At 45.7% G+C, this 57,671-nt stretch carries 54 protein-coding genes (2 of these 54 cut by a window edge); 34 read left to right on the forward strand and 20 right to left on the reverse strand.

Annotation, left to right across the window (positions count from 1 at the left end):
• From FS373_RS01595 to FS373_RS01630, 8 genes are all read left to right on the forward strand, one after another.
• On the forward strand, positions 1-4 hold the 3' portion of the coding sequence (locus FS373_RS01595) for a CoA-acylating methylmalonate-semialdehyde dehydrogenase (protein ID WP_144047403.1). 1,502 nt of this gene lie to the left of the window's left edge; only the last 4 of its 1,506 coding nucleotides appear in the window; its start codon lies beyond the left edge, outside the window; its stop codon occupies positions 2-4.
• 150 nt (positions 5-154) lie between these two features.
• Positions 155-1,312, forward strand: coding sequence for an acyl-CoA dehydrogenase family protein (locus FS373_RS01600; protein WP_152828905.1), 1,158 nt, complete (start codon positions 155-157; stop codon positions 1,310-1,312).
• Positions 1,313-1,337: 25 nt separating this feature from the next.
• The gene (locus tag FS373_RS01605; RefSeq protein ID WP_152828906.1) at positions 1,338-2,111 is read left to right on the forward strand and encodes an enoyl-CoA hydratase; all 774 of its coding nucleotides are present in this window, start codon (positions 1,338-1,340) and stop codon (positions 2,109-2,111) included.
• Positions 2,111-3,250, forward strand: a complete 1,140-nt coding sequence (locus tag FS373_RS01610) for an enoyl-CoA hydratase/isomerase family protein (RefSeq protein WP_152828907.1) — start codon at positions 2,111-2,113, stop codon at positions 3,248-3,250. The genes FS373_RS01605 and FS373_RS01610 overlap by 1 nt, the downstream gene beginning before the upstream one ends.
• Positions 3,251-3,303: 53 nt before the next feature.
• Positions 3,304-4,224 (forward strand): 3-hydroxyisobutyrate dehydrogenase, encoded by a 921-nt coding sequence (mmsB, locus tag FS373_RS01615; protein ID WP_144047400.1) that lies wholly within the window; start codon positions 3,304-3,306, stop codon positions 4,222-4,224.
• Between the two features lie 4 nt (positions 4,225-4,228).
• Entirely contained in the window at positions 4,229-4,987 is a 759-nt protein-coding gene (locus tag FS373_RS01620) for an SDR family oxidoreductase (RefSeq protein ID WP_152828908.1), read from the forward strand.
• A 194-nt stretch (positions 4,988-5,181) separates the two neighbouring features.
• Positions 5,182-5,460, forward strand: coding sequence for a hypothetical protein (locus tag FS373_RS01625; RefSeq protein ID WP_152828909.1), 279 nt, complete (start codon positions 5,182-5,184; stop codon positions 5,458-5,460).
• Positions 5,460-7,532 (forward strand): prolyl oligopeptidase family serine peptidase, encoded by a 2,073-nt coding sequence (locus FS373_RS01630; RefSeq protein ID WP_152828910.1) that lies wholly within the window; start codon positions 5,460-5,462, stop codon positions 7,530-7,532. Before FS373_RS01625 ends, FS373_RS01630 begins: the two co-directional genes overlap by 1 nt.
• An 82-nt stretch (positions 7,533-7,614) precedes the next feature.
• Here the strand turns inward: FS373_RS01630 and FS373_RS01635 are convergent, their stop codons facing one another.
• A complete protein-coding gene (locus FS373_RS01635; RefSeq protein ID WP_144049053.1) occupies positions 7,615-7,998 on the reverse strand; it encodes a MerR family DNA-binding protein in 384 nt (127 codons plus the stop codon).
• Between the two features lie 216 nt (positions 7,999-8,214).
• Between FS373_RS01635 and FS373_RS01640 the strand changes: the two genes are divergently transcribed.
• Positions 8,215-10,488, forward strand: coding sequence for a heavy metal translocating P-type ATPase (locus tag FS373_RS01640; RefSeq protein WP_144047397.1), 2,274 nt, complete (start codon positions 8,215-8,217; stop codon positions 10,486-10,488).
• Positions 10,489-10,686: 198 nt separating this feature from the next.
• Positions 10,687-12,279 carry an ABC-F family ATPase gene (locus FS373_RS01645; RefSeq protein WP_144047396.1) on the forward strand — a complete coding sequence of 531 codons (1,593 nt, stop codon included), beginning with the start codon at positions 10,687-10,689 and terminating at the stop codon, positions 12,277-12,279.
• A 185-nt stretch (positions 12,280-12,464) separates the two neighbouring features.
• Here FS373_RS01645 and FS373_RS01650 read toward each other — a convergent pair whose 3' ends face one another.
• Both FS373_RS01650 and FS373_RS01655 read right to left on the reverse strand, forming a co-directional pair.
• Positions 12,465-13,826: a leucyl aminopeptidase family protein gene (locus FS373_RS01650; RefSeq protein WP_144047395.1), complete on the reverse strand. Its 1,362-nt coding sequence runs from the start codon at positions 13,824-13,826 to the stop codon at positions 12,465-12,467.
• Between the two features lie 145 nt (positions 13,827-13,971).
• Positions 13,972-14,367: an LETM1 domain-containing protein gene (locus FS373_RS01655; protein WP_144047394.1), complete on the reverse strand. Its 396-nt coding sequence runs from the start codon at positions 14,365-14,367 to the stop codon at positions 13,972-13,974.
• A gap of 260 nt (positions 14,368-14,627) precedes the next feature.
• On the opposite strand from FS373_RS01655, the gene FS373_RS01660 reads away from it, so the two are divergent.
• The 7 genes from FS373_RS01660 (at position 14,628) to FS373_RS01690 (ending at position 23,352) form a co-directional block, all read left to right on the forward strand.
• Positions 14,628-15,293: a GntR family transcriptional regulator gene (locus tag FS373_RS01660; protein ID WP_152828911.1), complete on the forward strand. Its 666-nt coding sequence runs from the start codon at positions 14,628-14,630 to the stop codon at positions 15,291-15,293.
• 228 nt (positions 15,294-15,521) lie between these two features.
• Positions 15,522-16,400, forward strand: coding sequence for a methylisocitrate lyase (gene prpB, locus FS373_RS01665; protein ID WP_152828912.1), 879 nt, complete (start codon positions 15,522-15,524; stop codon positions 16,398-16,400).
• A gap of 177 nt (positions 16,401-16,577) precedes the next feature.
• Positions 16,578-17,702, forward strand: coding sequence for a 2-methylcitrate synthase (gene prpC / locus FS373_RS01670; RefSeq protein WP_144047392.1), 1,125 nt, complete (start codon positions 16,578-16,580; stop codon positions 17,700-17,702).
• A gap of 74 nt (positions 17,703-17,776) precedes the next feature.
• Positions 17,777-20,398: a Fe/S-dependent 2-methylisocitrate dehydratase AcnD gene (gene acnD, locus FS373_RS01675; RefSeq protein WP_152828913.1), complete on the forward strand. Its 2,622-nt coding sequence runs from the start codon at positions 17,777-17,779 to the stop codon at positions 20,396-20,398.
• A gap of 207 nt (positions 20,399-20,605) precedes the next feature.
• The gene (locus FS373_RS01680) at positions 20,606-21,886 is read left to right on the forward strand and encodes a PrpF domain-containing protein (RefSeq protein WP_152828914.1); all 1,281 of its coding nucleotides are present in this window, start codon (positions 20,606-20,608) and stop codon (positions 21,884-21,886) included.
• A gap of 566 nt (positions 21,887-22,452) precedes the next feature.
• On the forward strand, positions 22,453-23,007 hold the full coding sequence (locus FS373_RS01685; protein WP_144047389.1) for a porin family protein: 555 nt from the start codon (positions 22,453-22,455) through the stop codon (positions 23,005-23,007).
• Between the two features lie 153 nt (positions 23,008-23,160).
• Positions 23,161-23,352, forward strand: coding sequence for a hypothetical protein (locus FS373_RS01690; protein ID WP_144047388.1), 192 nt, complete (start codon positions 23,161-23,163; stop codon positions 23,350-23,352).
• Here FS373_RS01690 and FS373_RS01695 read toward each other — a convergent pair.
• Entirely contained in the window at positions 23,339-24,208 is an 870-nt protein-coding gene (locus tag FS373_RS01695; RefSeq protein ID WP_144047387.1) for an amino acid ABC transporter substrate-binding protein, read from the reverse strand. The two genes, FS373_RS01690 and FS373_RS01695, sit on opposite strands and share 14 nt — an antisense overlap.
• Before the next feature lie 567 nt (positions 24,209-24,775).
• Positions 24,776-25,441: a hypothetical protein gene (locus tag FS373_RS01700; protein WP_144047386.1), complete on the reverse strand. Its 666-nt coding sequence runs from the start codon at positions 25,439-25,441 to the stop codon at positions 24,776-24,778.
• Positions 25,442-25,869: 428 nt separating this feature from the next.
• Between FS373_RS01700 and FS373_RS01705 the strand changes: the two genes are divergently transcribed.
• The 8 genes from FS373_RS01705 to FS373_RS01740 all read left to right on the forward strand — a co-directional run bounded on the left by FS373_RS01705 (position 25,870) and on the right by FS373_RS01740 (position 33,407).
• The gene (locus tag FS373_RS01705) at positions 25,870-26,256 is read left to right on the forward strand and encodes a VOC family protein (RefSeq protein ID WP_144047385.1); all 387 of its coding nucleotides are present in this window, start codon (positions 25,870-25,872) and stop codon (positions 26,254-26,256) included.
• A 399-nt stretch (positions 26,257-26,655) separates the two neighbouring features.
• A complete protein-coding gene (locus FS373_RS01710; RefSeq protein WP_227992543.1) occupies positions 26,656-27,423 on the forward strand; it encodes a class I SAM-dependent methyltransferase in 768 nt (255 codons plus the stop codon).
• 140 nt (positions 27,424-27,563) lie between these two features.
• On the forward strand, positions 27,564-28,364 hold the full coding sequence (locus tag FS373_RS01715) for an alpha/beta hydrolase (RefSeq protein WP_227992505.1): 801 nt from the start codon (positions 27,564-27,566) through the stop codon (positions 28,362-28,364).
• A gap of 61 nt (positions 28,365-28,425) precedes the next feature.
• Positions 28,426-29,649: a lanthionine synthetase C family protein gene (locus FS373_RS01720; protein ID WP_194165806.1), complete on the forward strand. Its 1,224-nt coding sequence runs from the start codon at positions 28,426-28,428 to the stop codon at positions 29,647-29,649.
• Positions 29,650-29,733: 84 nt separating this feature from the next.
• On the forward strand, positions 29,734-30,183 hold the full coding sequence (locus FS373_RS01725) for a GNAT family N-acetyltransferase (protein WP_152828917.1): 450 nt from the start codon (positions 29,734-29,736) through the stop codon (positions 30,181-30,183).
• A 20-nt stretch (positions 30,184-30,203) separates the two neighbouring features.
• The gene (locus FS373_RS01730) at positions 30,204-31,004 is read left to right on the forward strand and encodes a PhzF family phenazine biosynthesis protein (RefSeq protein WP_152828918.1); all 801 of its coding nucleotides are present in this window, start codon (positions 30,204-30,206) and stop codon (positions 31,002-31,004) included.
• Between the two features lie 287 nt (positions 31,005-31,291).
• Positions 31,292-32,137 (forward strand): tryptophan 2,3-dioxygenase, encoded by an 846-nt coding sequence (kynA, locus tag FS373_RS01735; RefSeq protein WP_144047380.1) that lies wholly within the window; start codon positions 31,292-31,294, stop codon positions 32,135-32,137.
• Positions 32,138-32,219: 82 nt separating this feature from the next.
• Complete coding sequence (locus FS373_RS01740) at positions 32,220-33,407, forward strand: kynureninase (protein ID WP_152828919.1); 1,188 nt, start codon at positions 32,220-32,222, stop codon at positions 33,405-33,407.
• Between the two features lie 502 nt (positions 33,408-33,909).
• Here the strand turns inward: FS373_RS01740 and FS373_RS31390 are convergent.
• Entirely contained in the window at positions 33,910-35,706 is a 1,797-nt protein-coding gene (locus tag FS373_RS31390) for a phosphatidylinositol-specific phospholipase C domain-containing protein (protein ID WP_194165807.1), read from the reverse strand.
• A 903-nt stretch (positions 35,707-36,609) separates the two neighbouring features.
• On the opposite strand from FS373_RS31390, the gene FS373_RS01750 reads away from it, so the two are divergent.
• Entirely contained in the window at positions 36,610-37,062 is a 453-nt protein-coding gene (locus tag FS373_RS01750) for a hypothetical protein (protein ID WP_144047378.1), read from the forward strand.
• A gap of 213 nt (positions 37,063-37,275) precedes the next feature.
• On the opposite strand, the gene FS373_RS01755 is transcribed toward FS373_RS01750, so the two are convergent.
• The 3 genes from FS373_RS01755 to FS373_RS01765 all read right to left on the reverse strand — a co-directional run bounded on the left by FS373_RS01755 (position 37,276) and on the right by FS373_RS01765 (position 39,841).
• Positions 37,276-38,010: a transglutaminase-like domain-containing protein gene (locus tag FS373_RS01755; RefSeq protein WP_152828920.1), complete on the reverse strand. Its 735-nt coding sequence runs from the start codon at positions 38,008-38,010 to the stop codon at positions 37,276-37,278.
• A 127-nt stretch (positions 38,011-38,137) separates the two neighbouring features.
• Positions 38,138-38,902 (reverse strand): helix-turn-helix transcriptional regulator, encoded by a 765-nt coding sequence (locus tag FS373_RS01760; protein ID WP_152828921.1) that lies wholly within the window; start codon positions 38,900-38,902, stop codon positions 38,138-38,140.
• An 87-nt stretch (positions 38,903-38,989) separates the two neighbouring features.
• A complete protein-coding gene (locus FS373_RS01765) occupies positions 38,990-39,841 on the reverse strand; it encodes a LysR family transcriptional regulator (protein WP_144047375.1) in 852 nt (283 codons plus the stop codon).
• Positions 39,842-40,032: 191 nt separating this feature from the next.
• Here FS373_RS01765 and FS373_RS01770 point away from each other — a divergent pair, with 191 nt between their 5' ends.
• Positions 40,033-40,641 (forward strand): short chain dehydrogenase, encoded by a 609-nt coding sequence (locus tag FS373_RS01770; RefSeq protein WP_152828922.1) that lies wholly within the window; start codon positions 40,033-40,035, stop codon positions 40,639-40,641.
• Between the two features lie 181 nt (positions 40,642-40,822).
• Here FS373_RS01770 and FS373_RS01775 read toward each other — a convergent pair whose 3' ends face one another.
• A complete protein-coding gene (locus tag FS373_RS01775) occupies positions 40,823-41,461 on the reverse strand; it encodes an NAD(P)-dependent oxidoreductase (RefSeq protein WP_152828923.1) in 639 nt (212 codons plus the stop codon).
• A gap of 143 nt (positions 41,462-41,604) precedes the next feature.
• Here FS373_RS01775 and FS373_RS01780 point away from each other — a divergent pair, with 143 nt between their 5' ends.
• Complete coding sequence (locus tag FS373_RS01780; protein ID WP_144047373.1) at positions 41,605-42,507, forward strand: LysR family transcriptional regulator; 903 nt, start codon at positions 41,605-41,607, stop codon at positions 42,505-42,507.
• Between the two features lie 78 nt (positions 42,508-42,585).
• On the opposite strand, the gene FS373_RS01785 is transcribed toward FS373_RS01780, so the two are convergent.
• The 3 genes from FS373_RS01785 to FS373_RS01795 all read right to left on the reverse strand — a co-directional run bounded on the left by FS373_RS01785 (position 42,586) and on the right by FS373_RS01795 (position 44,703).
• Entirely contained in the window at positions 42,586-43,158 is a 573-nt protein-coding gene (locus FS373_RS01785; protein WP_144047372.1) for a tRNA-(ms[2]io[6]A)-hydroxylase, read from the reverse strand.
• A gap of 91 nt (positions 43,159-43,249) precedes the next feature.
• Positions 43,250-43,882, reverse strand: a complete 633-nt coding sequence (locus tag FS373_RS01790) for a sulfotransferase family protein (RefSeq protein ID WP_144047371.1) — start codon at positions 43,880-43,882, stop codon at positions 43,250-43,252.
• 53 nt (positions 43,883-43,935) lie between these two features.
• The gene (locus FS373_RS01795) at positions 43,936-44,703 is read right to left on the reverse strand and encodes a ribonuclease H family protein (protein WP_144047370.1); all 768 of its coding nucleotides are present in this window, start codon (positions 44,701-44,703) and stop codon (positions 43,936-43,938) included.
• A 253-nt stretch (positions 44,704-44,956) separates the two neighbouring features.
• Here FS373_RS01795 and FS373_RS01800 point away from each other — a divergent pair, with 253 nt between their 5' ends.
• The gene (locus FS373_RS01800; RefSeq protein WP_144047369.1) at positions 44,957-45,499 is read left to right on the forward strand and encodes a GNAT family N-acetyltransferase; all 543 of its coding nucleotides are present in this window, start codon (positions 44,957-44,959) and stop codon (positions 45,497-45,499) included.
• A gap of 159 nt (positions 45,500-45,658) precedes the next feature.
• Positions 45,659-46,600 (forward strand): pyrimidine-specific ribonucleoside hydrolase RihA, encoded by a 942-nt coding sequence (rihA, locus tag FS373_RS01805; protein ID WP_144047368.1) that lies wholly within the window; start codon positions 45,659-45,661, stop codon positions 46,598-46,600.
• Positions 46,601-46,689: 89 nt separating this feature from the next.
• On the opposite strand, the gene FS373_RS01810 is transcribed toward rihA, so the two are convergent.
• Both FS373_RS01810 and FS373_RS01815 read right to left on the reverse strand, forming a co-directional pair.
• Entirely contained in the window at positions 46,690-47,256 is a 567-nt protein-coding gene (locus FS373_RS01810; protein WP_152828924.1) for a DUF1415 domain-containing protein, read from the reverse strand.
• A gap of 116 nt (positions 47,257-47,372) precedes the next feature.
• Entirely contained in the window at positions 47,373-47,966 is a 594-nt protein-coding gene (locus FS373_RS01815; protein WP_144047366.1) for a LysE family translocator, read from the reverse strand.
• Positions 47,967-48,293: 327 nt separating this feature from the next.
• Between FS373_RS01815 and FS373_RS01820 the strand changes: the two genes are divergently transcribed.
• Both FS373_RS01820 and FS373_RS01825 read left to right on the forward strand, forming a co-directional pair.
• Positions 48,294-48,800 (forward strand): DUF4136 domain-containing protein, encoded by a 507-nt coding sequence (locus FS373_RS01820; protein ID WP_229380946.1) that lies wholly within the window; start codon positions 48,294-48,296, stop codon positions 48,798-48,800.
• Between the two features lie 30 nt (positions 48,801-48,830).
• A complete protein-coding gene (locus FS373_RS01825) occupies positions 48,831-49,259 on the forward strand; it encodes a hypothetical protein (RefSeq protein WP_152828925.1) in 429 nt (142 codons plus the stop codon).
• A gap of 54 nt (positions 49,260-49,313) precedes the next feature.
• Here FS373_RS01825 and FS373_RS01830 read toward each other — a convergent pair whose 3' ends face one another.
• From FS373_RS01830 to FS373_RS01840, 3 genes are all read right to left on the reverse strand, one after another.
• The gene (locus FS373_RS01830; protein ID WP_152828926.1) at positions 49,314-50,288 is read right to left on the reverse strand and encodes a lipase chaperone family protein; all 975 of its coding nucleotides are present in this window, start codon (positions 50,286-50,288) and stop codon (positions 49,314-49,316) included.
• A 25-nt stretch (positions 50,289-50,313) separates the two neighbouring features.
• A complete protein-coding gene (locus FS373_RS01835; protein WP_152828927.1) occupies positions 50,314-51,243 on the reverse strand; it encodes an esterase/lipase family protein in 930 nt (309 codons plus the stop codon).
• A 467-nt stretch (positions 51,244-51,710) separates the two neighbouring features.
• Complete coding sequence (locus tag FS373_RS01840; RefSeq protein WP_152828928.1) at positions 51,711-53,849, reverse strand: TonB-dependent receptor; 2,139 nt, start codon at positions 53,847-53,849, stop codon at positions 51,711-51,713.
• Between the two features lie 204 nt (positions 53,850-54,053).
• Here FS373_RS01840 and FS373_RS01845 point away from each other — a divergent pair, with 204 nt between their 5' ends.
• Positions 54,054-54,458, forward strand: coding sequence for a cupin domain-containing protein (locus FS373_RS01845; protein WP_152828929.1), 405 nt, complete (start codon positions 54,054-54,056; stop codon positions 54,456-54,458).
• Positions 54,459-54,547: 89 nt separating this feature from the next.
• Here the strand turns inward: FS373_RS01845 and FS373_RS01850 are convergent, their stop codons facing one another.
• Together FS373_RS01850 and FS373_RS01855 are read right to left on the reverse strand one after the other, a co-directional pair.
• Positions 54,548-55,363, reverse strand: coding sequence for a DUF2797 domain-containing protein (locus tag FS373_RS01850; protein WP_152828930.1), 816 nt, complete (start codon positions 55,361-55,363; stop codon positions 54,548-54,550).
• Between the two features lie 265 nt (positions 55,364-55,628).
• Entirely contained in the window at positions 55,629-56,129 is a 501-nt protein-coding gene (locus tag FS373_RS01855) for a glycine cleavage system protein R (RefSeq protein ID WP_152828931.1), read from the reverse strand.
• A gap of 183 nt (positions 56,130-56,312) precedes the next feature.
• On the opposite strand from FS373_RS01855, the gene FS373_RS01860 reads away from it, so the two are divergent.
• Positions 56,313-57,671, forward strand: partial view of an ABC transporter permease subunit gene (locus FS373_RS01860; RefSeq protein ID WP_152828932.1) — the 5' portion only. 897 nt of this gene lie beyond the right edge of the window; 1,359 of the gene's 2,256 nt are visible here — the first part of the coding sequence; it begins with the start codon at positions 56,313-56,315; the stop codon falls past the right edge of the window.

Consider the following 57,671-nt stretch of genomic DNA (forward strand, 5'->3'; position numbering starts at 1 on the left):
GTAACAGGGCTGACAGTTCGTAACGCTTAAGCACCTTAGGTGGATACGCTATCCACCTAAGGATGATTACAATATCAATGATTCAATAAACAGGCAGGCACACATTAGAACAAAGAGCTTGAGCTCTATTATAAAAGTGCCGTAGGAGACATCGATGGATTTTAACCTCAGTGATGATCAGCGCCAATTTGCCGATCTAGCCCAACAGTTTTCACAAGACGAACTCGCCCCATTTGCTGCTCAATGGGATAGAGAACACCACTTCCCTAAAGATGTCATTCAACGCGCCGGAGAGCTGGGTTTCTGCTCCCTGTATTCGCCGGAAAGTGAAGGTGGCATGGGACTGTCACGTCTCGATTCATCGATTATCTTCGAGCAGCTATCCATGGGTTGTACATCCACCACTGCCATGTTGACCATACATAATATGGCGACCTGGATGGTGACCAGTTTTGGCACCGAAACCTTGAGAAAGGAGTGGTCCGAGTCATTAACCACGGGTCAGAAACTGGCATCTTATTGTTTAACCGAAGCGGGCGCGGGCAGCGATGCTGCATCCCTTAAGACCAAAGCGGTGAGAGAGGGCGATGAGTATGTGATCTCCGGCACTAAAATGTTTATCTCAGGGGCGGGGGCGACCGAGCTATTAGTGGTCATGTGCCGCACCGGACAAGACGGACCTAAAGGCATCTCAGCCATAGTGATCCCCGCCGATGCAAAAGGGGTAACCTATGGCAAGGCGGAAGATAAGATGGGCTGGAACGCTCAACCTACCCGCGAGATCACCTTCAGCCAAGTGCGAGTACCGGTAGCAAATCTATTAGGTGAAGAGGGGCAAGGCTTCACCTTCGCCATGAAGGGGCTAGATGGCGGACGCATCAATATCGCCACCTGCTCAGTGGGGACGGCTCAGGCGGCGCTTGAGCGCGCCACTCAATATATGAAAGAGCGCAAGCAATTTGGCAAACCTATCGCCACGTTTCAGGCGCTGCAATTTAAACTCGCCGACATGGCCACTGAATTAGTGGCGGCAAGACAGCTAGTGCGTTTGGCGGCTTTTAAACTCGATTGTGGCGATCCGGAAGCCTCCGCCTACTGCGCCATGGCGAAACGCTTCGCTACCGATATAGGTTTTCAAGTCTGTGATGCGGCGTTGCAGCTGCACGGCGGCTATGGCTACATACGTGAATATCCCTTAGAACGCTATGTGCGTGATGTGCGCGTACACCAGATATTGGAAGGGACTAACGAGATCATGCGCTTGATTATTGCGAGACGTTTGCTCGATGAGAGCGCCGGACAGATCTTGTAATTAGACTCATAAAAGGAAGTAACAGATGACAGCCCTGATAGAGAAGATTGTAGGCAATACCGCAGTGATCACCATGAGCAATCCGCCGGCCAATACCTGGACAGCCCAGAGCCTGCAGCTGCTGAAGCAGAAGGTGGAGGCACTCAATGATAATCCGGAAATTTATGCCCTGGTTATCACTGGTGAAGGTGACAAGTTTTTCTCCGCCGGAGCCGATCTCAAGTTGTTTGCCGATGGCAATAAAGAGAATGCTGCCAATATGGCCAAGTGTTTCGGTGAAGCGTTCGAAGCCTTGAGTGCATTTCGCGGTGTCTCAATCGCGGCAATCAATGGCTATGCCATGGGCGGCGGTTTAGAAGTGGCTCTGGCCTGTGATCTACGCATCGCCGAATCTCAGGCGGTGATGGCCTTGCCCGAGGCGACCGTGGGTCTGCTTCCTTGTGCGGGGGGGACGCAAAATCTGGCGGCGCTCATCGGAGAAGGCTGGGCTAAGCGAATGATCTTATGTGGTGAGCGAGTGGGCGCACAGCAAGCGCTGCAGCTAAAACTGGTCGAGGAGGAGGTAGACACCGGAGCCTCTCTCGATGCGGCCATGCAGCTAGCCGCCAAGGTGGCTAAGCAGAGCCCCAGTAGTATTAAAGCCTGTAAGACTCTGATCCAAGCCGGGCGAAATATGCCGAGAAACCAAGCCTTACCCATAGAGCGAGAGCTGTTTGCGGACCTGTTTGATACCCAAGATCAGGCAGAAGGGGTTGCGGCTTTCTTAGAAAAGCGTAAGGCTAACTGGAAGAACTGCTGATGACGAATTCAACCAATAGTGTGGTATTTCAAACCTTAGGTACAGCCTCTGGCAAGCAGATTGGGGTGATGACCCTGAATATGGAGCAAGCCCTTAATTCCATCAACCTCGAGATGGTGCAGTTGATGTTTGCGCAGCTTACGCGCTGGCAAGATGATGATGCTATCGCCATGGTGATGTTAGATGGTGCAGGTGAGAAAGCCTTCTGCGCCGGCGGCGATGTCAGGGCCATCTATTATGCATCTGTTGCAACGCCGGGTGAACTTACCGAGCAGGCGACAGAGTTCTTTGAGCAGGAATATAGACTCGATTATCTTATCGATACCTATGCTAAACCTATTTTAGTTTGGGGAACGGGTATCGTTATGGGAGGGGGGCTTGGCCTGATGATGGGGGCGAGTCATCGTGTGGTAACCGAGCGTTCACGTATCGCCATGCCTGAGGTGACCATAGGCCTGTATCCCGATGTTGGTGGCAGTTACTTTCTTAATCGCATGCCGGGAAAGCTAGGTTTGTTTCTGGGACTGACGGCTTATAACATGAATGCTGCCGATGCAAAATACGTTGGGATAGCTAATCACTATATTCAAGATGATGATAAACAGCCCTTGCTTGATAGCTTGGCCTGCCTGAATTGGGGAGATGATACCGAGGTTAATCACAGCTTGCTGAGCGATGAACTCAATCGCACCGGAGTCAAAGCGAGCGCAGGGTTAGCCAAGGGGCAGCTCGAGACTCATAAAGATGACATTGATGCACTGATGTCGGGCTCGCTCAACGAGATAATGGCTCGAGTCGGCGAGCTTAAGCTTAAGGAGTCTTGGTTAGCGCGCCCCATCAAGACCATGCTGTCTGGTAGCCCCATCAGCTTGCAACTTATTTATCGCCAGGCGCACTTAGGTATAGACTTTAGTCTGGCTGAGATATTTAGATTTGAGCTTGGCTTGAGTGTGAACTGCTGTGCTCTGGGAGATTTCTCTGAAGGAGTGAGGGCGCTGCTTATCGATAAAGATCGCAATCCCCAGTGGAAATTTAACCAAGTGGCGGATGTGCCCACTAGCTTAATCGAGCAGATGCTGAGTTCACCTTGGTCTTTAGCATCGCACCCCTTAGCTCAGTTGGAGGAGCCTCTGTTGTAAGCGCTATTGAAATGAGTCTCGGGGAATAATTTACTTTAGGTAAGGAGTGTTAGATGACAAGTATCGCATTTATCGGATTGGGACATATGGGCGCGCCTATGGCGGCCAATTTAGTTAAATCAGGCGTGATGGTTAAGGTGTTCGATCTCGTCCCCGAGGCGATGAAGTCTCTTACTGACGTTGGCGCGCTTGCGGCCAAGAGTGCCTGCGGCGCTGCATCTGGTGCAGATGTGGTAATAACCATGCTGCCGGCCGGCAAACATGTTCGCTCGCTCTACTTAGGTGAAGGCAGCTCTGATAAGGGCTTGCTCGATGTGGTGGCCGAGGGGACCTTATTGATCGATTGTTCGACCATAGATGCTCAGAGCGCTAAACATGTCGCCGAAGTTGCAGCGAGTAAAGGATTTGAGTTTGTCGATGCGCCCGTATCGGGTGGCACAGCAGGCGCGGCGGCCGGGACATTAACCTTTATCTGTGGTGGCAGCGACAGCGGGTTTGAGCAAGCCTCTAAGGTGCTGAGTCATATGGGTGCCAATATTTTACACGCTGGTGGACCGGGCGCCGGTCAGGTGGCCAAAATTTGTAATAACATGCTTTTGTCAGTGCTGATGATAGCCACCAGCGAATCTCTGCAGATGGGAATTGACCATGGCTTAGATCCTAAGGTGTTATCTGAGATAATGAAGGTCAGTAGTGGTGGTAATTGGACGCTAGATAAATATAATCCTTGTCCGGGTGTGATGGAGTCTGTACCGTCGTCGAATGATTATCAGGGCGGTTTCATGGTCGATCTTATGGTTAAAGATCTTGGCCTATCCCAAGAGGCGGCATTACTGACTAACTCCTGTACGCCAATGGGCGCGCTTGCACGCAGTTTATATGTGAACCATGCTCGTCAAGGCAATGGCACACGAGATTTTTCTAGTATTTTTGAACAGTTTTCTCATTTACAACAAATTAAAAGCAAAGGGTAACACGATGGATTTAAAAGATAAGGTAGTGGTAATTACTGGCGGTGCTGGTGGACTTGGTTTGGCTATGGCGGTGGATTTAGCCGAAGCTGGCGCTAAATTGGCCCTTATCGATGTCGATCAAGAGAAGCTTGAACGTGCTTGCGCCGATATTGGCGACAGAGCTGAAGTACAAGGTTATGCCTTTGATATTACCTCTGAAGAAGATGTGGTGGCGGGGTTCGGTTTCATTCTGGAAGATTTCGGTCAAGTGAATGTGCTTATCAACAATGCAGGGATCTTATCCGATGGCATGCTAGTCAAAGCCAAAGAGGGTAAGGTGACAGACCGTATGTCCTATGAGCAATTTCAGGCGGTGATTAACGTCAATTTAACCGGCTCATTCCTCTGTGGACGTGAAGCTGCGGTTGCTATGATCGAATCTAAGCAAGAAGGCGTGATCATCAACATCTCCAGCTTAGCCAAGGCAGGCAATATGGGCCAGACTAACTATTCGGCTTCTAAAGCGGGTGTGGCTGCTATGTCTGTTGGCTGGGCGAAAGAGTTGGCAAGATACAATATTCGTAGCGCCGCGGTAGCGCCGGGTGTGATTGAAACTGAAATGACGGCTGCGATGAAGCCTGAAGCGCTAGCACGTATGGAGAAAATGGTGCCAGTTGGCCGTCTGGGTCAACCTAGCGAGATATCATCGACGGTTAAGTTCATCATAGAGAACGATTATGTTAACGGCCGTGTCTTCGAGATTGATGGTGGCATACGTATATAGACTCGAGTGTCTAGAGCCTGGGAACGAGTTCCTAGGCTCTAATTTCTAAGACAAGTATGATAAATAATAAAACGGGCTTAGGCCCGTTTTTTGTTGCTCTCGATTCATTCGTTAAGATCTGTATTTATCCCTGTGACAGGCTTTAACAATTACACTTATACAAGAACTTACATATGTGCTTATGATACGTGATAATGTTCAATGTTAATCTATGGGGGAAAGCTGAGTTGATGTTCGATAAAAAGATGGTCTGGCTGGAAAAAACGGCAAGAAATTTGATGTTGCTGGTGGGGGGCGTGGGCTTGATCGTTATCTATTCGGGTTTCTTCTACTTGATGTTCAAGGGCAATGATACATCGGCTTTGCCATGGTACCTTCTCCTGTCTCCCTGGATTTGTATCTATTTTGGCCTGACTCAGACCAGACAGTTAGCGGTTCTTTTATGGTTTAAGCAGAAATTAACTCGAAAATAATGATTACCTATTTATGGAAACAGGAGCCAACAGTGAGACCCCATTTTTATTTTATTCCCTTATTGTCATTGTTACTACTATGTTTTCTAGCAGCATGTGGTAAACCGGATCATGTTGAAAAAGTTGATAAACGAAGTGGCCTTAAAATTGCGGCTTATGGCAGCTGGCTGTCACCGATAACAGCGGAAGATGTTTATGGTTTATCAGATGATTTTGGTGAATTACAGAGCGTCAACGGTGCCCTCTATTTTGTTCAATCGGACTCATCGGCCCAGGGCAAGATTGGCATCAAGCGTTTGGAGACTGGATCAAAGTTGAGCGATGCGGTGAGCTCGGCATTCGATGTCAGATCTACTGTACATGAATATGGCGGCTCGCCATTTCTTGCTATTGGTCAGAGTATTTTTGCCTCCAAAGCAGAAGATCAGCTGCTCTATCGCTTCGCGCCTAACCAAGAGCCCGTCCCTTTAACTATGCCCGGTACTCGTCATGCCGATTGTGTACGGTATTCAAAAGGATCAAGACTCATCTGTGTGCGTGAAGACCACAGAAACAGTGGAGAGCCGACTTCAAGCCTAGTGGCGCTTAATCTTAACTTTGCCGGGGAAGGTGAAATCCTAATCGACGGGGATGATTTCTATTCATCGCCCAGGGTATCACCGGATATGAAGACATTGGCTTGGATTGCCTGGCAACATCCGAATATGCCCTGGGATAATACTGAGCTTTGGATAGGCGAACTCGCTCCTAAAGGTGGGGTGCATAATCCCAAGCGATTATTGTCCGATAAAAATGGCTCCATTACACAAGTATCATTTAGCCCTAGTGGTCAGCTCTACTTCGTGGCCGATTTTGACAATTGGTGGAACTTGTATCGCATCAGTTCCGAGGGCGAGTTGGAGCAAGTGCTGGATAAAGATGCCGAGTTTGCAGTACCTGACTGGAAGCTGGGTAATCATAATTATGCCTTCGAGTCAGAGAATACCATTATCGCCAGTTACAGCGATAAAGGACAAGCTTCACTGATTAGAATTTTTCTCGATACCGGTATCACCGAGCCCATTGCCGTGGATTTCGGCGAGATATCTCAGGTGGTGAAGGGGGAAGACGGTATCTACTTCGTCGGGGCTAAAGTGACTCCGGAAAAAGGGATCTATAAGGTGAAAGGACGAGGGGTGGCGCTTATCTACTCACCGGAACTTGCGACAGTCGATCCTAATTATATCTCCAGAGCCGTAAGTGTCAGCCTGAAATCCAGTGACGGTGTCACTATCTATGGATATTTTTATGGCGCGAGAAATCCTGACTTCATTGGCCTCAGAGACTCTAGGCCCCCCTTGCTGGTCATGTTGCATGGTGGACCAACTGCAAAAGCCAGTTTGGCATTTAGGCGTGATATTCAGTTTTGGACCAGTCGTGGTTTTGCTGTGCTGGATCTCAATTATCGTGGCAGCTCTGGTTTTGGACGAGCCTATCGTCAAAGCCTCTATGGAAAATGGGGCGTCGCCGATGTGGAGGACGCCGTGCGGGCGGCCGGATACTTGGTCAACAAGGGCTGGGTTGATGGCACTAAGCTTGCGATTAGAGGCTCTAGCGCCGGAGGACTTACCGTATTTTCGGCACTGGTGTTCTACGATACATTTAAAGCTGGTGTGAGCTATGCTGGTATCAGTGATATGGAAGTATTGAGCCGAGATGCTCATAAGTTTGAGTCCAGTTATTTAGAATTGCTGGTTGGTAAAAATTCAGCCGAAAATAACGTGTATCGTGAACGCTCTCCATTACATCACCTCGACAGGCTAAATGAGCCCTTGTTGTTAATTCAGGGAGGTGATGACCCCGTGGTATTGGCTAAGCAATCCACAGAGGTATTTAACAAACTCAAAGCGCGAGGGGTCCCCGTAGCCTATCTCGAATTCGAGGGCGAGGGGCATAATTTGAGGGATCCGGTAAATCAAATGACCGCTATCGAAGCCGAGCTGTATTTTTATGGCAAGGTATTTGGGTTCACTCCCGCAGGTGATGTTCCTACATTGAAAATTGAGAATGTTCACCGGCTAAAAAAACACTAAATGCCGGCATTAGATTGATCTGTTAGGAATCAGGGGCGAGCTATTTAATAAAACAGGCCATCAAGTTTGTGGGTTAGCCAGACTATTCACTGAGTCCGCTCAGTATGGCACAGTCCGGTTGATGGCCGCCGCGACAATCCTTAATCAGATGCTTTAATTGGCTCTCGAGCTCCTTCAACTTGGTTATTCTATTACTCACCATCTGCAGATGAGTCTTAGCTAAACGTTTTACATCTTCGGCATCTCTGTCTTGATTGAGTTTAAGGTCGAGCAGAGAGCGGCAATCATCTAAAGAGAAACCTAAGTCGCGACTGTGACTGATAAAGTTAAGGGAGTCGATCTGAGGTTTATCATATTCTCTGTAGCCATTTTCCCCACGTGCGGCGCAGATAAGACCTATGTCGTGGTAATAACGAATACTCTTAACCGATAGACCAGTCTTTTTTGCTACTTCACCAATTTTCATCATAAGCCTCTTATGTCATTTAATACCAATCACAGTGTGCTCAAAAGTAAACGAGTGAGAGTCAAATTCAACAAAGTGTATTAAATTTACAATAAAGCTTTGACTCTCCCATTAGGGGAGACATTAACCTAAGTGCAGTAAAATGGGAACAACCTATTTTAATAACTTACTTAAATAGCCTTGATCGAGACTCAATTGTTTGAGTATGGGGAATCAATGATTATGAAAAATATCAATAGCATGACTTTATATGTACCTCAAATGAACTGCGCCAGTTGTGTGGCTAAAATTGAAGGTGCGTTCGAAAAATTATCACTCCCAGATGTGTCTGCACGGGTTAACTTGGCCGATAAGCAGGTACAGATTCAAGGGGATATCAGCAGTGAACTCGCTATAGTGACCGTAGCAAGTGTTGGTTACGACAGCGAACTCGTGCTGGATGCCAAGCTAGCCAGTGAGAAGAAAATCCAGGCTGAGCGAGTCGAGTACCGCACCCGTATCATCCAATCTATGTTGGGATTGGGTTTAGGTGTACCTATGATGTTATGGGGGCTATTGGGCGGTGAGATGATGGTGAATAATCCCAGTCAGCAATTGGCTTGGGGAGTTATGGGGATCATCACCTTTATCTTACTCGTGACCACAGGCGGGCACTTCTATAAAGGGATGTGGCGTGCACTTAAGGCGCGCAGCGCCAACATGGACACCTTAATTGTGCTCGGCACTACCACAGCATGGGCCTATTCTATGTTGGTGGTAATTATGCCTTCCTGGTTTCCAGCCGAAACCCGTCATGTGTACTTTGAAGCCAGTGTGATGATTCTGGGTTTGATTAACTTGGGCCATGCGCTGGAACTCAGGGCTAAGGGCAAGACCAGTGAAGCGGTTCAGCGCCTCATAGGATTACAATCCACGACCGCAATAAGGCTGACCGACTCTGGAGATGAGGAGGTCGAAATAGCGCAAATACAGATCGGCGACCAGTTGAGACTACAACCTGGCAGTCGAGTCGCCTTGGACGGCGAAGTATTGAGTGGAGAGTCGAATCTTAATGAGTCCATGTTAACCGGTGAGCCTATTCCTGTGTCTAAAAACATTGGCGATACGCTCAGTGCTGGCACCGTCAACGGCAATGGCAGCATCATCTACCGCGTGACTGCTGGGTTAACCGATACTCGTCTATCGAAAATCATCGACCTGGTTCAGCAGGCACAAACATCAAAAATGCCCATAGGCAGACTCACGGATAAGATATCGGCGTACTTTGTCCCTGTGGTGGTGATTATTGCCCTGGTCGCATCAGTGGTGTGGTATTTAGCGGGACCTGCGCCTCAGATATCACATGCGCTAGTGGTGTTAACAAGCGTGCTTATCATAGCTTGCCCTTGTGCCCTGGGATTAGCGACACCTATGTCTATCATGGTATCTGTCGGACGAGCCGCACAGATGGGCGTCTTGATTAAGAATGGTGAGGCTTTGCAAACTGCGAGTAAGGTGACCTGTGTGGTGCTGGACAAGACTGGCACTATCACATCGGGTAAGCCATCGGTAACCGACATTCGCTTGCTTGATGGTGGCAGTGACGGTGAAAGTGGTGGTGAGTCCTCTGCATCTGAGCAGCTCTTATTCCTGGTGGCGAGTCTGGAACAACATTCTGAGCACCCATTGGCCCAGGCTATGCTGGATGAAGCCAAGACGCGAGAGCTAAGCTTGGTAGAACCCGAACGTTTCAACAATATTCAGGGAAAGGGCATAGTGGGCATAGTCTCTGGCGTCGAGCTGGCCATAGGCAATATGAGCTTGATGGTCATGGAGGGCATATCGGGTGTAGACGCTTTACAAGATGAGGTTCAGACCTTGGCCCAGCTTGGTAAAACTCCGGTTTATGTGGCACAAGGCGGACGCTTAGTCGGTGTTATTGCCATCAGTGATCCGGTGAAACCCGATGCCAAAGAAGCTATTGCCGCGCTCAAGCGTGCCGGTAAACGGGTGATATTACTCAGCGGCGACAAGCAAGAGACGGTGCAGGCCGTTGCCGATGAAGTGGGCATAGATGAAGTCATTGCCGGAGTCTTGCCCGAGCAGAAACAGGCTAAGATTATCGAACTCAAAGAAAGTGGAGAAGTCGTCGCCATGGTAGGAGATGGTATCAATGATGCCCCCGCTTTAATGAGTGCCGATGTGGGTATCGCCATGGGAGATGGCACCGAAGTCGCCATCGAGAGTGCCGATTTGACCTTACTAACTGGACGATTGTCAGTGTTGGCCGATACCTTTGCCTTGGCTAACGCCAGCATGAGGAACATTAAGCAGAATCTGTTCGGCGCGTTTATCTATAATTCTTTAGGCATACCAGTCGCCGCTGGAGTTCTATTCCCTCTAACCGGAATATTACTGAGTCCTGTGATAGCAGGAGCCGCGATGGCTTTATCCTCATTAACAGTAGTGACTAACGCTAACAGGCTAAGACATGTGAAGTTGAACAAGTAATGAGTTAAATGCTTGTTGTCTGAGGAACCCGAATAAAATCTGTTCGGGTTCCTTTCATCATATCTTGCTGTAACGGTAAATTCTCGTCGTAAGCTGGTTCGCTTTTAGTTGATTGTTTGTGGACTGCTGGCTATAATATCGCGCTTAATTTTGCTCGTTTATACATCAAATCGCATAACAAATTTTGGGATCTAACACTTGATTACTACAGCTAATATCACCATGCAGTTTGGCGCTAAGCCACTGTTTGAAAACATCTCAGTTAAATTCGGCGGCGGCAACCGTTATGGTCTGATCGGCGCGAACGGCTGTGGTAAGTCAACCTTTATGAAGATCTTGGGTAGCGATCTTGAGCCGACTGCGGGTAATGTCTCTCTGGATATCAACGAGCGTATCGGTAAACTGAGTCAGAACCAGTTTGGTTATGAAGAGTTCAGCGTGATCGATACCGTTATCATGGGCCACGAACAGCTTTGGGAAGTCAAGAAAGAGCGTGATCGTATCTACTCTCTGCCTGAAATGACAGAAGAAGATGGTATCAAGGTTGCCGATCTAGAGATGGAATTTGCCGAGATGGATGGTTACACAGCCGAATCTCGTGCCGGTGAACTCCTGATGGGAGTGGGCATTCCTGTTGATCAACACTTTGGTCTTATGAGCGCAATTGCGCCGGGTTTCAAACTTCGAATCTTGCTGGCACAAGCCCTGTTCTCTGATCCTGATGTATTGCTACTCGACGAACCAACCAACAACTTGGACATAGATACCATTCGTTGGTTGCAAGAGATGCTGAACCAGCGTAACAGCACTATGATCATCATCTCTCACGATAGATATTTCTTAAACTCAGTCTGTACCCATATGGCGGATCTCGATTACGGTGAGCTGCGTATTTTCCCGGGTAACTATGATGAGTACATGATGGCAGCTCAACAATCCCGTGAACGCTTGATGTCTGATAATGCTAAGAAGAAGGCGCAAATTGCCGAGCTTCAGGGCTTCGTTGCTCGTTTCTCTGCTAACGCATCTAAGGCTAAGCAGGCCACCTCACGTGCAAAGCTTATCGATAAGATCAAGATTGATGAAGTGAAAGCCTCGAGTCGTGTTAATCCGTTTATTCGTTTCGAGCAAGAGAAAAAATTGTTCCGTAATGCTTTGATCGTCGAAGAGCTAAGCAAGGGCTTCGATGAGCCACTGTTCAACAAGCTAAACCTTATGGTTGAAGTGGGTGAGCGTATCGCCATCTTAGGTGAGAACGGTATCGGTAAGACAACCTTACTGCGTACCTTGACCCATGATATTCCTCAGGATAGCGGTACCATTCAATGGTCTGAGAATTCAGCTATCGGTTACTATGCCCAAGATCATGAGTCAGATTTTGAAAATGACATGACCTTGTTTGAGTGGATGAGCCAGTGGCGTAAGCCTGAAGATGACGACCAGTCGGTTCGTGGTTACTTGGGTCGCATGCTGTTCAGCTCTGATGACATCAAGAAGTCGGTTAAGGTACTCTCGGGTGGTGAGAAGGGCCGTATGTTATTCGGCAAGCTTATCATGCAGAAGCCAAATATTTTGGTGATGGATGAGCCAACAAACCACATGGACATGGAATCTATCGAGTCATTGAACAATGCTCTGGAGATTTACCAAGGTACCTTGATTTTTGTCAGTCATGACCGTGCCTTCGTTTCATCGGTTGCTAACCGCATCATAGAAATGACTAAAGATGGCATCAATGACTTCAAGGGAACTTATGATGAGTTCCTCAGAAGTAAAGGTGTTGATGCGTAAGCTGACACCTAAGCCTGACCAGGCTTAAACAGATTGTACAAAAAAGCCCGAACTGAGTTCGGGCTTTTTTGTACAGGGATGTAGTTATCCCCGGACACCAGGGATGGTGTAAGAGGGATGTCAACAATAGCTCAGCTAGCGCCTAAAAAGTTCCTAGATTCTAGAATCTAGTTCCTAAAGCCATTTTACTTTGAAAAACGTGTCTGCAGGTAATCGAATACGGCGCGGATGCCGAAGGCTTCGCCACCGACTGGACGGCCGGGAAGCTTACGCGTGTTCCAGGCCATCACATCGAAGTGAGACCAGCTAATATTTTCATCGACGAAGGCTTCGAGATAAAGTGCTGCTGTGATGGCACCACCTTGAGGAACACGGCCACAGTTGGCTAAATCGGCAATGTCACTGCCGGTGAGTTCCAGGTATGGCTTGTGCAGTGGCATGCGCCAGATAGGATCTTGTACCTTGAGGCCTGACTGAGTCATATCGGCTGCCACTTGATCATCGTTACTGAAGAAACCGGGAAGCTCGGTGCCTAGGGCGATGCGCATTGCGCCAGTGAGTGTAGCGAAATCTATCATCAGCTCAGGCTTGTCATTGTTGGCTTCGGCTAATGCATCACATAACACTAAGCGGCCTTCGGCATCGGTATTATCAATTTCGACCGTGATGCCTTTGCGGGTCTTAATCACATCACCTGGGCGGAAAGCATTTGCCGATACTGCATTTTCGACTGCCGGTACCAATACGCGTAAACGTATAGGTAAGTTGCTCGCCATGATCTGGTGAGCCAGGCCGATAACGTGAGCGGCGCCGCCCATGTCTTTTTTCATCAAACGCATGCCTGCACCGGGTTTCAGATCCAGTCCGCCGGAGTCGAAACACACACCTTTACCGACTAAAGTCACTTTAGGTGCATTTTCATCACCCCAGGTCATATCGATCAGGCGTGGCAGGTTTTCACTTGCACGGCCCACCATGTGGATAGTTGGATAGTTTTGTTCGAGCAGCTCATCGCCAACGATTTGAGTGATGCTTGCACCAAATTCACTGGCCAAATTCTCCATAATCTCACCCAAGTGCTGAGGCATCATATCTGCAGCTGGCGTATTGACTAGATCGCGAACAATAGCAACGGAGCGCACCAGTTTTTTCACTTCGTCAGCCTGAGCCTGAGTTGGCAATACCAGTTGAGGATAAACTTTGTCATTGTGCTTATAACGGTCGAATTTATATGCACCGAGACCCCAGCTAAATGCCGCGACTTTGATTTGCTCTTCGCTGCCCTGGATGGTGTAGCGGCCGGCAGGTAGCTGGTTTACCAGATCGCCGCATAACCAATAGGAGTCTAGCTCGGAGCTCACATAAATGGCTTGAGAGAGTTCACCTGCGCCGTTTGGGATCAGGCTCATGCCTTTTCCGTCAAACTGAGTCGTAGCCAGCCAGTTTGTCGTCTGAGTGTCTTGCTCGGCTAGCCAAGTTGAGTATGCATCTGTGTGTAAGATAGTGAGAGGGGTGCCAAGGGCACCTGAGATCAATAATTCAGTCATGTTGGACTCGTGCTCGCTGCTTGTATCAATTTGAGGAGGGTTATTTTTATTGTCTAACAGGGTAACAGGCAATTAAAGCGGGTTAAAGGTCAGTAAGCGTAGAGGTGGGGAATATTGAGGGTTGGGGGATTTAAAACGACGTTAGCTATTTTTCATTTTCAGCCAATTTTTCGGAGCGTTTCTTTCTCTTTCTGGAAAGATTGTTAAATGAACTTGGTAGCACATCTACGCCTACCATCTTTCCAAGTTTGACCACCAGAGGTATGGTCAGCGGGGCGAACGGCAGCACGGCAAACACGCCCAAGCCTAATCCCTTTAACAGATCACCGAATTGCTTATTGGCCTCGGCTAGCTCTTCACGGCTGGCCTGCTTCTTTGTGTAACGTTTATAGGTGACCAACATATCTTTGGTCTCCTGTTTCTCCTGAGACAATGCATCTTTCAAAATAAGCATGTCGCGTTTTAAACGGATCCAGAATCGCTTTCTGCCTATGCGAAAAACGCGTATGGGGGCCTTGTGAATATGGGCATAAATTTTCATGGCCCGATTGTCTCATAGGCGACCCTATAGGCAAAGCCGTGCTTGATGGTTTTATTACAGTCATTTGTAACATCTTTAAGGGGAGTCCTCTGCTTAGGTTGAAAAGTGAGCCGTCTGGACGGGGGGAATGGGATTTTCTGCTAGATGTAAACTTGCTACCACAGATATTTTGTCGACAATCTACTGGTTTATGTTTGACCAATCCATAAGATTTGACTATATTGTCGACAATCCAATGTAAAAGAAGTCCTAGTTAACGTATGACATTTTTCACCGAACAGCCTGTTACTGCGGCAGATAAGACCTTTATTCAGCTAAGGCAAGATATTGTTGAAGGAGAGATCCCTTCGGGGGCCAAGCTGAGTGAAACAGAGTTGTCGACAAAATATACCGTCAGCCGTGCCATCATTCGTGAAGCGATCAATCGATTAGCTTCATGTCATATCGTCGAGCGTAAAGCCAACGTTGGCGCCCGAGTGGTTTCATTATCCACAGAGGGTTTGATTGAGTTATACCAGGTTCGCGAATCGCTCGAGGGTATGGCGGCAAGGTTAGCGGCAAAAAACATGAGCACCACTGAGATAGATGATCTCAACCAACTGTTAAATTCCCATTTTGATGAAGTCAAAGGCGGCGAGTCCTATTACCAGGAAGCTGGTGATGTCGATTTTCATTACCGCATCATTCTCGGTAGCAAGAATAAACACCTTATCTCCATGCTCATCAATGGCATTTATCATCTGGTGCGCATGTATCGTGTGCAACTTGGCATGGCGGGACCTAGGGTTACCACGGCATTCGATGAACATAAACATATAGTACAGGCCATTTCCAATCGTGATGAGGAGCTGGCTGAGATCTTGATGCGTCGTCACATCATGTATTCGAAGAACAATATTGAGAAGAATTTAGCCCAAAGTCGTTAATCAAGGCGGCCTCGGGCGTTTTAGGTATTATACCATTCCGCTTAAGTATCTGATCATTCAGCGGGAGTTCAAAGCGCTGTAGGCAAGGCGAATGTTTGAAGCTAATAGTTATTCTATATCGAAAACATTCAACGTAGCATAAAGGGCTTTGAAACCCGCACTGAGAGTCTCTGAACTAACCAGATACTTATATGGAATGGTATTAAGCATTAATAAAGAGAGGAAAGCATGAGCGCAGGTAAAAAGTTTCGCCAGGCATTAGCAGACAACGCCCCCTTGCAGATAGTGGGCACCATCAATGCGTACACGGCCATGATGGCAAAACAGATAGGTCATCAGGCCATCTATCTTTCCGGGGGCGGCGTAGCGAATGCTTCATACGGCTTACCCGACTTAGGCATGACCTCGCTAAATGATGTGATTGTCGATGTACAACGCATCACATCAGCCTGTGACCTGCCTTTAATGGTGGATATCGATACCGGTTGGGGTGGGGCGTTCAACATAGCTAAAACCATACGTGATATGGAGAAGGCGGGAGCGGCAGCCGTGCACATGGAAGATCAGGTTGCCCAGAAGCGCTGTGGTCATAGGCCTAATAAGGAGATCGTCTCGACTGAAGAGATGGTCGATAGAATCAAATCGGCTGTGGATGCTCGCACGGATCCCGATTTCTTCATCATGGCGCGTACCGACTCCTTCGCCCAAGAGGGATTAGCGGCTGCCATCGCGCGTGCTAAAGCCTATGTTGCCGCCGGTGCCGACGGCATCTTCGCCGAGGCGGTGAAAACAGAGGAGCATTATCGCGCCTTTACCGAGGCATTAGATGTGCCTATCCTGGCCAATATTACCGAGTTTGGTCAGACCGAGTTATGGAATAAAGAGCAGCTGGGTGAGTGGGGTTGTGCCATGGTGCTTTATCCGCTATCGGCATTTAGGGCCATGAATAAGGCGGCTGAAATGGTCTATGAAACGATTCTAAAAGATGGCGATCAGAAGGCGGTTACCGACAAAATGCAGACTCGCATGGAACTCTATGATTATCTGGGGTACCACGCCTATGAGCAGAAGTTAGATGTGCTCTTTAGCGAAGGCAAGAACAAATAGTTTAATAATCGTTAAAAAGAGATAAGCCTGGCGAGTGTTTAGCAATAGTGACCTTGCCAGGGAGAGTGAGCGTCATAAAACCTTACATAAAGCATGATAAAAATAGATGACCCGTTATCAAAACTCTGTGAAGGAAATGCAGAGGCGAGGTCACAAAAACAAATAGAGGAAAGAGCAATGGTAGATAAAAAACTGAGTGGTGCAGGACTACGTGGTCAGAGCGCCGGTGAAACTAGCCTTTGTACCGTGGGTAAATCTGGCAGCGGCTTAACATATTGTGGCTATGATGTGTCAGATTTGGCCGATAATACCAGCTTCGAAGAGGTCGCCTACCTGCTGTTTAATGGCGAACTGCCTACGGTGGATCAACTCGAGACTTACAAGGCCGAGCTTAGTACCCTGCGTGATCTGCCTCAGGCACTTAAAGAGGTGTTGCAGCGCATACCTCAAGATGCACACCCTATGGATGTGATGCGCACCGGTTGTTCTTTCCTAGGTAACTTAGAGCCAGAGAATGACTTTTCTGAGCAAAATCGCGCCGCCAATCGTCTCCTCGCCGCATTTCCGGCCATCATGTGTTATTGGTACAAATTCTCCCATGAAGGCGTCGAGATAGATTGCGTCACCGATGAAGCCTCTATCGGCGGTCATTTCCTCCACCTTCTCAATGGTAAAGCCCCCTCTGAGCAGCATCGCCGCGTGATGGATGTGTCGCTCATCCTCTATGCGGAGCATGAGTTTAATGCTTCGACCTTTACCGCTCGTGTCTGTGCATCGACCCTGTCTGACATGTTCTCTTGTATTACTGGAGCCATAGGCACCTTGCGCGGTCCACTGCATGGCGGCGCGAATGAGGCGGCAATGGACATGATCCAGAGTTTTAGCTCTCCTGCCGATGCCAAGGTGCAGATGGCGGGCATGCTTGAGCGTAAAGAGAAGATCATGGGCTTCGGTCATGCTATTTATCGCACGTCAGATCCACGCAACGTGATCATCAAGGCCTGGTCTGAGAAGCTAGCGCAGGAGAATGGTGATACCAGCCTTTACGATATCTCCGTCGCCTGTGAAGAGTTTATGTGGGACAGCAAGAAGCTGTTTTGTAATGCGGATTTTTTCCATGCATCGGCTTATCACTTCATGGGTATTCCTACTAAATTGTTTACCCCAATCTTTGTCTGTTCACGCTTAACTGGCTGGGCGGCTCATGTGATGGAGCAACGCACCAATAACCGCATCATTCGCCCGAGCGCCGATTACACCGGCAGCGAGCCACGTAAAGTGACGCCAATCGAAACAAGATAAGCGCCAGAAGCTAGGTCCGAGTTCCTAGGTTCTAGGAACTCGGACCTAGCTTCCCGCTAATTGAGTAAATAAAGATGAATACCCAATACCGTAAATCTCTACCCAGCAGTAAACTCGATTACTTCGATACAGAGGCTGCCGTTGATGCTATCAGCCCGGGTGCATACCGCAAGCTGCCTTATTGCTCTCGTGTTTACGCCGAGAATCTGGTTCGTCGCTGCGAGCCTGCTAAGCTGACCGACTCACTCAAACAGATTATCGAGCGTAAGCAAGATCTGGATTTTCCCTGGTATCCGGCCCGTGTGGTGTGCCACGATATTCTTGGCCAGACGGCGCTAGTCGATCTGGCTGGTCTGCGTGATGCCATTGCCGCCAAGGGCGGCGACCCGTCTAAAGTCAATCCCGTGGTGCCGACTCAGCTGATTGTCGACCATTCCTTAGCGGTGGAGCACGCCGGATTTGAGAAAGATGCCTTCGAGAAGAACCGCGCCATCGAAGACAGGCGCAACGATGACAGATTCCACTTTATCAACTGGACTAAAACGGCATTTAAAAATATAGATGTTATTCAGCCCGGTAACGGCATCATGCATCAGATCAACCTAGAAAAGATGTCTCCCGTTATCCAGTCCCGCGATGGGGTGGCATTTCCCGATACCTTAGTCGGCACCGACAGTCACACGCCACATGTAGATGCCCTTGGGGTTATCGCCATAGGCGTGGGCGGCTTAGAAGCTGAAAGTGTCATGCTGGGACGTCCTTCTTACATGCGTGTGCCAGATATTGTCGGAGTCGAGCTGGTGGGTAAACGTCAGAGTGGGATCACCGCGACGGATATCGTGCTGGCGATAACTGAGTTCTTGCGTGGTGAAAAAGTCGTATCGACCTATTTAGAGTTCTATGGCGAAGGCGCCAGGGCGCTGACATTGGGCGATCGCGCCACGATTTCTAACATGACCCCGGAATTTGGCGCCACTGCCGCCATGTTCTATATCGACGAGATGACCATAGATTATCTTAAGCTGACAGGCAGGGATGATAGCCAGGTAAAACTGGTCGAAAACTATGCCAAACATGCTGGTTTGTGGGCCGACACGCTAAAAGATGCCGAGTATGAGCGAGTACTGCATTTTGACTTGTCATCGGTTGGCCGTAACATCGCCGGACCTTCTAATCCCCACCGCCGTGTGTCGACAAGTGATCTTGCCAAGAAGGGGATCAGTGGTCATTTCGATATGAGTCAAGATGCCGATGGCAAAGACTTGATGCCAGATGGTGCCTGTATTATCGCCGCCATCACCAGCTGTACTAACACGTCAAACCCCCGCAATGTTATTGCAGCTGGCCTTATCGCCCGTAATGCCAATGCCAAAGGCTTGACCCGTAAGCCTTGGGTGAAAACCTCGCTGGCACCAGGCTCCAAAGCCGTGCAGTTGTACCTTGAAGATGCCAAGTTGTTGTCAGAGTTGGAGCAATTGGGTTTCGGTATCGTAGGTTTCGCCTGTACCACCTGTAACGGCATGAGCGGCGCGTTAGATCCTGTGATTCAAAAAGAAGTGATCGACAGAGATTTGTACACCACGGCGGTGCTTTCGGGCAATCGAAATTTCGATGGTCGTATCCATCCCTATGCCAAACAAGCCTTCTTAGCGTCACCTCCTCTGGTTGTCGCCTACGCCATTGCCGGTACCATTCGCTTCGATATCGAAAAAGATGTGCTCGGCAAAGATAGCCAGGGCAATGATGTGACCTTGAAAGATATCTGGCCCAGTGATGAAGAGATAGATAAGGTCATTGCTCAAAGTGTTAAACCTGAGCAGTTCCGTAAGGTCTATGAGCCTATGTTCGATATTAAAGTCGAGTACGGCAGTGACAACGATCCGCTATATGATTGGCGTCCACAGAGTACTTATATCCGCAGACCTCCTTATTGGGAAGGCGCACTCGCGGGCGAGCGTACCATGAAGGGCATGCGTCCTCTGGCTGTGCTTGGTGACAACATCACTACCGATCATCTGTCTCCCTCGAACGCCATCATGCTCGAAAGCGCCGCCGGAGCTTATCTGGATAAGATGGGGCTACCGGAAGTTGACTTTAACTCCTATGCGACCCATAGGGGCGATCATTTAACGACCCAACGCGCTACTTTTGCTAACCCTAAGCTGTTTAATGAGATGGTGACTCAGCTCGGTAAAAATGGCAAAGCAGAGGTTAAGCAAGGCTCACTCACGCGTATTGAACCCGAAGGGATTGAGTCTCGCATGTGGGAAGCTATCGAGACCTATATGGCGCGTAAGCAGCCTTTGGTCATTATTGCCGGAGCCGACTATGGCCAAGGTTCGAGTCGTGATTGGGCCGCCAAAGGTGTACGTCTTGCCGGCGTCGAAGTGATTGTCGCCGAAGGTTTTGAGCGTATTCATCGCACTAACTTGGTGGGCATGGGGGTATTACCCGTGGAGTTTACCGGTGGAAATAACCGTCACTCCTACGGTATCGACGGCAGCGAAATCTACGATGTGATTGGCGAGCGCACGCCTGGAGCGGTATTGACGCTAATCATCACAGGTAAAAATGGTGAGCAAGTTGAAGTCCCAGTGAAGTGCCGCCTAGATACTGCAGAGGAAGTGACAATCTATGAAGCAGGTGGGATCCTACAGCGCTTCGCCCAAGATTTTCTTGACTCAAATGTGAATTAACATAGTGAATTGTAAGCGGGGTTGATAAAGGCTTTGCGATGACATCTGACCTATATGGATGTAGGGAATGCCGAAAAATGTATGGAACATTTTTGGCCATGTCATCGAAACTCATCTTTGTAACGATATAAAGCCCTAGTCACTGTGCTCTGGCTTTATCTCACCTGTTTCCAATAAGAACCAATTAGCATTGCAATGGTAGAATTTATGACAAGTAACAAAGTACATTTACCACAAATAAAAGTGCCAGCAACCTATATGCGTGGCGGCACCAGTAAGGGCGTGTTCTTCTCGCTAACTGATTTGCCACAGGTGGCGCAGGTAGCTGGGGCGGCCCGTGATGCACTGCTTCTACGTGTTATCGGCAGCCCAGATCCTTACGGTAAACAGACTGATGGCATGGGAGGTGCAACCTCAAGCACCAGCAAAACGGTCATATTATCGAAAAGCACTCAGGCCGATCACGATGTGGATTATCTATTCGGCCAAGTGGCGATTGATAAGGCCTTTGTCGATTGGAGTGGCAACTGCGGAAATTTGTCCGCCGCTGTCGGCGCTTTCGCCATTCATGCAGGCCTTGTTGATGCCAGCCGTATTCCGGAAAAGGGTATAGCCGTAATACGAATTTGGCAGACTAATATCAGTAAGACCATTATTGCCCATGTGCCTATCATCAATGGTGAAGTGCAGGAAACGGGTGATTTTGAACTCGATGGTGTGACCTTCCCGGCCGCTGAAATAGGTGTCGATTTTATTGACCCTGCAGATAAGCCCAAAGAAGGGGAGCCTGGCATGTTTCCAACGGGTAATCTAGTCGATGAGATAAGCTTACCTGCTGGTGTTTTTAATAACAGCCCTGAGCTCGATAACAGCCCTGAGCCTAGAAACAGCCTTGAGCCAAAAAAAATAGCTGCCACCATGATCAATGCCGGTATTCCGACCATCTTCGTCAATGCTGAGGATATCGGCTATCGCGGTGATGAGTTGCAAGAAGCAATAAACGGTGATGTTAAAGCTCTGGAGATGTTTGAATCGCTGCGCGCCATAGGTGCAGTCAAAATGGGCCTAATCGCCCATGTTGATGAGGCGCAATCTCGTCAACATACACCCAAGATTGCCTTTGTCTCGCCAGCAAGCAGTTATACCTCATCCAGTGGTAAGCTGGTTGAGTACTCGCACATAGATTTCAATGTACGGGCCCTCTCCATGGGCAAACTGCATCACGCCATGATGGGCACCGCTGCAGTTGCCATAGGCACGGCAGCTGTCATCCCCGGCACCTTAGTAAACCTAGCTGCGAACTCTGGCACTCTTATTAAAACAGAAAGCCAAGCGGACTCAGTATGTTTTGGTCACCCTTCGGGTACATTGAAAGTGGGTGCAGCAGCAGAACAAGTCGATGGTCAATGGACAGTCACTAAGGTATCCATGAGCCGCAGTGCCAGAATATTGATGGAAGGCTGGGTTCGAGTACCAGATGAGAGTTAGCTATTGATGAAGCTTGATTATATTTTTTGTTGATTATCAGTCATTTCCGAATGCTTTTGAGCGGGAATTTACCTTTGATATAGGAGCGGCTTTAGCCGCGAAATTGCAATCCTCATACTCCAACAAAAACCACCTAACGGCCCTGATGCTACATTTCTGGCTATATTTTCACAGTTCTTCTAATGAGTAACCGATTGCCAATAACCGATGTTGCTCTGTTATCTAGCCTGTTCCTCGCCACTCTTAATTCAGGTGTCACTTTTCTTCTAGTCGGTCTAAGTAAGCTGTAGTAGAGGAGGGGCTCACGGTGTAAGGATCGTCGCCAACCCCGAGAAAGCCGTTAGTCTGCTTGGAAAATTAATTATTCTACAGGTTTTGCTACCTCCAATGTTGACCAACATAAATGACTTTCTCGCCATGACGGAATCTCCAGTGAACTGAACCTGAATGCTTGCTGAACACGCCTTAGATTCCCGTTGAATTCATTAGCGTTCTAGGTTGAGTTGCATTAGTCTGCGCGCACTAACGAAACAGGTGTTACATCTGTAATTATTTTGGGGTGTTTTGTGAACAAACTTTCTATTGTGGCAGCATCATTATTAACTATTTTTGCATCGAGTCATGTGGCGGCAGCCAACGATAACACCGGCTTCTATGTCGGTGGCAGTTTAGGTCAACTTAAAATAAAGGCTAAAGGTAGTGAAACTGGTGTAGGCTTGGGGGCATACGGCGGTTATAACTTTAACGAGTGGTTTGGTTTAGAAGCGAACTTGTTCGTCTCAGGCGATCTGGGTGACAGTAATGAAGACATCGGTGCCGGTACTTTCGCATTGACCCCTAAATTCACCTACCAGATTAATGATACATTTGCAGTATATGGTAAAGTCGGTATTGCTTCTATGGCCGTTGTTTCAAGGCCCGATAACTCAAGAAATGAAGATTTTACTGGCTTCGGCTGGGCCTATGGCGTGGGGGTTAATGCCTCTGTGACTGAGAATCTGAACATTCGTCTTGGCTATGATGTTGTGACCGGTGAGTTGGACTCAGAGTATTCTAACAGCTTTCAAAATGTCGATACCGATATTTCTAACTTCGCGTTAGGTATGCATTACCAGTTCTAATCACATCCCTGTATAGGGTGAGTAGACATGAAAAAGGGATATCTGAGATATCCCTTTTTTCGTTTAAACATGTTAATTAAGTGGAGTCAGGCTCTACCCATCACCCAAGATTGTCAGATGAAGATCACTTTTACTAAGCTTAAGTGAGGGCCGTTGAGGGGGATTAGTTATGCCAACATCACGCTATTGCCCTTTGTCGGCAACGAGCATAAAACAATGCCTAAAGGACTCATGTTCAATACTAAAGATTATCTGCAACTTGTTGATGATACTGGGCGAATAGTCAGAGCCGACAAGCGAGGCTCTATGAGTGAAGAGTCGGCTAATTTAATTAAAACTCTTTAAACGGGTCGAACCACAGGGATTTATCATCCACGGGTACCGTTTCTGGCAAAAAAACATTTTGAATCCGTAAAACCCTGCGCTTACTCATGTTTGCTTTCTTAATCGAGACACTATGATGGCGCAAAAAAACTTTATCAAAAGTACCGTCAGAAATTATTTTTTTTAGACCTGTTTCTATGCGATCAGCCAATACCCAGTCTTTTTTGTTGGTAAAGAAATAATAGGGCCACAGGTAGACAATTAGTAGATTCTCTTCAATAGCTAAACTAGGCGCTTTAACTGCCCGCTCTCGATACTCATCAAAGACCTCATTAATACCCCTGGGGAAAAGATCAAAGCGATTTTGTACCACCATCTTAAACAGAGAGTCGTAGTCAGCCTCTTTCACCTTGATGCCGTTAGATTCATAAATGGCCGAATCTCCCCAGCCATGCCCCTGACCTATGGTAAGCCCTCTTAAGTCATTCAGTGTTTTTACCCGATCAATGTTGTCCTGATTGTTTTTATTGATTAAGGATATTCGATAACCGAGCAACCCCTTACGCAGTGGAATACGAATAGGCAATAAACTTTCCTCTAGCGCTGTAGAAGTAGAGGACCACATAATGTTTAATCTTTCACCTTTACTCAATTCAACACGCTGGCGTTTTTCATTCATAAAATCGCCTGAAGCTTGCAGCTTATAAGCACCATGTGTTTCCTTAGTAACCTCAAGAGAAAGTGTGAGTAGTTCAATAAGGTCATTACTACGAACATCTTGTGCTGATCGCGCCTTAGGGTAGGTAACCACAACTTCTGCATGTAATGCACTTGAGAGAATAATGAGTAAGAATAGAGTATTTATACGCACGATCATGAAGTAACCTAGATTTACAACAATGCTCTCAGTTTAGTTTATCAAAGGCGCTTCAACATTCAAGAACCACTCCATGCTTACTCCGTTACCAAGGGGTAAATATTAAAAGCATCATAATAGAACGAATATGGCGTCAATTACCATTGAGACATGAATGTTGTTACAAACCAACGTACTGAAACCGGCCGAGCTACAGCTGGTATGAACGAAATGAGCGTACAACCGAGTGAGGTCTATCTAGCGCTGAACCAGTAGCTTTGTAAGATTTTGTTCAAGAAACAAGTAAGATACTCAGGATTGACTGATGAAGATCCCCCCGACTAAGCATAAGTGGGCGGATTGATACATCGTTAAATTTATCTGGCAGTGATTGGCATCGACCTTAGAATAAGAATGGCTGTCTGGTTATATTTGGTAAAAGAAGATAAAAGTGAAAAGGGTGAATCTTTAATTTTTGAAACAGGGTTCCTGCGAACCCTGTTTTTAATGTGATTTTTGTATATCTATATAGTTAACTTCACTGTCAATCAGACAGAATGAAGTGCCTCTTACATAACGAAGTGGAGCCTAAGGATTGACTGGGACACTGTTAGTATCTAATGGGTTTGAACCACCAAGATATTCTTCAAGTGCGGTATAACTGTCTTGATCTATATCGGATGCAGCATCTACAGCATCATTATCAGATAGGTTATGGAATCTTTCAAACCAAGCCGGCAATCCGTCCTGATCAATGTCATTTTGATTGGCAAAATTAGGCGTCAATATAAGCGAAACTCGCTTACTGGGTTTGGTGAAATCAGCATTGTAAAGCTCAATTTTAGCTCTTAATGAGGTGTTGAAAACCGGCACATTAGGGGTAGTTGGATTCCATTGCTGACTGCGGCGACAATCAATAACCTTAAAAGGCCGTGTATTGTTACCATTAAATAGAGATATTTTACATGACACACTCAATAAATCTCCATAAGAAATAGCAACGAAAGCGGCTAATCGATCATAATCTACAGGTCGTTTAAACGTATTCCAAAGCACCTTTCTTTGGCCTTTATTTAGAAGGAAGGAGCTTCTATAAGTGTCGGTAATAATGGGGTTACTATTTTCCGTAACTTGGAGAGATTCAGCTGTAATTAACCTATCTGGCCCTTGATTCGCATGAGTTGGTAAAGATAATAAACCTGCAGAAAATATGACGCTGGCGATGATAGAACGAGGTAAGGTTTTTTTTTGCATAATAATGTAAGGCGTTACTACTCCCTATATAAAGGGATAATGTACTGCCATCCTTGGTAGTGAGTGTAACTCATGCTTTGTTGCATAATATTACTTAAAGTTGGTTAGTGGTGCATTTGATTAGAATTAAAATAACCGAATGACAATATATAATATTTTCAGACGTTTGACTTGGAAGGTAAAAGACCACCAAGCTAATATCAAGAAAATTTACAATTGAATGTTCAATTCATTGTGATTTTGTTGTCTCTATCCTCACTGGATGTGTTAATCATCAATATTGTTTTTCACTGCTCATTGAGGGCTTACCATTAACCTGAAGCTCGTTTCGACTTGGCCATTTATAACCCAGTAAGTTGTAGGCAGGTTGAAACTATTGTAACTTTGGTATCCATGTTTAGGTTCGCTAACTTGGAAGATTCGAGAGTATGAGTGCCAGTATCGAAGTTGAGAAAATTGGTCAGATTGCCATAGCTAGTACTGATTTAGATAAGTCGGTGCAATTTTATCGTGAAACCCTCGGATTAGAACTATTGTTCGAAGTACCTCCAGGATTAGCGTTTTTTAATTGTGGGGGAACTCGGCTAATGTTGACGACTCTTCAAGGAAAAGAGGAAGATCATAAGACCTCAGTGATCTATTACAAAGTCAATGATATTCATGCTTCAACTGAGCAACTAAAAGATAAAGGTGTTGAGTTTGAGAGAGAGCCTCAAATGGCCGCCAAGATGGAAGATCATGATCTATGGATCGGTTTCTTACGAGATCCAGATAATAACTTAATAGGTTTAATGGCTGAAATACCATTTTCATGATTTGGTTAACAAGGACTAAGTCATTAATGCACATTAGGGAGCACCCACCCACTCGATCAGTTCCACAAAAATATCACGATAAACTCATGGCCGAGATCACTGCGGATAATGGAAATATCTTAAACATTCCCTTGGTGGATATGCAATTAAATCAGACGCACCATTGTAAATCTCGTTAGAAATAGGCTTTTAAAATTAGCTTAGCAAGTCTTGTTTTAATTTAATAATTTATCCGCCTAAAAGCCTAGTTTCACAGCTTTACAGTCTTCGAATAAGCTTTTTTTAGTCAATTAGCTAATAGGCTAGTCGTCTGTTGATATCTTGAAACAGACTCGGTACGTTATCGATTAACAATGAGTGACTAAATTAAAAAACCGAGTCTTAGTTTCAATAATATCTATGGAGTCACTATTGAGCCTATTTCATGAGTATAAAAAACAGCAGGAGTGGAGAGATTGGGCGCGCTTTGTTGAGATTATTCCGCTAACTGCTAGCGACACTATTGTTGATCTTGGCTGTTCGGTCGGTGGTGTTTCGCGGATACTTTCTAGACAAGTTAAACATGTGGTTGGGGTCGATATAAATGATGAGTTTATTACCTTCTGTGATTCCAGAAAAAGCAGTAACGAAACCTTTGTATTGAGTGACTTTCAGAGTGTCAACTTTGCCTCCTTTGGCGAGGTGAGCGGCATCTGGGCAAGCTACTCTTTATCTTATTTAAGTGATCCAATCAGTTATTTAACGTCATTATATTCGGTGTTAAACGAAGGAGGCTGGATTGCCTTGTTAGATGTGTCGTGCTTTATCTCAGGTAATCTGGCCAAAGAAAGTAAGTATTACACCAGAGTGCTGGCGTTTGAAATTGCGTCATATGGCTCTGGTTTATATGATTTTGACTTCGGCGGTAAGATGCAAGGTATGTTGCAACAGGCAGGATTTGATATCGTTCATGTCGATAGTGATGTATCTGATCCTGAACTTAATTTTTCTGGTGCTGCGTCAGCAGACATTATAGCAGCCTGGTCAGCAAGGCTTGGCAGAATGAAAAAGCTAAGGGAGCTTTTAGGTGAAGAGTACACCGAATTTTGTGATGAATTACTCGCTAATCTTAGTGCTGATACTCACGATAAACGCGGCAATGTCAGGTTTGTAGTGGCTAAAAAGTAAAATAGACCTCACCATTAATCATCAATCCTGGTTTAAGTTTGAGGGGCTGCAATGCCTGTTTAGCCAAGCTAAATGAGCTTAAACAGGTTTGAAAGTTGGGCCGATACCTAGGTGGTCATTCTCTTGCGGAAATTAAAAATATGAATAGAATTTTGATACTCGTTATCGTCACCTATGTTGGATTAGGAGTGATGCTCTATCTGATGCAACGTAGCTTTATCTATTTTCCAACAGGAGCAGTAGAGCACAGGTTCGGTGACATGACATTTGAAAATGATGGTGCATCGACGACTAGTATCGTATTAAACAAGGGTCAGGATAAGGCGATTATCTATTTTGGTGGTAACGCCGAAAATGTTGCTTTTACAGCACCGGAATTTGAACAAGCATTTGAACCAACATTATTAGAGCCAGAGTTATCAGAACTAGAGTCGTCGCCTTATTCGGTATATTTGGTCAATTATCGAGGTTATGGTGGCAGTGAGGGCTCACCTAGCGAAGCTGCATTATTGTCTGATGCCTTGGCGCTGTATGATCGCCTGGTCTTGACCCATGAGAGTGTATTTGTTATCGGTCGGAGCTTAGGTAGCGGTGTCGCAACTTATATCGCATCGGAGCGTCCGCTGAAGAAGTTAGTCTTGGTGACCCCGTTTGACAGCATTCAAAGCATTGCCCAAAAACAATTTCCATTTTACCCCATGTCCATATTACTCAAAGACAAGTTCAATTCGGTAGAGCGCGCCGGGAGTATCTACTCTGATACCCTGATTTTAGTGGCAGAGGATGATAAGGTCGTTCGTCGAATACACACAGACAAGCTAATAGAGTCATTGGTTAACCGCGCTCCTGAGGTGGTCCTTATCGAAGGTGCCGGGCACAATGACATTTCCCAGTATTCTGCATACTATCAGTCAATATCAGTATTTCTTAACTCCCATTAATGAGCCATAACGGCTTCATTATTAAGTTTGCTGTTTAATCCCGTCTATGGAAAGGACACACATGTTATTTGAACCATCTCGTCACGAATTACTTACCGAAACTCTATGGGAACAAGATCGTGTGCAGTCAGAAATTACATCCATAATTGATGATATTGAACAGTCGGTTTTACCTAATGCCAGTTGGCCGACGCATCCCCTCGACGCCGAGAGTTATTCTAATTCCGGGCCTAAATGGTCAGCATACGCAGGAGCGGCGGGATGCATTCATGCCCTACAGATCCTGAAATGCTATGGCTATCAAGTTACTGACTTGTCCCACTTACTGCCTGAAGTTCATCGAGCCTTCTTGAAAGCCCCTGATGTGTCAGTAGAGCCTGGTTTACAACTTGGAGAGATAGGCATAATTATGCCTGGGGTGTTAGCGCAGCCAGACAACTTGGCGTTATCAGACAAGCTTCTACTGTGCATGGAAGCAACGTTAGCGCTGCCTCTGTATGAGATAACATCTGGACAGAGTGGCATGATGCACGCTGCATTGGCTCTTTATCGTAAAACCGGCGACGTTCGTTGGAAGAATGTATACGTTAAAGGCGCCAAGTCACTCATGGATAATTGGAGACAAGACACTGAAACCCGAGAGTGGCTTTGGGAGAGTCAGGTCTTCGGCCCTAAAAGGCACTATTATGGTGCCTGTCATGGCATCACAGGTAATGCCAATATTCTCTTGCAAGGCGTAGATCTGCTCCCGGATGACTTGACTGAATTGATCATAGAACGCACGGCAACCACGCTAACTATCTCGGCTAAAAGAGAAGGATCGGCGAGAAAAGAAGCGGAGCTAGCCAACTGGATCCTGTGCAGTAAACCTAATATTGAAAAGCTGCTGGTGCAATGGTGCCACGGAGCGGCGGGGATTGTCACCGCTATGGCGAGAACGCCTCAAATCGATTCACTTCATGCTAAGCAAGTCGACGAATTACTCGCGCAGACTGGTGAGCTGGTATGGCAAGCCGGCCCTCTGGTGAAGGGCGCTAATATCTGCCACGGCACATCGGGTAATGGTTATGCCTTTCTATATTTATATCTAAGGTGGGGAGATCCTGTTTGGCTAGACAGGGCAAGAAAGTTTGCCATGCACGCTATTGAGCAGTGCCAATCTGCCCGCTCACAATATGGCCAAGGTCGATATTCGCTATGGACGGGGGATGCCGGTCTCGCAATTTACTTACATCACTGTATTCACCCAGAAGCCGCCGCCATACCTGGCTTAGACTTGTTTTAATGCATTTCCAGCGAGACCGAACACACAAGAAACCTCGCTGGCGCTATGGTACTGGTTGAGCCATTAACCTATTAAGGATAAATAATGCTAATCGTGAGAGAAGCCAAAGAGAAAGATATTGATACTATTTATGACTTGATCATCGCTATTGCGAGGCATCACGATCAAGAGGAGTATGTTGTCACTGATAAGAATGAACTGTTGAAATCAGGCTTTAATGAAAATCCAGCGTTTGGGGTTCTGTTGGCAGAAGTCGATGGCGAAGTGGCTGGCTATGCCTCTTATACATGGAATTACTCTATCTGGCTGGGGACATCATACATGAATATTGATGATGTGTTTGTATGGGAAGTTTATAGAGGCCAAAAGGTGGGTGAGGCCTTGATGAAAAAGGCGAAAAGTGTCTGCAAACTTAAAGGCTTTGAACGAATAAAATGGGAAGTGGAACAAGATAATCATCAGGCGATAAAGTTCTATGAACGCCTGGGGGCCACAGTCGATATCAAAGGTGTCTGCCGTTGGACTGTTATATAGCGCAATTGAAAGGCAGTTTAATGGAATTAGAAATTTTTCAAGTCGATTCATTTACATTAGAGGTGTTTAAAGGCAATCCGGCGGGTGTTTGTATCACGGAAAATGCCTTGGATGAAGCGCTGATGTTCGCGATTGCTGCTGAAATGGCTGTCTCTGAAACCGCCTTCTTATCCTTGAGTGACTTAAGGTTAAGGTGGTTCACGCCTCAAGTGGAAGTAAAGCTTTGCGGCCATGGAACATTGGCAGTCGTTCATGTACTAAAAGAGAAGGGCCTGTTCGGTGTGGGTGATGAACTCGCTTTCAATACGCTATCCGGTGTTTTACGGGTAAAAATTGAGAACAATCACATTGAGATGGACTTCCCTGCTGCTTGCTTAGATTTCGATGTTCCTGTTGATGAGCAGATGTTGGTGTTTCTGGGATTAAGTGCTGTCCAAGTCGTTTCCCATAGCTATTTTGATTCGAAGAACTTCATTGAGATAGACAGTGAACAAACGCTTATCGCCCTCGAGCCTAATTTTGATTGCTTAAAACAGTTACCGGGACGTGGCGTTGTGGTGACGGCTAAGTCTGCTTCAGAAGATGTTGATTTTATCTCCCGTTACTTTGCCCCTTGGGTCGGTATTAACGAAGATCCTGTGACCGGATCAGCCCATTGCGCGCTGGCCGTGTATTGGGGGGATAAGCTACGGAAAACTAAGTTGAATGGATATCAGGCCTCTGAGCGAGGTGGTTTTGTGGATGTTGAGTGCTTGCCAAATCAGCGGGTCAAATTAATTGGTCAAGCCGTGACTGTACTCAAAGGAAGCATGTACGTTTAAGCTTCTAGATAACTTAGGACATTTTGCTGCAGATAACTTGTTGGTAGTTGGAGCAAAATGTTTTCATATCAGGTTAAGGCTTATATTTCCTATTACCTTGATATCTTCTGTTTACATACTGTTAACTCAAGCGTACAGGCCAGCTTTTTTTAATATTTCCCCATGCCTGACTTCAACTTATGTTCATGCTTAAATCTGTCTGACTATTTAAATGCTGACGATGGCTATTTGATAATGGCTGTAATCATTTTATAACAATAATTATAAGATTAACTGGAGCTACGAGTATGAGCTGTCCCCACAATAACTATCGGGCCATGGAAGATGATATCCATACGGATTTTAAAGATGATATGTCCTATGGCGACTATCTGAAATTAAATCAGGTGCTATCGGCGCAGCAGCCTTTATCTAATCAACATGATGAGATGTTGTTTATCATTATTCATCAGGCGAGTGAGCTATGGCTTAAGTTGGCGGGACATGAACTCACTAATGCGGTGAAGAATATTCAGGAGGGAGATTTTGGCCATGCTTTCAAGGTCATCTCTCGGGTGAAGCAGATCCTTAATCAGCTGACTCAGTCCTGGAATATTTTGTCGACCTTGACGCCGGTGGATTATCTTAAATTTCGGGATGCGCTGGGGCATTCTTCCGGTTTTCAGTCCTATGGATATCGTAAAGTCGAATTTTTACTGGGCAATAAAAATGCATCCCTGCTCAAGGTTCACGAAAGCGACCCAGTGGTGCATCAGGAGCTGCAACAGATCCTAGAGGCGCCCAGTCTCTACGATGTCACCATTAAGTTATTGCATGACAATGGCCTAGTCATAGATGAAGACGTGCTAACCAGAGACTTCAGTCAAGCCTATCAGAGCAATGACTCGGTTTTAAATGCTTGGTTAAACGTGTATAGAAATGCCGATGAACATTTTCAACTCTATGAGTTAGCAGAAAAATTAATAGATATAGAAGATAGTTTTCAGCAGTGGCGCTTCAAGCATATGTATACGGTGCAGCGGATCATAGGCAATAAGATGGGCACAGGAGGCTCATCGGGTGTTGGCTTCTTGAAAAAAGCGCTGGATATCAGCTTCTTCCCAGAGCTTTTTGAGCTTAGAACTCATCTATAGGTACTGACTCATACAGATAGAGACGCACTGTTAATCTGTATTAACAATAAAAATAACAGCACCGGCATTTGGAGAAGAAAGCATGACTCAGGATATCGCGTTATCACTGCAGCCTCACTATGAAAATTTTAAGGTTAGCGAACGTATTTTATTGTCGGGACACTCACATCAAGCCTGGCCGGATGTAGCCAAGCAAGGCTTACTTAAGTGCTTCGATGATGCGGCAAAACATATCGATGATAAGTGGCAGGCCGCCTTTGAAAAGGCCGATAGAGTACGAGATTTTTACCGTAGGCTGCTGGGTGAGCGCGATGCTCAGATCGCATTAGGCGCCTCTACTCATGAGCTGTTATTACGCTTCTTGTCGGATCTGAGCTGCTTTAAACGACCGGCTAACAGGCCGATAAAAATCGTTACCACAGATGGTGAGTTTCACTCGCTGCGTAGGCAGCTGAATCGTTTAAAAGCGCTGAATATTGAAATTGAAGTGGTGCCAGTACAGCCAAGCGCTAGCTTAGCCGAACGAATCATCGACAAGCTAGATGACAAAACCGATGCTGTTATGGTTTCTGCGGTATTTTTTGGTACCAGTGAGATTTTCAAAGATGTTGGAGTCGTCGCCAAAGCCGCTGCCAGTTTGAATATTCCCTGTTTAGTGGATGCCTATCATGCACTGAATGTGGTGCCCTTTAATCTCAGTTTATGGCAATTAGACTCGGCATTTGTGGTCGCTGGTGGCTATAAGTACTGCCAAGCAGGTGAAGGTAACTGCATGATGCGGATCCCGCATAACTATCAGGGCAGTCCCATTATTACCGGTTGGTTTGCCGAGTTTGATGTACTTGACCAGGCTCCTGGCAAAGTGGGCTTCGGCCCGGGTCAGAGTGCCTTTGCGGGTTCAACCTATGATCCTGTGAGTCATTACCGCGGGGCAGAAGTATTCGATTTCTTCGAAGCACAGAACCTTTCAGATACCAAGCTTAGGGAGATCAGTCAGCAACAGATAACACAACTATGGCAAGGTATTGAAGCCATGGGACTTAGTAATGATTGCCTAGCACTGCCATCCCATACTATGGCTAACAATGCAGGCTTCTTATCTTTAACCACTGCCAAAGCGAGCGACTGGGTATCACAACTGGCTGAAAGAGGCATCTTGTGTGACAGTCGCGGCAACCAACTAAGATTTGGACCCGCGCCTTATGTGACCAAGGCTCAGCTGGAACAGGCACTCAATGTGGTTGAAGATCTAGCAAAGCGGATTGGCTAGCTATTGTTCAATGCGCAAAAGTGTGGAAGAAAGAACAAAGCCATATATATACAGTGTAGTTTTTTGCTCGCTTAAAAGTGACTCTCCCTTAAGCACAATATTGATGTGATAGTGGGTTATCAGATTCCAATTTTAGATTATTGTAAATGATAGTTTAAGGTATGTATTAATAGCTAGTTTAATCTTGGTTATCGCAAGGGGGATCTGTTTAGATCTCATTTCCAAATTCATTACCGTTACATCGAGAAAGAAACACATTTCCGGACTGGATCTTAGTCATGAGTTTATGCTGGAAGCAAATAAATAATGGTCAGTTGGCTTTGTTGATAAATCTCGATGAGTTCTGTTATTGTTCAGGTATTTTATGTTCTTAGCAATAATCTTGGTTACCTAGAAAGTATCGATAACCAAGACTCTACATGTTAGGCCTGTAGAACGTTAAGAATAATCACCTCAGATTATTCTTTTCAAAGATATAACAAGACTAGCTATAGTATCTACATTAGTCATTGTCTATTATAGTTGTTTCGGCGGTGAAAGAATTTTCTTTATCTCCTGAAATCCAAGCTGAAAAATAAAAAACTTCTTGAGATTCTGGAATGTTATCATCTAAAGTATAGTAAGTTACTTTAACCTTACTTACATCCTTAGGTATGTTTAACACTTTGAAATTTATTAAGTTAATATCGTATTGATATGTGCTAGTCAAATCTATGTAAATTAGCTCTACATCAGCATGTAGGTCCTTCCAGATTTGTGCAGAGTTAGTGATGAGCTGAATGTGTAGAGGCGTATTACGGTAAGTAGCTTGATCAAATATAATTTGACTAGTATTCGAATCCCCTTCAATTAATACTTGTTTGTCTGTAAGCATATCGCTAATCATGATGCTATTTTCAGAGTAAGAGCGACTAATGTCTATACTATAACTCGATTTGTCTTGTTGCATTTCATCTAACCAAGCATTTAATGTTATAAATTTATCTCCATCAATGCTACTGTCAATTAAAGTTAATGCTCTTATGGTTATTTCATTTATGCCCTCAGGTATAAGTAGGTTTTCGGTATTGTCAATGTCTAAAATTATAGGCCAAGTTTGTCCTTTATCATAACTCACATAAGATAAACTACTAAAATCGATATTAATAACACTGTTATTTTCATTGGAGAAATTTAGAGATAAAACTCTCTCGCGACTTGTTGGGGCTGTGAGTTTTACATTAAATGTAACATCATTACCATTAATTGTTCCTGTTATATAATCGACTTGAGCATCTTCCAATGGTGGGGGAGGGGGAGTTGAAAAGTTAGCGTTAATTACGGCGTTAATCAAATTAACTCCGGGGAAGTCAGAAACAACAATGCCAGTATAGGAAGGTTGATGCTTTACTATCCAATTAGTTGTTAATACATTAGTTCCTTCAAAAGCGATAGTGCAAAAACCTATGAAGCAACTAACCCTTGGGAAGTCTTTATAAGAATGTTTCCACCAAGGAGTCGTTAAGCCAGTCGCCAGTCTAGGGCTATTAGTACCGGGGCTAGAATGACCACTAGCCACAAAATAGGGAAAGCTCCCCCCTGAAGCATTTAAATAGTTCATGGTTTTACTTTTTACTATGTCGGATTTTATGAGTTGAGACTTTACTTTCTCCCACTTGCTATACAGCTTCCAATTTGTGGAAACAAAGTTAGAATCTTGAGTGTCAAACGAAGAGTAGGGTACTCCAAATTTATTATTTTTTACATTTGGCAAGTCTTGAATAAAAACAATTTTCCCTCTTGCACTCTCGATTGTTTGAATAATCCCATCATTACTCCAAATTATATTTGAATATCGATTCACATAGTCATTGAATGTGTCTTTAAAGCTTCTGTCGTTATGTTTATTTTTATGTTTGTCATATCCTGACACATTAATGAATATGAATTCAGAAGGGTTCTGCAGCAAAAACAAAGAAACCTCATCTAGAATTTCACCAAACATAGTTTCATGGAATAGCGTCCCATCAGGAACTACGAACGAACCATATTTATGTATAAGCTCTATATCCAAAAAACGGATTCCTGAATTTAACTGCTGTGTTATTGATAGTGTTTGCGTTTTATTTATTGGGCCACCATAGATATTTCCAGATCTATGAGTTCCTGGGATAGATATTTCATATATTGATTTTGATTCTGGGATGTCAATCATCCATGTCGATTTATACGGCAGGTCTTCTCGACTATGGTGGTAGGCATCATCATAATGTGCCAAAGGTGCAGTGGATATAAAGAATAGAAAGAACAATATTTTCATTTGATGGACTCTGGTTTTAATGGTTTTTTTTAAATCGTTATTGGGTTCAGGTATGTGTTTAGTTTCGGTTTTATCGAAAATGTGTAATTCACTATGATAGTTGGCTAGGGGGTATGTTGACAATGTTAATTACATTTGGGAAACAAAAAGGTTAGGTGTAATGAATTATATCTCCTAGTGTCTGCATGGGAATTAATTCATATTGTAGCTTATTGTAATTCAATAAAAATTAAAGTTTAAACTTTTCATTGTCTCGGAAATACAATTGGTCAGTATGCTTATACTTCAAAACTCTAACATCGATTCACCTTACAATATTACGTTTCCGTTTCATAATCTCTGTGGATAATTTGAACCTGAGTAGGCTGCAAGTGTTTCGTCATGTACAAGATCCTGAGTTTTGGTTGACACGAAAATTTTTGAATCTCACCTTAAGAAAAGGCGAGTTTTGACCTATGCTGGGGATATTGAAATCAAGCGCTGTGACAGATTTTAGAGGAGTTTCAACATTTGAAGTTGAGGTGTTTCTCTGGCTGGTAAGTTATCCTGGACGATTAGATCTGCTGAACCAATATGAATATGACTTGCGCAAAATATGCCAATAAATTTAGTTAAAGATTTTCTGGGTGGCCACTTTAGGTTGATATTCTAGCCTCAGATACCAACTCCCAATTTGTGGGCGAACGTATCTATATAGTTCTTCGATATTCCGAGTAGCATGATGCGCTTATAGTTCGTAAGTTATTTTCGAATGACTCTGTCATGTATGCGTCTGAAAAATATCCTACAAAGCATGATGAGATGCTGTTTATTGTGATCCATCAGGCGAACTGTGGCTCAAGCTGGCGGGATATGAATTGAGTAGCGCGGTAAAGAATATTCAGGAGGGAGAATGCACTGAATGTGGTGCCTTTCAATCTCAATGAGTGGCAGTTAGCGTCGGCATCTGTGGTTGCTGGTGGCTATAAGTACTGCCAAGCAGGTGAGGGTAACTGCATGATGCGGATTCCGCAAAACTATCAAGGCAGCCCTATTATTACCGCTTGGTATGCCGAGTTTGATGTACTTGACCAGGCTCCTGGCAAAGTGGGGTTTGGTCCGGGTCAGAGTGCCTTTGCGGGTTCAACCTATGATCCTGTGAGTCATTACCGCGCGGCAGAAGTATTCGATTTCTTCGAAGCTCAGAACCTCACGGACACCAAGCTTAGGGAAATCAGTCAGCAACAGATAACACAACTATGGCAAGGTGAAGCCATGGGACTCAGTAACGGCTGCCTAGCACTGCCATCCCATACTATGGCTAACAATGCCGGCTTCTTATCTTTAACCACTGCCAAAGCGAGCGACTGGGTATAACAACTGGCTGAAAGAGGCATTTTGTGTGACAGTCGCGGCAACCAACTAAGATTTGGACCCGCGTCTTATGTGACCAAGGCTCAGCTGGAATAGGCACTCAATGTAGTTGAAGACCTTGCTAGGCGGATTGGCTAGTGGGTTATCAGCTGTCGACTATCCCCGCTTGGAATGTCGACACTCTAGATCGTTAGGCTAATGTCACGTGATTTAGTTTTAAATGCCTTTAGCTCGGATACGGTTAACATTCGCATTCATCAAATGGCGTAGCAGGTAACGAAATAGGAATTTCTTTATCCCTGATAGGTTACTGCCATAACTCTTGTAGAAATCATCGGGTTGAATATACAAACCAAAATCATCGGCTATCCCCTCGCTTTGAATATAGGTATCCTCACCCCGCCAGTCGATATCCGGGTTTGATAGGCTTTTAGTCGCAATACCAAAGCCGGAAAACTGCTGACACTGCTTACCAAAACTTTGCTGTACTTGGGCAAGGTAGTCACTATCAATAATATAACCCTCTAAGTTTATCCAGCGATTATCTAGCTCTACTTCCACCCAACTATGGATGATCCGTTTTGGTGCTATCGAAAATAGGTAGTTAGGAATAGCGCCGCGCTGGAGCTCGTTAAAGATGGTAAAACCGTGAAAACGGCTGGGAATTCCTACCGCCCGAAACAGTGCCATAAGCAAGGTGCCTTTAGTATTGCACTGGCCGTAGCCATCTTTTAATACTTGGCTGGCAGATAAGCGGTCATCGGCATTATAGCCGAACTGAATCTCATCACGGACATAGGTATATATTGCGCCGATAGCATCATATTGGCTCAGCTGTGCCCAGTCTCGTTTATCGACTAGGCTCTGAATACTCGGATGCTTAAAATCTAACATGGCAGTGGTTTGTAGATGCTGTTTAGTTATCTCGTTTTGCTTTGCTGTTGTTGTCATGGGTATCTCCAATATCAAATCTGTACGCTGGGTATGAGTCGATATTAGAAGCTAGTGCTGCAGATAAATTGAATAAACTGGCTAACTTGATCGGATAAGCGGTAGTTTGGGTGATTGGATATTTAGCTTATTTATTTAAGTTGGAATAGGATTTAAGCTGGAGTAGGGCTAATGCTTGGCGAATTGTCATGCCGAAATTATTTTTAAATGTCCGGCTTAAGTGAGGACTGTCGGCAAAGCCTGCTAAGTAAGCGGCCTGAGTTGCATTGCTACCTTGTTTTAAGGCATTAATGGCGCAGAACATTCGACGCCATAGCAAGTAGGGGCGCCAGGCTATGGCCATCTCCTCGCGAAATAGATGGAGAAAACGACTCTCAGATAGAGCTAGTTGCTCTGCAACCTGCGCAGCCCGCCAATTGCTGGGCTTAACGCAATCGCCATTAATGCACTTGTCCAGTTGCGAAACCAGACTCTGTATACGTTTGTCTGTGGGCTGACTGGTGAATGTGTTGGGATAACTGCCTAGACCTAGCTGCTCAAAGAGTGGTGTTAATAGGGGAAAGGGCTGGTCGTCGCTGCCTGCAATTGATGGCATAGTGGATGATTGCTGCTCTATGTCGCATGTAGGGCGGCCAGCAAGCTTCTCTTGCAGGGCTTTCCCCCAATGGCTCAGAGGTTCGATCAGGAGTATCCAGCCAGATGCCATGGAAAGTTGGTGCTCCACGTCGGCATCGATCACCAGCGCACCAGTTCCAGCTGTATTATTTAGCTGATAAGAGGCGTTTGGGCTTGGCAATATCAGTTGAATCGCATGGTGCTTATGGGGGGCAGTATCGAGCGCCGAGCCATAAATGATTAATATGCCGGGTTTGAGCCAAACGCTTGGGTGCATCTGTATCTCCTCTTGTTTCTCAATGAGCCAACTATGTAGATAAAACAGAACCGGGTGATGTTCTGAACATCATTTGAAGAGGTGATTCTATTGAAAATAATTCCAAATCTTAAGGGCGACAGGCCCTAATGCTCTGTTTTTTAGTTTAGAGACATACATAGGAAGTTTGAACTCTCCTAAGGTATCCAGTGTGATCAAGTCCCCGCTTTCCAGCTCTTTCTTAACCAGATGTTCAGGCAGTCGTCCCCAGCCCAGACCTTGAGTGATTAAGGTCTTTTTTGTATGAAGGTCGGTGACATACCACTTAAGAGTAGCATCAATAAAACTGGTATCCGGTGATTTACTGTCGGTCGATTTGACTATCACCTGAGGATAAGCGGCAAGCTCATCTTCTGTCACTTTATTGAGATCTTTAAGGGGGAGCAGCTTAGATATTAGCAGAGGGATATTCATGGTATCGATTAGGTTATAGTCCACCGCTTTATTTTTAAACGGGGCACCATAGATTGCAATATCGACCTTTTCATCCAGTAACATTCTCTCGCCTGATGCGACTTCAATTTCCAGATGAATCGTGGTGCTCGGGAACGTTTGCTTCAATTCGAGCAGCAGCTCAGTGATTCTATCCAGAGGGAAGTTGGAGCTCACCCCAAAGCGTAACTCTGTCTCACACTCACCCTTTAGCTCATTCACGTAGGTTTCAAAATCACTGGCCTGCTTGAGTAGCTGCCTAATTTTTACAATTAAGAGTTTTCCGTCTGCCGTGAGTTCAGGTCGATAGGTTTGACGATTAAAGATCTGAATATCGTAATAAGACTCGACCTGTTTTACTGAGTAGGACACAGCCGAGCGCACCTTATGCAGTTTCTCGCTGGCTTTCTGAAAGCTGCCTTCTGCACAGATGGTATTGATAACCTGAAGATGTTCTAAATTCACCATGGTCTAATAATATGACCATCTTGTGCTAAAAGCTATGCTTTTTTGTGAACAGGTGATGCCTTAAAGTTATCTCATTCGAGCAGCGACATCGATTAAATATGAATTGAAGACTCGCTTGGTGAATGGGTGACAACAAATCGAATTTTAATCTATATACAAGAATTGACTCTAATTAGAAGGAAGCAAAAACAATGAAAATTTTAGCAATTGGTGCGAACGGCATTATCGGTAAGGCAGTGGTTAATCGTTTAGCAAAGGATCATGATGTTATCTCAGTGGGCCATAGCCGAGGTGATATTACTGTCGATACTCAAAGCAAAGACTCGATTCGAGCCTTGTTTGAGCAGGTGGGCATGGTGGATGCCGTAGTGAGCATGGCGGGCAATGGCGCCATGGGGAGTCTTGCGGACATGCCTGATTCTGGTTACCAGACTGTGCTGGACAGTAAGGTGATGGGGCAGGTTAATCTGGTACGAATAGGGCTTGAATATCTTAATCACGGGGGCTCTATTACCTTAACTTCGGGTCAGTCATCTGATAATCCTTCACTAGGGACGGCTGCTATCTCTATGGCGACTGCGGCGGTCAATGGTTTCGTTGGCGCTGCAGCACTTGAGTTAATCGACGGTAAAAGGCTTAACGTCGTGAGCCCAAGCTTTGTTAAAGAGACGATGGAGATGCTGGGTATGGACAGCAGTACAGGTATGCCAGCCGATGAGCTTGCTGCCTATTATGTTGCCAGTGTTAGCGGACAGAAAAATGGTGCTGTATATCAGGCCGTCGCAGGTCTAGAAGAGTAATGCAGCCTCTAAAAGATTGTTTGAATGCGGATGAATAGCAACAGATAAAGCATCTGCGAACCGATATTGTCGAGACTAACTTCTCAGTAGCCGTTAGCTGACGAAATTCGTTATCGATAAGAGTGAAAAGGTCAGTGTATTTGTCACGCTGACTTTTTGTCTTTCTTATGATCATCATCTATTAATAGGCGACCCCGATACGTTGCCGCGGATACTTGCCTGTCTCGACTTCATCGATCATGGCCAGTGCATAATCACTCACCGAAATCTTGCTATTGCCTTCTGCATCTGTGAGTAACTGTTCTCCCCCCACACGATATTGAGCTTGTTTTTCTCCTGGGAAAATCAGCGCCGCCGGGCTGATAAAGGTCCAGTTAATTGGACTATTACTCTGGCGAAATACCTCGAGAGCCTTACCCATCTCAATTGACTCTGTGTGATATTCTGCAGGAAATTCAGGGGTATCTACCAGTTGAACATTGGGCGCGACTTCCAGAGAGCCTGCACCGCCAACCCATAATAGTCGCTCAATGTGAGCGTGAGGCAGCTCGGATAGTAACTTCTCAGCCGTTTTAGAGACTATGCCATGGTTACCGGCTGCGCGTCCGCCGATAGCCGAGATGACCACATCGGCGCCTTTTACCGCTGTGGCTAAATCTGCCTGGCTATTGAGTAGATCGAAGCGGCGAGCTTCTATGTCGGTATCTGTGATCTTAGTTGTGTCCCGCACTAAGGCGATAACCTGATGGCCTCGGTTTTTAGCTTCTGTAACGATATGGCTGCCAATCCAACCCGATGCGCCTATGACTGCAATTTTCATTTTAAATCCTCTTATTCGTTTAATACCAATCGAGATCAGTATTTAGTTTTGATAACCATTGCAGTCTACTAGCAGGGGAATATGGGATAAATATCGATTAATGATGTAGATTGTATCTATGTAAGATACTAATGGTGGGTGTGATGGATAGGTTTACTGCAATGCGAAGTTTTGTCGAGGTGGCCAATACTGCCAGTTTCACTCAGGCTGCTGATAATTTGAGCTTGAGCAGACTGCAGGTGTCTCGCCATGTACAAGACCTTGAGTCTTGGTTGAAGCTGAGGCTATTGCATCGCACCACTCGGAAGGTGAGTTTGACCCATGCAGGGGAGGCGGCATTAAAGCGCTGTGAGCGGATCTTAGATGAAACCGCGGCATTGGAGTTCGAGGCCTTGTCTCAGGCAGATAAGTTATCGGGAACGATTCGAATTACAGCGCCAATCGGACTCTCACAAAATATGTTGATTGATTTAGTGGAAGATTTTACCGAGCTTCATCCCTTGGTCAACATAGATATTTTTGCCTCGGATACTTACTCGCAATTAGTGGACGAGCGCATCGATATAGCGCTTAGGTATACTCAGCAACCCGATGAAAGCCTGATAGCACGTAAATTGTTTTCGATTGATTCTGTGCTGTGCGCGTCGGAAGAATACCTCAAATTGCATGGCGAGCCCGTATCGCCAGCTGAACTAACCAAGCATAACTGTTTAGTGCATCTTGGCATGTCTGAGTGGCGCTTTATCCGTGATAATCAACAATTCTCGGTTGAGGTGAAAGGCAATATTCAAGGTAATGATGTGGGTTTATTACTTAGATCTGCTATCCGAGGCAAGGGTGTTGTCAGGTTACCCTGCGATCTCGCTAACCCAATCATTGCCGCTAAACAGCTGCAACCAATACTCTTGGATTATTACTTTCCCAGTAGTCCCCTGTGGGCCGTGTATCTGTCCCGCAGTTATCAACTACCTCTAGTGAGACAGTTTATCGACTTTATTGCTGAGCAATGGCAACAAGACATTAAACGCTTAGAGCCCGTGGATTAGGCCTGTTGGCTAATGCTTGTTGGCTAGGAACAGACAATAAAAAGCCCCTTAGAAAGGGGCTTGTTTACATTAAAATGGTTAATGCAGTGCTGCGGTGAAAGGAATGCTTTCACAAATCTTGGCTTCATCGACAAGCAGTTCTTCTAAACGTGTATCAACCAAGTCTTTATCGAAATACTCATAAGCCAGTTCGACAAACATTTCTTTATGTTTCTCTTCCGACTTAGCAATGGCTTCATAGAAGTCTTTCTCTTTACCTGGCTCGAGTGCTTCGGCAACGAGAGAGAAACGCTCAAAACCTCGGGCTTCGATGACACCGGCGATGAGCATGCGATCTAAAAACAGTTGATCGCTTGGGTGTCTATGAAGTTTGCGTACCTGAGTGATGTACTCATCTTTTTGATCTCGACCCAGTTCATTGTCGCGGCCGTGGATAAGCTTTAATACTTGCTTGAAATGGATCAGCTCTTCGAGGGCCAGATCTGTCATCGCACGGGCTAGCTTTTTATGCTGAGGATAATGGGACAACATAGACATGGCCATGCCCGATGCTTTCTTTTCTGCCGAAGCATGATCTTGTAAAAAGGTATCGAAATCGGCTAATACCTTTTCGGTCCACTTAAACGGCGTGTGGTATTTCAAATCAAACATAAGTGCTCTCGGCGAGAAAAAACGGCATTTTACCTAAGTTAGGCCAAGTAGCAAAGCGTTAACCTAGTGTATGCTTCAGTCGACTCTTGCTTCATCGCTTAATGCTGTCGATTTTACCTTTCTCGGTCGCTTCTATTTTCAACGGATGTTTTATCTTTTTCCAGGCTGTGACCTTACCGCCAATATTGATATGTTCAAAATTCTGCGAGGGGGCGATATCTGTGATGCTTAAAAAGTTGGCTAGCCGTTGAAAGTTTCCAGCATCAGCGACATCTATAATCAGCAGGTCTTGCTCTCGGCCGTTAAAATAGTCTAATGCGCCTTGGTAATGACGCTGATAACACTCAAGCAAGAAGCTGTCTTTGGCAATATTATCTAAAGTCAGCGGTTCAAATACCTCGTTATAGCAACGCTTTAATATCGGGTTAAAACCACCGTCACTGCGTTGTAAGTTGGTAAACATGCGCGCTAACAACTGGCGAATAGAAGGCAGCCACTTATCCGACTCTCGGGTAAGGTAAACGAACTTAGCATTTGGATAGACTTTGTCGAGTTGCTGATAATCACAAAAAATCGGTGTGTCGGCGATGATCTGGGCCTCATCCATGGCTCTTTGGGTGTAGGCGGTGTGCGCGGTTTTAAACCCCAAAGAAAGGGTGGCGACACAGACGCTGGTGGTGGCCGTTCTCGGTAGGCCTATGATAAATACTTTCTGCTCTGTCACTTGATTGTTGCTCTTTAAGATTCGATTGTCGACCTGGCTGTTGGAAAGGGGTATTACCCCGTGCGTAAACTTAAAATCTCAGCAAGCACTATCGGCTTAGGATAGCGGCAAAACTCTGTATCTTTTTTATCTATGGCATAGATAGACATTCTGTCGGCTAACTCGTTACCTTCTATGCCTATATGGGCCGCAACATGGGAGATAACCAGTTTTTCTTTAAGCTCGTCATACAGGGCATGTGATGCCTGAATGACATCCAGGTTTTTGATGTCACCGGCAGTTTTGCGTTTCCAGCCTTTGGTTTTCCAGCCATAGGCCCAATTGGTGATGCAATTTATCGAGTATTGGGAGTCACTGCGAATGTGTGCCGATTTACCTGCTGCCAAGTTCTCTTTTGCGATTAATAGCGCCTGATGCAATGCATTTAACTCGGCTGAGTTGTTGGTGCCATAGCTGTTATATAGCCCGTACCAGAGTTCAGACAACTCATTATCTTTATACACGGCAACGCCAGATCCTGCTTTACCCGGGTTTGGCTCACAGCCACCATCGGTATAGATCACCACATCATAGTCAGCGTTAGAAGCTGATGTTTTAGCTGTCGGAGCTTTTTGACTCTTGCTTGCGCTAGATGAGCTAGCTGGCTTAGCGGCGTAGGCACTCGATGCGCCTCTTGAAAATGCGGCATCGGCCTCGGATTTTGTCTTGAAAGATTTGTATTTGGCCTTAGGGAATTTATCGACCTGACGCTTGGCTTCATCCCAAGTGGTAAAAATCCCTGTTTCGCGCCCGACCCAAACCACATAAAACTTTTTAGCCATTTGATACTCTTAAATTTGCTGTATAGAAGAAAGTATATTCTGGCAAATACTACGGTTACCTAGCGCAAAAGTCACCTAATCAGAGGATAGAAGCGATAAGACTGAGCTCGTTTGTACAATCTTATACCAGTTTTATTTGTAGATAAGGTTAATCCTCTTAAAGAGCTGGATTGACTCTGATGAGAATAGCTGTGAAATTAACCCCGCAGGCTTTTGATATTCAGTTAAAAAACGGTCAACTAAAGGAGAAGCCATGATCACGACACGAGCCGTGACATCACAGGATGTGAGCCGGATTTGGCAGATAAGGACTGATGCCATATTAGAGGGATGCAGTACGCATTATACCCGATACGAGGTGCAAACCTGGGCTGGCTCGCCCATGCCGGAAGCGTTCACTGAGGTCCTGTTATCTCTCGGCGCTATTGTCGCCGTTGAATTGGTCGATGAACTCTCTGTAGAACAAGTCGCTGAAGCTCTGGGAGAATGCGGTAGCAATATCCAGGGGGATACCCCAGAAAAGATTCTGGGTTTTGGCTTTATTGATGCGGCTCAATGTCGTTTAGAGGCCGTCTTTGTTGACCCCGAAGCCGTAGGCATGGGCATAGGTAAGTTGCTTGCAATCGAGCTTGAAGTGCAGGCCAAAAAAGCGGGCGTTAAGACCTTGTCACTGTCATCTTCATTAAATGCCGTCGGTTTTTATAAAAAGTTAGGCTTTAACGCCGGAGATGAGACTCGCTGGCGCCACCCAACGGGTATTGAGCTTATGTGCATCCCCATGTGTAAATTATTATGATTCAATCTGGTTCAGCTAGCTCCAGATTTTCAGCTTGCAGACTGACTCACAGATTTCCCTTTAACCTCAGGTACACTCTTTCATAGCGATTGATATTAATTCAATTAGGTAAATTATTAGGCCACTTAGGTCATTTTTGGTTTTTCAGGAGTAAATAGTATGACGAGTCGTCCCATTATCTGTGATTGTGATCCCGGGCATGATGATGCCATCTCCCTTATTCTTGCCTTTAGCACTAAAGCCTTGGATGTGCTGGCTGTGACCACGAGTGCAGGAAATCAGACTCCGGATAAGACACTGAATAATGCGCTACGCATACTGACCTTGCTGGAGCAATATGACGTGCCCGTTGCCGGTGGCGCCCTTAAGCCTCTGGCTCGAGAGCTGATCATTGCCGATAATGTTCATGGAGAGTCCGGACTGGATGGCCCTAAGCTGCCAGATCCGGCTTTCGCTCCGGTCGAGCTCAGCGCGGTGGAGTTGATGGCGCAGAAAATTCGAGACAGTGAGGTTCCGGTTATTCTTAACCCCACGGGCCCCTTGACCAATATCGCCCTGCTGTTGGCTAGCCATCCCGAGCTGCACACTAAGATAGACAGCATAGTCTTGATGGGAGGCGCCGCGGCTGCGGGCAACTGGACGCCGGCCGCCGAGTTCAATATTTTTGTCGATCCTGAATCGGCCGATATGGTGTTTAAATCAGGTATCCCCATCGTCATGTGCGGATTGGATGTGACTCACCAAGCGTATATTGTGCAGCAAGATATAGAGCGAATTCGCGCCATAGATAATCCGGTTGCTCAGTGCGTCGCAGGTCTGTTGGATTTCTTCATGATCTATCATCAAGACCCTAAGTGGGGACTCAAGGGGGCGCCGCTGCACGATCCGTGCACCATAGCCTGGCTGCTGAAACCTGAGCTGTTTACTGCCCAAGATGTGTGGGTTGGTATCGAGACTAAGGGAGAGCATACCCAAGGCATGACAGTCGTGGACCGCTATCAGCTGTCGGGTAATAAGCCGAATGCCAAGGTGTTGTTCGATGTGGATCGTGAGGGTTTTGTCGATCTTATCGTCGAATGTTTGCAGGCGTATAATAAATAGCCTTCACTCGACTAGCTTTTTAAATCGAGACGTTTTGAGCGCATGTCTTATTATCAGAGAATGCGCTCATTGATGGATATCTGTAAGGCTTATTTCTTCATGCATTGGGAGAGTAGCTTGGCGAAGAAGTCACTGCCTTTACGCTGGGTAAACTCGATATTACGCTCGGGAATGGATTCAGGATCCTTATAGCTGGCTAGTGCTTGCTCCATGCTGGCCTCCCGAATGATATGGAGTAAAGGGTAGGGGGAGCGATTGGTGTAGTTCGATGGTTCATCCATAGGTTCGCCGTCGAAACAGTAATCCGGATGCATACTGGCTAGCTGGTATACGCCTTCATAGCCTTGTTCGATAAGCAGATTGTTGGCGACATCGACCAGATCCAGATAAGGGTAGAAGCCCTCGAAACCACGGGGGACAATAAACAGGGTGGTCTCAACATCTGGATTGTCATCCAACAACTTACACTCTTTTATCAAGGCTTCGAGTACATTATGCATCTTGGACTCATCGATCACCGCGTAGCGTATGCTGCCACGTTCGACTTCCCGGCGAGCGAACGGACAGATGTTGTACTTCATTATCACTTGCTCTACCCAACTTTGAGTCTGCTGCGCGATGAGCTGAAGTTCTTTGTCTTGTTCGTGCTGTGACATGCGGGGCTAGCCTTAATCTGTTTTGGTGATACATCGTGGGCAAGGATAAGGAGGAAAGGCAGAGTGCGCAAGCGATCAGTGCTGAACTTACTACCTATCCTACTAAATAACTTGGCTTATGGCGACACCATGGGGATGATCGACACCACGAGTAAGAGTGCCATAGAGATGTTGAAGATTTTCTGTTGCCGTTCATTTTTGAGTAGGCGTTTTAAGGCGACGCCAAAACCTAACCAAGTCATGGCGCAGGGAAAGGCCACGCCGAGGAAAACAGCCGCGATAGTCAATACTTGGGGTGTTAATGCGGTATCAAGATTGGTGAAGGTGGCTATTGCGCCCACGGCCATTATCCAGCCTTTAGGGTTGACCCATTGAAAGGCTGCCGCCTGTATGAAACTTAATGGATTCGATGTCTGTTTGCCTTCCATCTTACTGCTGCTATTGGCGATAAGCCATGAGAGGTAGAGCAGATAAGCAATGCCTATATATTTGATGACTAAATGAATGACCGGATAGGTCTGGAATAAGGCACTCATGCCTAAACCTATGGCAAGTACCATACAAGGGAAACCAAGGCAGATCCCAGTTAAGTGCGGCAGGCTACGTTTAATGCCAAAGTTGACCCCTGAGCTCATCAACATAACGTTGTTTGGCCCCGGAGTTATCCCGGACGAGAAGGCAAACAGAGCAATAGCTAAAATGAGTTCCATACTGGACCTGTAGGGGAAATCGGGAAGCCATATTAGCTAAATTGGTGAGACAGTGAAGCTAAATTTGCAACTGGGACTCACTTTCATAACCTGGTCGATAGTTAAGCATGCTAAGACAAGTATTCTAAGTGCTAATATTCTAGATGGCCCATAGGCAAATGTTCTCCATTTTGGTTACTTATGAGTCAGGTTAGGTTAACCTTTGCAATGTTATTGTTGATGCATTGAAAAATTGTTGAGTGCCAAGCTCTGATATCGAAAAGGAACCTCATTATCAAAAAACTAATCTGTTTATTTTTAATCACATTTTTGACGGCTTGCGTCACTGTGGACCATGTTGAAACCAGCCCAATGCGCACGACTATGGTGACTACGGGTGATCTAGGTTTCATTTCTGAAAAAACTTCTCGTTTTGCCTGGCATCCCTCATTGGAAAATGTGGTTGCGGATGAGAGAATTAACAGTGAAAAAGTCGTTCGTCATATGCGCACCTCGATCACTCAGATGATGGAGTCTAAAGGTTATCGACTCGTGTCCATCGATGAGTCTCCGGATCTGCTGATAGGGTTTGGTTTGGCACTCGAGTCCAACATGAGTGATGCCGAGATCTTGAAGGAAGCCGGATTAGTGGCTGGCTTATCGACTGCTGGTATCGATAGCGATCAGTATGAGAAAGGCTCAGTGTTAGTGGCGCTATTTAAGCCTATGCAACTACAGCCAGTTTGGCGAGTGTTAGCACAAGGTTTTACCGACTTTAAGCAGTCTGGTGAACAGAGACAGCAACGTTTTGACGAACTTATCTCTTTAATGTTGGGAAGCATTCCTAGCGTTTAATTTTAAAGATAGAAGTTTAGGAGAAGGATTTTGAAATTTTCAATGACACGAATCTTGGTATTGGCATTAACGCTGATTTCGTTTCAAGGTTTAGCGTCTGCAGATTGGGTTAAAATTGCAGATAAGACCGTCGATTATAAAACTGAAACCGATACGGTAACTCCTCATTACAGCGAGAAAAGTGTCACTCATATCAAGTTAAAGTGCACCCAAGGTTCGGTGAACCTGCATAAAGTCGTACTGCATATGAGTGACGGCACGAGCAAGACGGTGGACAATTTAGGTCTGTTAACCAAGGGACTGTCGAGCCGTAGTATCAGCGTACCTAAAGGTGATATTAAAATCGAGTCTATCGATTTAACCTATGACAGCGTCGGTAGCCAGACCCTGGCCATTGCCGGGCTTTCTAAGAAAGGTAAGCTGGACATTATGGGCAAGAAACTGGCAGACAAAGACTAATTCGTATTAGACCCGCATAGAACAAGCCCGCAAGGGCTTGTTCTATTTGGGGCTTTAGCTGGCATCATATAGACTGGGATTTGTTAAAAAAACCTGCAATCGCTTTACCTCTGTCGAGGTGAAATTCTGCTTAATATATATTGCAATTTTTAGCTCGTACTCCTCTGTATCCGCATACTCTTCCTTTATCGTCAGCTGAAACTCTTGATAGCCTCTTACCCGCGTTTTCCACTCATCTTGCGCTATTCTTACTTTCTCTACTCTGGCTGAGATTTCCGGTGTCATCTCCGGTGGTTGAACTTGCCTGTTATCGAGCATAGCGGCAATTTTTTCGGCTTGAAAGCTGGGAAGCAACGCTTGTTGCTCTGACTCATCTAACTGACTTATCTGATGTGCCAGTAATTGCTGCTTTTGTGCTGGGGTCAGGGAGTTATCTTGTCTGATGGCCGCTCTGGCTATCGCCTGTTGGTCGTAAGCATTGTCCTGTGCGAAGAAGGCTTGGATCTCCTGCTCACTGAAAAATTGAAATTGGCTATCGTGAGCCTGCTCGATAAACGCAAGGCTTTGGCTCATCTGCATATCTTCATCTATGCTGGGACTGAGATTTTTTATCTCAATAAGAGCCAATTGATAGTCACGATAACGTCCGAATAAGGCCAAAAGGTAGGCTAGTTCAGTCGAGTCTAGCGCTAGAGTATGAGCCAGCTGGATTAGCTGAGATTCTAAGGGCGTTTGATTTTGTTGGTATTCTAAGATGATGTCATCGAACTTCCATCTTAGTGCCAGCTCCATTTTTAATGGCTGCCAGATCACTTTAGGTGACTGTGAGGGTTGAGCATCTTCAATCTGTAACCTAAGTGATGGCTCTTGTTCTGGTGTTTTACTGGTTAACTTGGCTGCCGAGCTTCGATTTTCTGTAGTGATAGTCGGATACAGAACCAAACCAAGGCTGAGTAATATTAACGAAATCAGCCCAAGTATGCCGATAAGCTTAGTGAATTTCTGGCTTGGCTTAGTTCTGTCGTTCATGTTTATACCTATCCTATTAAATAGATTAGAGTCCGAGTTGGGCTAAGCGGCTTAGGTGCTGTCTGTATAGAGTGACAGGATTGGTTTCAAACCAGCTAACCAGACCGAAAGTCTGATTCACTTCATCTAAGTGATTCATCTTGTAGTTATCTTTGATGACTAAGCCTAAGTGCGAGCTACAACTTGATACCAGTCCATCGTTGGGCTCATTAAATAGCAGACCCGTTAGACTCAATGGGTAATCGCTGACATCGAACACGTGGGTGAGTTGACCGGAACCCGACCAGGAGAAGTAGTACACACCGTTGTCGGCGAGTGCTGAACCTTGGCCACAGTATTGGGCTGGTATGCCTTCTGGATAGCGCTGATTAAATGCGACAGAGCCGGCCGTAGTGAGTGATTCCATCGCTGCTATAGTGTCAGTCGGCAGACCGCTATTGCCGGAGATCCCGGCAATGATCGAGGCTAAGGTATTAAAACCTTGCTGAGCAAGCCATTCTATTGCCGAGTCGACTGGTATTGCACTGCGAGCGAAGTCGGCAACATTGCTGCCCCAATTTACGCCGCCGATAGAGGTCACCGATGCCACCATTTCAGGGCTGACACTGGCGACGTAACGTATGGTTGGGCTGCCGTGACTGTGACCTATCAGGTTGACTTTATCGGCGCCAGTTTGTGCAAGAACGGCTTGGACGTAACTGCGTAATTGCTCCCCTCGCACCTCGCTTGAATTCGCCGGTGAAACATTTGCGACAAATACCTGTGCGCCTTGTCGCTGTAGTGCTTGTGGTATCCGGTAGAAGTAATCTATACCCCAGATATCATCGAAACCAAATAAGCCGTGAACCAGAACTATGGGATATTGTGTTGCCGATGTTGACGTGCTGGCCGTCGCATTGAATGAACTTGATAAGCTCAAGAGCAAAATTGTCAGTGTGTAGGTCCATCTGTTCATGTTATTCCCCAGGGGCTGGTTAATTTGTCTTGTTGAATAAGTATTTTATTGTTAGCGCTCTGTATAAAAAGTGAACGCTTGTCATTATTGTTATCTTAATAAACGGGGGGGATCAAGCTATGTTTTCTATTAAAATTCAGGTAGGACAAGAGCTGTGGGCGTGTTTAAAACGTGCGGTTGGTGAGTAAGCTGAGTGGCGGCATGAGATGTCGGACCTGTTTAAGACAGTGGGAGCTTTAGCGGCAGCTAATGAAAATATTTTTTGGACCGTTAGCTTATGTGTATCTGCAATTTTAGTGTTTAGCCATATTTATGACTAGATTTGTTATTGAGAAGCGGGGTGAAAAGGGTATTATGCTGTAACTGGAGGAGGTCATCTCTTCGTGGTTTTTATTAATATCTTAGTCAAAATGGCTAAAAAGAAGGGCAAGCTAATGCTCGCCCTTCATCAATAATCATGGGTTAAATTAGAAGCTGGTTTTCACTCCAAGGTTTATTGTAGTGCCTAATCCCTTGGTGTTATAACCTGAATAGGTATATGCTTGGGAGCGAGCCGAGTAATAGTCTGCATTAAGCAGGTTTTCGATTCCCAGAGACAACTGCCAGTTGTCAATTTGATAACTGCTACTCAAATTCACTATGTTATAGCTGCTAACAGGCCCTTGTGTGCCGACGTACTTACCATCGACTGGCTCGAAGCGTTTACGATCACCAACATAAAGATAGTTTAGGCCGATTCTGGCTTTCTCTATTGGCTGCCAGTCGAGTGTCGCGGTGAACTTAGGTGCCGAGATGGTTTTACCGTCGAGATAAGTATCTTTATCGGTATTTTTACCTTCTACCCAGCTGTAACTGACGCTGGTGCTTAAGTTGTCTTGTATCTGATAGTTAAGCTGAGCTTCATAGCCCCAAATTTTCTGTGGCTCGCGAACTGGCATATAGACGCCAGTTTCCACTATATATTTACTGCCGGTACCTAGGTCTGAATTGCTGCGATAGGCGGCAACTTCATAGGTCAAGTTCGCAAATTGCCCCGACAAACCTAGTTCATAGTTATCGACGATTGAGGCCTCGGTACGAATAAGCGAGATATCATCGACGGTAGCGGTACGCAATAATCGGCCAAGATCTGAGATGTCGGAGCCTTGAGAGAAGCTCATAAATGGGCTGAAATACTCATTCATATTGTATCTGATACCGACATTGAAGGTGGTGGTGTCATAATCGATATCCCCCCCTTTAACGTCCATAGGGACTGAGCAGGTATCGGCACCTTTGCACACTTTCAGTGTCTGGTAGTCATCGACGCTGAGATCGACACTGTCTTGACGAATACCGGCTTTAACAATCCAGTCTCCGTCTATCACTATCTTGGTCTGTAGGTAGGCGGCCAAGTTGGTCATGTCCATCTCTGGCACCCAGATCCGGCCGTCATCCAAGGGTTGAGAGCTAACATCGTTGAGGGCATCCAGGCCATAGATGAAGCTGACCTCGATATCATCCCAATCAACTTGTGTATTGAAGTTGACTCGTAACCCTTTCTTATCGGACTTAATCAGCGACTGGCCGCCGGCATAACCTTCACTGGGGTTCGACAGAGTTGGCGAATAGAAGAACATGTTTTCGATAACTTGGGCATAGCCATCGACTGTTAGCTGAGTATTGGAAAATATTTCTTCATCAACATATTTTAGCATCAGGTTGTGGTTACCGCGGGGACCTTGAGGTACCCCCAGTTTTGCATCACCCGAGGTGTTTTTGATGGCATAGGTCTTAACGCCACTATTGACGCTACCGACCACATCAACATAATCTGCTTCCTGTTGAGCATCGTAATAGTTATAGGTCAGCTGAAGATACTTCTCTTCGTCGAAAGCATAGCCGAGTTTAGTGAATAAGTTTTTCGATTTACTCTCAGACAATCCGTATTTAAGGCCGATCACATCGCCTTCCGAGTCGCGCTGTAAACCTGTCTCTTCTATTGCACCACTCAATACATAACTGAATTTATCGACAGTACCGTCTATCGATGCATCGAAGCGATAACCTGGAGTATCTTCGAACTTTACTGCGCTGAACTTGCTCGATGCGCCTAGCTGGACTCTGGCTTTATCGTCACTACTGGCCTTCTTAGTGATGTAGTTAATGATACCGCCCGATGCGCCATTACCATAAATTGAGGTCGCGCCCTTGATCACTTCGATGCGTTCTATGGCTCCGGCATCGATGGAACGAATGCCTAACTGACCATTTCTTAGTGGCGTCGACTGTGGCACTCCATCTATCATGACGAGCGCTTTTCGACCACGTAATGTTTGCCCCGAGTTACTGGAGGTGCCTGAGCTTGGCGCCATTCCCGGTACGCGGAACGCCAGTATGTTCTGCAATTCTGAGCTGACCAACATATCTTGCTTAAGCATCTTGTTGTCGATCAGGGTGACCGAAGATGGCACTTCATCGATGCGCTCGACACTGCGGCTTCCTGTGATAATCATACGTTCCATGGAGCGGGCGTTATCATCGGCTAAGGCGGAGAGTGAGGGAAGTGCGAGGCAAAGCAGTGCGCATCGCGTGGCAATGGCCGTTTTGCTAAGTGAGAATGACATGTGTGGTCCTGAATGTAACAAAAGTGCCGCGAATGATAATCGTTATCGGTATCATTGAAAGGTTATTTACATTTAATTCACCCATGTTGCAGCTTGTATTTGATTTGACGTGGTTTTGTGCCTCTGATCACATTTTTATGTATGATGACCGATGAAAACGCTCAGATCTGATTGGATAAATTTATTGATAGTAAGGATATGTTCATGTTAAAGCTTTTATCTGCCACTCTGATGTTCGCATCATTGACCGCTGGTGCCGCCACCTCTAAGGATCTGATCAAATCTACCGAGTCATGGGACGGGAATAAACTGCCTGCATACTCATTGACCCAGCCTGAAGTGACGATCAAAGAGATTGTCATAGCCCCTGGTGAGGAACTGCCCTGGCATCAGCATCCGGTGATTAATGCCGGCATACTCCTAAGTGGTGAATTGATGGTGTACACCCGCGACGGTAAAAAGAAAAACCTGAAAGCTGGAGACACGCTTATCGAACTGGTTAATACCTCTCATTATGGAAAAAACATCAGTTCAGAGCCGGCCAAAATCGTGGTGTTTTATCTGGCTGAGCAAGGGGATAAAGTGACTATTTTAGATCATAAACACTAATATTTATTAGGAATAATCCATCTTAATCGCTAAACAAAAAGCTCATGATTTTCATGAGCTTTTTTATTTAAACTGCTTATTGACTCAGCTTAGCCGACGCTAATCTCATAGGAGGTGAACTTGCGTAGATTGATCACACCAGTATCGAAGATTAAATACTGACCTTTTATGCCGAGCAATATGCCGCTGACCACAGGCTCTTTGTCGAAGTTATGCGAACTTATTTTGGTTGGAAACTCGGTGACGGGGAAGTGGATACTCTGTATCTCTTCATCGAGCTTCTCAATGGCGTAGTCGCCATGTGCCATGCATATTTCATGGATCTTGTTTTCGACTTCCGGCAGTAATTCTGCGGCTTTCGCTTTTAGATCTATGTCTTGTGCATTGCCCTTTAACATGGTGCGCCAATTGGTCTTATCGGCGATCATCTTGGCTAGTTCGACTTCGACGAGTCCAGAGATCTGTCTGGTCGACACCTTCAAGATAGCTAAACCTTGGGTGGCACCCTGATCAATCCATCGGGTCGGGAGTTGGGTGTGACGTGTGATGCCAACTTTGAGTCCTGAGGTATTTGACAGGTAAACGTAATGGGGCACGAAACAGTTAGCCTCTCCCCATTCAGGCTCGCGGCATGTCCCCTCGGCGAAATGACATGTTTCGGGCTTCATGATACACATGTCGCAGCTGGCCAGCTTTCTCATACAGACGAAACAATGGCCCTGAGAATAGCTCTTCTTGGTGCGCTTACCACAGTTACTGCAACATATTTTGCCTGTATGTGTGAGGGTGACACTGGTGCCGATTAGCGGATTCATGTCTAATAAATCATCGCCTATAGGCAACTGATACTGCACCTGCTGGTTATCATCCAGTGTGGCGCGCATCTTCTTGATGGTTCCTAACATATTTTTTCCTATCATTGGAAACTCTATCGTTCCCTATAATTTTGAGCATGACATTAACGATCTTATGTTTCTCATCATATCAGATTGTTGGTTTGATTCTTGATTGATTTAACCGATTGCGAAGTGATTATGTAAAGAAGCATTCTGAAGGCTAAGTGAGCAGGGGAGTAATCGAAGATAAAGTCATCGAAGAGAAAGGTTCTCCTCGATGTAGAGACTGAGTCTATTTTTTCTTGGGTCGGATAGCTATTGGGTCAAGTCTGCTTTAGCGGCTTATCTTATCGAGTACCACATCATCACCTAATGCATAAAGTGCTTCACATAGTTGTTCCTCTTGCTCGGGGTTTTTCATGCCGAGATCGAAGTTTGCTCTGAATAAGGCGATGCCAGTGTGGCAGGCTGTCTCATAACGACTGCTGAAGTGTTCGATATTGATACCCTGGGCGCTTATTTTGTTGGAGATCTCGTGTACCAGACCGGGTCTGTCATAGGCGACGAGTGAGAAGCTAAGATGTTGTAGTTTATTGGGCTGTTTGCTGGTCTTGGCATAGGTCAGGCTCAAGCCTTCGATACATTCCAGGCTTTCGATTAAGATGTCCCAGTTGGACGAAGGCACCTCTAACAGGAGTATGGCGGCGAAGATACCATCGATATGACGTAGTTCAGAATCCAGCCAATTACCGCCATGGCGACTCACCGCGTGGGCTATCTGTTCAACTAGTCCTTTTTTATCTGCAACCTGCAGTGTAACTAAATAACGTAACATATTGATATTTCTCCTGTCTTTAATTGTTTTCATCCTTGATTAGGCACTGTAACACTAGTGTCATCTTTACGTCATATAATGCCACACATCAGAATAATGAGAATGTTTCTAAGCTATTGTTAGCATAGCAGTTGAAACAATCCCAGTGAAAAGTCTACTGGCTATTTAATAAACGAGGTTCTAATGGAAACTCAGGTAAAACAACCTGATTCTAAGGCTCATAACCTACTGATGGGGAGAGGCTCAAGCAGCAGGGCAATTAAGGATAAGTTGACTCAAATTGGGGTGACTATCGGCGGAGCTATGGTATTTATCGCTCTGTTGTTAATTTTCTTTTATCTGCTCTATGTTATCAAGCCTATCTTCGATGATGCCGAAGTGTCACCAGTATCGAGCGTGGACCTCCAGGATTCAGTTCCGGCCCTGATGGTTGGAAGCGATGAACAAAATGAGATCATGTACCGTGTCTCTCAAACTGGTCGAGTCGATTTTTATGATGTTAGCTCATCAAAATTAATTGAAACTGAACAGCTGGAATTTCCCGAGGGTAGTCAAGTTGTCAGTAGTTCAGCCTCGGTGCCAAGTGAGCAGAGGTTTGCTTTCGGACTCGATAATGGTCAGGTGATCATTGCAGGTATCGAGTTTGGTGTGACTTATCCAGACAATAAGCGACTCATCACACCTAATTTGAGATTCCCTAACGGCAAGACGCCTATGACTGTCGATGAACAGGGGCAATCGATAAACAATCTCGCATTCGATTACAGTAGCGATAAGATGACCTTTGCTTATCAGGGAGATGATAATATTTGGCGTCTGTCACGTCAGGAGGGTGAAGAGAACATGATGACCGAAGAGGTCGAATGGTCTGCTTATAACGGCATCATCGACGATGCTCCGGTACGTGTTCAGCAACAATTGATGACTCCTAATCAGCGTCAACTCCTGCTCAGATCAGACAATAAACTCTTCGTCTATGATATTCGAGATGCCGAAGCTGTCTCCCTGAGTCAAGTATTAGAGTTGGGGCGTACTGGTGTCAACGTCACAAATGTTAGCCTGCTAGCAGGGGCAAGCTCTCTGTTGGTGAGTTACGATTCAGGTTTGGTACAACAGTATTTTCAGGTGAATGGTAAGCAAGGGCGTCAGTATCAAGAGATACGCGAATTTAGAAATCATGGCGGCATTAAGAGTGTTGCCTCTGAATTTTATCGAAAGAGCTTTGTCACTATCAGCGATAATGGCCAGTTGTCGTTGCTTTATACCACGAGCCAAAGAAAACTATTTTCCAAAGATTTTAACTTAAAGAATCCCGGCACCCTGGGCTTCAGCCCACGCTCTAACGCCTTAGTGGTCGAAGCTGACAACAAGTTACATATGTTCAGTGTTTCAAATACTCACCCTGAAGTGTCATGGAGCGCCATGTGGAGCAAGGTGTGGTATGAAAGTTATCCTGAGCCAAAATATGTGTGGCAGTCGACTTCGGGATCCGATGATTTTGAAGCTAAGTTGAGCCTGATGCCATTGGCGTTTGGTACCATG

It is taken from the genome of Shewanella sp. YLB-07, from assembly GCF_009377275.1.

Coding starts and splice junctions, on each gene's coding strand:
- FS373_RS01725 (WP_152828917.1), top strand. CDS start 29,734: ATGCTAATCGTGAGAGAAGCCAAAGAGAAAGATATTGATACTATTTAT.
- FS373_RS01620 (WP_152828908.1), top strand. CDS start 4,229: ATGGATTTAAAAGATAAGGTAGTGGTAATTACTGGCGGTGCTGGTGGA.
- FS373_RS01730 (WP_152828918.1), top strand. CDS start 30,204: ATGGAATTAGAAATTTTTCAAGTCGATTCATTTACATTAGAGGTGTTT.
- FS373_RS01815 (WP_144047366.1), bottom strand. CDS start 47,966: ATGGAACTCATTTTAGCTATTGCTCTGTTTGCCTTCTCGTCCGGGATA.
- FS373_RS01680 (WP_152828914.1), top strand. CDS start 20,606: ATGACAAGTAACAAAGTACATTTACCACAAATAAAAGTGCCAGCAACC.
- prpB (WP_152828912.1), top strand. CDS start 15,522: ATGAGCGCAGGTAAAAAGTTTCGCCAGGCATTAGCAGACAACGCCCCC.
- FS373_RS01765 (WP_144047375.1), bottom strand. CDS start 39,841: ATGGTGAATTTAGAACATCTTCAGGTTATCAATACCATCTGTGCAGAA.
- prpC (WP_144047392.1), top strand. CDS start 16,578: ATGGTAGATAAAAAACTGAGTGGTGCAGGACTACGTGGTCAGAGCGCC.
- rihA (WP_144047368.1), top strand. CDS start 45,659: ATGACGAGTCGTCCCATTATCTGTGATTGTGATCCCGGGCATGATGAT.
- FS373_RS01610 (WP_152828907.1), top strand. CDS start 2,111: ATGACGAATTCAACCAATAGTGTGGTATTTCAAACCTTAGGTACAGCC.
- FS373_RS01625 (WP_152828909.1), top strand. CDS start 5,182: ATGTTCAATGTTAATCTATGGGGGAAAGCTGAGTTGATGTTCGATAAA.
- FS373_RS01850 (WP_152828930.1), bottom strand. CDS start 55,363: ATGTTAGGAACCATCAAGAAGATGCGCGCCACACTGGATGATAACCAG.
- FS373_RS01660 (WP_152828911.1), top strand. CDS start 14,628: ATGACATTTTTCACCGAACAGCCTGTTACTGCGGCAGATAAGACCTTT.
- FS373_RS31390 (WP_194165807.1), bottom strand. CDS start 35,706: ATGAAAATATTGTTCTTTCTATTCTTTATATCCACTGCACCTTTGGCA.
- FS373_RS01840 (WP_152828928.1), bottom strand. CDS start 53,849: ATGTCATTCTCACTTAGCAAAACGGCCATTGCCACGCGATGCGCACTG.
- FS373_RS01775 (WP_152828923.1), bottom strand. CDS start 41,461: ATGAAAATTGCAGTCATAGGCGCATCGGGTTGGATTGGCAGCCATATC.
- FS373_RS01635 (WP_144049053.1), bottom strand. CDS start 7,998: ATGAAAATTGGTGAAGTAGCAAAAAAGACTGGTCTATCGGTTAAGAGT.
- FS373_RS01785 (WP_144047372.1), bottom strand. CDS start 43,158: ATGTTTGATTTGAAATACCACACGCCGTTTAAGTGGACCGAAAAGGTA.
- FS373_RS01700 (WP_144047386.1), bottom strand. CDS start 25,441: ATGCAAAAAAAAACCTTACCTCGTTCTATCATCGCCAGCGTCATATTT.
- FS373_RS01780 (WP_144047373.1), top strand. CDS start 41,605: ATGGATAGGTTTACTGCAATGCGAAGTTTTGTCGAGGTGGCCAATACT.
- FS373_RS01695 (WP_144047387.1), bottom strand. CDS start 24,208: ATGATCGTGCGTATAAATACTCTATTCTTACTCATTATTCTCTCAAGT.
- FS373_RS01600 (WP_152828905.1), top strand. CDS start 155: ATGGATTTTAACCTCAGTGATGATCAGCGCCAATTTGCCGATCTAGCC.
- FS373_RS01845 (WP_152828929.1), top strand. CDS start 54,054: ATGTTAAAGCTTTTATCTGCCACTCTGATGTTCGCATCATTGACCGCT.
- FS373_RS01795 (WP_144047370.1), bottom strand. CDS start 44,703: ATGGCTAAAAAGTTTTATGTGGTTTGGGTCGGGCGCGAAACAGGGATT.
- FS373_RS01830 (WP_152828926.1), bottom strand. CDS start 50,288: ATGAACGACAGAACTAAGCCAAGCCAGAAATTCACTAAGCTTATCGGC.
- mmsB (WP_144047400.1), top strand. CDS start 3,304: ATGACAAGTATCGCATTTATCGGATTGGGACATATGGGCGCGCCTATG.
- FS373_RS01655 (WP_144047394.1), bottom strand. CDS start 14,367: ATGAAAATTTATGCCCATATTCACAAGGCCCCCATACGCGTTTTTCGC.
- FS373_RS01710 (WP_227992543.1), top strand. CDS start 26,656: ATGGAGTCACTATTGAGCCTATTTCATGAGTATAAAAAACAGCAGGAG.
- FS373_RS01705 (WP_144047385.1), top strand. CDS start 25,870: ATGAGTGCCAGTATCGAAGTTGAGAAAATTGGTCAGATTGCCATAGCT.
- FS373_RS01855 (WP_152828931.1), bottom strand. CDS start 56,129: ATGTTACGTTATTTAGTTACACTGCAGGTTGCAGATAAAAAAGGACTA.
- FS373_RS01760 (WP_152828921.1), bottom strand. CDS start 38,902: ATGCACCCAAGCGTTTGGCTCAAACCCGGCATATTAATCATTTATGGC.
- FS373_RS01835 (WP_152828927.1), bottom strand. CDS start 51,243: ATGAACAGATGGACCTACACACTGACAATTTTGCTCTTGAGCTTATCA.
- FS373_RS01650 (WP_144047395.1), bottom strand. CDS start 13,826: ATGACTGAATTATTGATCTCAGGTGCCCTTGGCACCCCTCTCACTATC.
- kynA (WP_144047380.1), top strand. CDS start 31,292: ATGAGCTGTCCCCACAATAACTATCGGGCCATGGAAGATGATATCCAT.
- FS373_RS01755 (WP_152828920.1), bottom strand. CDS start 38,010: ATGACAACAACAGCAAAGCAAAACGAGATAACTAAACAGCATCTACAA.
- FS373_RS01630 (WP_152828910.1), top strand. CDS start 5,460: ATGATTACCTATTTATGGAAACAGGAGCCAACAGTGAGACCCCATTTT.
- FS373_RS01640 (WP_144047397.1), top strand. CDS start 8,215: ATGATTATGAAAAATATCAATAGCATGACTTTATATGTACCTCAAATG.
- FS373_RS01720 (WP_194165806.1), top strand. CDS start 28,426: ATGTTATTTGAACCATCTCGTCACGAATTACTTACCGAAACTCTATGG.
- FS373_RS01605 (WP_152828906.1), top strand. CDS start 1,338: ATGACAGCCCTGATAGAGAAGATTGTAGGCAATACCGCAGTGATCACC.
- FS373_RS01740 (WP_152828919.1), top strand. CDS start 32,220: ATGACTCAGGATATCGCGTTATCACTGCAGCCTCACTATGAAAATTTT.
- FS373_RS01810 (WP_152828924.1), bottom strand. CDS start 47,256: ATGTCACAGCACGAACAAGACAAAGAACTTCAGCTCATCGCGCAGCAG.
- FS373_RS01770 (WP_152828922.1), top strand. CDS start 40,033: ATGAAAATTTTAGCAATTGGTGCGAACGGCATTATCGGTAAGGCAGTG.
- FS373_RS01715 (WP_227992505.1), top strand. CDS start 27,564: ATGAATAGAATTTTGATACTCGTTATCGTCACCTATGTTGGATTAGGA.
- acnD (WP_152828913.1), top strand. CDS start 17,777: ATGAATACCCAATACCGTAAATCTCTACCCAGCAGTAAACTCGATTAC.
- FS373_RS01800 (WP_144047369.1), top strand. CDS start 44,957: ATGATCACGACACGAGCCGTGACATCACAGGATGTGAGCCGGATTTGG.